This window comes from Leucobacter chromiisoli, assembly GCF_016522505.1.
In the GTDB taxonomy this organism is placed as follows: Bacteria; Actinomycetota; Actinomycetes; order Actinomycetales; family Microbacteriaceae; genus Leucobacter; species Leucobacter chromiisoli.
The window spans coordinates 57672-113667 of the sequence record NZ_JAEHOH010000015.1 but is presented as its reverse complement, the minus strand read 5'-3'; the positions used below and the strand labels follow the sequence as shown (position 1 = coordinate 113667).

At 72.7% G+C, this 55996-nt stretch carries 50 protein-coding genes, 1 pseudogene and 1 riboswitch (2 of these 52 only partly in view); of the genes and pseudogenes, 31 read left to right on the top strand and 20 right to left on the bottom strand.

The genetic code is table 11. The features are described 5' to 3' along the window. Window positions 1–432, bottom strand: the beginning of a protein-coding gene (locus JD276_RS11970; RefSeq protein WP_200115880.1) for a CPBP family intramembrane glutamic endopeptidase. Its footprint begins 498 nt before the window's first position; 432 of the gene's 930 nt are visible here — the first part of the coding sequence; it begins with the start codon at window positions 430–432; the stop codon falls past the left edge of the window. A 105-nt stretch (window positions 433–537) separates the two neighbouring features. Further along, window positions 538–1506 carry a type I pantothenate kinase gene (gene coaA, locus JD276_RS11965; protein ID WP_200115879.1) on the bottom strand — a complete coding sequence of 323 codons (969 nt, stop codon included), beginning with the start codon at window positions 1504–1506 and terminating at the stop codon, window positions 538–540. A gap of 31 nt (window positions 1507–1537) precedes the next feature. Here coaA and glmS point away from each other — a divergent pair, with 31 nt between their 5' ends. The 7 genes from glmS to JD276_RS11930 all read left to right on the top strand — a co-directional run bounded on the left by glmS (window position 1538) and on the right by JD276_RS11930 (window position 8665). Further along, a complete protein-coding gene (gene glmS / locus JD276_RS11960) occupies window positions 1538–3388 on the top strand; it encodes a glutamine--fructose-6-phosphate transaminase (isomerizing) (protein ID WP_200115878.1) in 1851 nt (616 codons plus the stop codon). Between the two features lie 18 nt (window positions 3389–3406). Continuing rightward, on the top strand, window positions 3407–3775 hold the full coding sequence (locus JD276_RS11955) for a holo-ACP synthase (protein WP_200115877.1): 369 nt from the start codon (window positions 3407–3409) through the stop codon (window positions 3773–3775). A 43-nt stretch (window positions 3776–3818) separates the two neighbouring features. Continuing rightward, window positions 3819–5615 carry an alanine racemase gene (alr, locus tag JD276_RS11950; RefSeq protein WP_233615646.1) on the top strand — a complete coding sequence of 599 codons (1797 nt, stop codon included), beginning with the start codon at window positions 3819–3821 and terminating at the stop codon, window positions 5613–5615. Continuing rightward, window positions 5612–6304: a tRNA (adenosine(37)-N6)-threonylcarbamoyltransferase complex dimerization subunit type 1 TsaB gene (tsaB, locus tag JD276_RS11945; protein ID WP_307866555.1), complete on the top strand. Its 693-nt coding sequence runs from the start codon at window positions 5612–5614 to the stop codon at window positions 6302–6304. Before alr ends, tsaB begins: the two co-directional genes overlap by 4 nt. After that, window positions 6301–6867 carry a ribosomal protein S18-alanine N-acetyltransferase gene (gene rimI / locus JD276_RS11940; RefSeq protein ID WP_307866554.1) on the top strand — a complete coding sequence of 189 codons (567 nt, stop codon included), beginning with the start codon at window positions 6301–6303 and terminating at the stop codon, window positions 6865–6867. The genes tsaB and rimI overlap by 4 nt, the downstream gene beginning before the upstream one ends. After that, window positions 6864–7988 (top strand): tRNA (adenosine(37)-N6)-threonylcarbamoyltransferase complex transferase subunit TsaD, encoded by a 1125-nt coding sequence (gene tsaD, locus JD276_RS11935; RefSeq protein ID WP_200115876.1) that lies wholly within the window; start codon window positions 6864–6866, stop codon window positions 7986–7988. Before rimI ends, tsaD begins: the two co-directional genes overlap by 4 nt. A gap of 158 nt (window positions 7989–8146) precedes the next feature. Continuing rightward, window positions 8147–8665 (top strand): DUF4190 domain-containing protein, encoded by a 519-nt coding sequence (locus JD276_RS11930; RefSeq protein WP_200115875.1) that lies wholly within the window; start codon window positions 8147–8149, stop codon window positions 8663–8665. 150 nt (window positions 8666–8815) lie between these two features. Here the strand turns inward: JD276_RS11930 and JD276_RS11925 are convergent, their stop codons facing one another. Further along, entirely contained in the window at window positions 8816–10144 is a 1329-nt protein-coding gene (locus JD276_RS11925) for a THUMP-like domain-containing protein (protein ID WP_307866553.1), read from the bottom strand. A 95-nt stretch (window positions 10145–10239) separates the two neighbouring features. Next, entirely contained in the window at window positions 10240–10677 is a 438-nt protein-coding gene (locus JD276_RS11920; protein ID WP_200115874.1) for a DUF4190 domain-containing protein, read from the bottom strand. 238 nt (window positions 10678–10915) lie between these two features. On the opposite strand from JD276_RS11920, the pseudogene groES reads away from it, so the two are divergent. Further along, a pseudogene (gene groES / locus JD276_RS11915) lies at window positions 10916–11206 on the top strand (co-chaperone GroES); the annotation flags it as partial. Window positions 11207–11292: 86 nt separating this feature from the next. On the opposite strand, the gene JD276_RS11910 reads toward groES, so the two are convergent. Next, entirely contained in the window at window positions 11293–12387 is a 1095-nt protein-coding gene (locus tag JD276_RS11910) for a threonine aldolase family protein (protein WP_200115873.1), read from the bottom strand. A gap of 72 nt (window positions 12388–12459) precedes the next feature. On the opposite strand from JD276_RS11910, the gene rarD reads away from it, so the two are divergent. The 6 genes from rarD (at window position 12460) to guaA (ending at window position 19504) form a co-directional block, all read left to right on the top strand. Continuing rightward, a complete protein-coding gene (gene rarD, locus JD276_RS11905; RefSeq protein WP_200115872.1) occupies window positions 12460–13344 on the top strand; it encodes an EamA family transporter RarD in 885 nt (294 codons plus the stop codon). 138 nt (window positions 13345–13482) lie between these two features. Beyond that, window positions 13483–14985: an IMP dehydrogenase gene (guaB, locus tag JD276_RS11900; protein WP_200115871.1), complete on the top strand. Its 1503-nt coding sequence runs from the start codon at window positions 13483–13485 to the stop codon at window positions 14983–14985. Between the two features lie 25 nt (window positions 14986–15010). Continuing rightward, window positions 15011–16132: a GuaB3 family IMP dehydrogenase-related protein gene (locus JD276_RS11895; RefSeq protein WP_200115870.1), complete on the top strand. Its 1122-nt coding sequence runs from the start codon at window positions 15011–15013 to the stop codon at window positions 16130–16132. A 377-nt stretch (window positions 16133–16509) separates the two neighbouring features. After that, complete coding sequence (locus JD276_RS11890) at window positions 16510–17319, top strand: SURF1 family cytochrome oxidase biogenesis protein (RefSeq protein ID WP_200115896.1); 810 nt, start codon at window positions 16510–16512, stop codon at window positions 17317–17319. 26 nt (window positions 17320–17345) lie between these two features. Further along, a complete protein-coding gene (locus tag JD276_RS11885) occupies window positions 17346–17924 on the top strand; it encodes a DUF3817 domain-containing protein (protein WP_200115869.1) in 579 nt (192 codons plus the stop codon). Then, window positions 17921–19504 carry a glutamine-hydrolyzing GMP synthase gene (gene guaA / locus JD276_RS11880; RefSeq protein WP_200115868.1) on the top strand — a complete coding sequence of 528 codons (1584 nt, stop codon included), beginning with the start codon at window positions 17921–17923 and terminating at the stop codon, window positions 19502–19504. The genes JD276_RS11885 and guaA overlap by 4 nt, the downstream gene beginning before the upstream one ends. 241 nt (window positions 19505–19745) lie before the next feature. Here guaA and JD276_RS11875 read toward each other — a convergent pair whose 3' ends face one another. From JD276_RS11875 to rfaE2, 3 genes are read right to left on the bottom strand one after another with little or no spacing between them, the layout of a single operon-like run. Then, on the bottom strand, window positions 19746–19934 hold the full coding sequence (locus JD276_RS11875; protein ID WP_200115867.1) for a DUF2795 domain-containing protein: 189 nt from the start codon (window positions 19932–19934) through the stop codon (window positions 19746–19748). Continuing rightward, a complete protein-coding gene (locus JD276_RS11870; RefSeq protein ID WP_200115866.1) occupies window positions 19934–20815 on the bottom strand; it encodes a glycosyltransferase family 2 protein in 882 nt (293 codons plus the stop codon). Before JD276_RS11870 ends, JD276_RS11875 begins: the two co-directional genes overlap by 1 nt. Further along, window positions 20812–22329, bottom strand: a complete 1518-nt coding sequence (gene rfaE2 / locus JD276_RS11865; protein WP_200115865.1) for a D-glycero-beta-D-manno-heptose 1-phosphate adenylyltransferase — start codon at window positions 22327–22329, stop codon at window positions 20812–20814. Before rfaE2 ends, JD276_RS11870 begins: the two co-directional genes overlap by 4 nt. 130 nt (window positions 22330–22459) lie before the next feature. Here rfaE2 and JD276_RS11860 point away from each other — a divergent pair, with 130 nt between their 5' ends. Then, on the top strand, window positions 22460–23608 hold the full coding sequence (locus JD276_RS11860) for a glycosyltransferase family 9 protein (RefSeq protein ID WP_200115864.1): 1149 nt from the start codon (window positions 22460–22462) through the stop codon (window positions 23606–23608). On the opposite strand, the gene JD276_RS11855 is transcribed toward JD276_RS11860, so the two are convergent. The 7 genes from JD276_RS11855 to JD276_RS11825 are packed head-to-tail and all read right to left on the bottom strand — an operon-like array spanning window position 23574 to window position 30066. After that, complete coding sequence (locus JD276_RS11855; protein ID WP_200115863.1) at window positions 23574–24281, bottom strand: SDR family oxidoreductase; 708 nt, start codon at window positions 24279–24281, stop codon at window positions 23574–23576. The two genes, JD276_RS11860 and JD276_RS11855, sit on opposite strands and share 35 nt — an antisense overlap. A gap of 24 nt (window positions 24282–24305) precedes the next feature. Further along, on the bottom strand, window positions 24306–25658 hold the full coding sequence (locus JD276_RS11850; RefSeq protein ID WP_200115862.1) for a PfkB family carbohydrate kinase: 1353 nt from the start codon (window positions 25656–25658) through the stop codon (window positions 24306–24308). Further along, on the bottom strand, window positions 25655–26269 hold the full coding sequence (locus JD276_RS11845) for a D-sedoheptulose-7-phosphate isomerase (RefSeq protein WP_200115861.1): 615 nt from the start codon (window positions 26267–26269) through the stop codon (window positions 25655–25657). Before JD276_RS11845 ends, JD276_RS11850 begins: the two co-directional genes overlap by 4 nt. Beyond that, window positions 26266–27501, bottom strand: a complete 1236-nt coding sequence (locus JD276_RS11840; protein ID WP_200115860.1) for a glycosyltransferase — start codon at window positions 27499–27501, stop codon at window positions 26266–26268. Before JD276_RS11840 ends, JD276_RS11845 begins: the two co-directional genes overlap by 4 nt. Next, window positions 27498–28505 carry a glycosyltransferase gene (locus tag JD276_RS11835; protein WP_200115859.1) on the bottom strand — a complete coding sequence of 336 codons (1008 nt, stop codon included), beginning with the start codon at window positions 28503–28505 and terminating at the stop codon, window positions 27498–27500. Before JD276_RS11835 ends, JD276_RS11840 begins: the two co-directional genes overlap by 4 nt. After that, the gene (locus JD276_RS11830) at window positions 28502–29530 is read right to left on the bottom strand and encodes a glycosyltransferase family 9 protein (protein ID WP_200115858.1); all 1029 of its coding nucleotides are present in this window, start codon (window positions 29528–29530) and stop codon (window positions 28502–28504) included. The genes JD276_RS11835 and JD276_RS11830 overlap by 4 nt, the downstream gene beginning before the upstream one ends. Then, window positions 29527–30066: a D-glycero-alpha-D-manno-heptose-1,7-bisphosphate 7-phosphatase gene (locus JD276_RS11825; protein ID WP_200115857.1), complete on the bottom strand. Its 540-nt coding sequence runs from the start codon at window positions 30064–30066 to the stop codon at window positions 29527–29529. Before JD276_RS11825 ends, JD276_RS11830 begins: the two co-directional genes overlap by 4 nt. 120 nt (window positions 30067–30186) lie before the next feature. Between JD276_RS11825 and JD276_RS11820 the strand changes: the two genes are divergently transcribed. After that, the gene (locus JD276_RS11820; RefSeq protein WP_200115856.1) at window positions 30187–31161 is read left to right on the top strand and encodes a glycosyltransferase family 9 protein; all 975 of its coding nucleotides are present in this window, start codon (window positions 30187–30189) and stop codon (window positions 31159–31161) included. Here the strand turns inward: JD276_RS11820 and JD276_RS11815 are convergent. After that, the gene (locus tag JD276_RS11815; protein ID WP_200115855.1) at window positions 31134–32015 is read right to left on the bottom strand and encodes a sigma-70 family RNA polymerase sigma factor; all 882 of its coding nucleotides are present in this window, start codon (window positions 32013–32015) and stop codon (window positions 31134–31136) included. The genes JD276_RS11820 and JD276_RS11815 overlap by 28 nt on opposite strands. 230 nt (window positions 32016–32245) lie before the next feature. On the opposite strand from JD276_RS11815, the gene JD276_RS11810 reads away from it, so the two are divergent. The 3 genes from JD276_RS11810 (at window position 32246) to JD276_RS11800 (ending at window position 35671) form a co-directional block, all read left to right on the top strand. Further along, on the top strand, window positions 32246–32803 hold the full coding sequence (locus tag JD276_RS11810; protein WP_307866552.1) for a helix-turn-helix domain-containing protein: 558 nt from the start codon (window positions 32246–32248) through the stop codon (window positions 32801–32803). A 151-nt stretch (window positions 32804–32954) separates the two neighbouring features. Beyond that, complete coding sequence (locus tag JD276_RS11805) at window positions 32955–34496, top strand: Na+/H+ antiporter NhaC family protein (RefSeq protein WP_200115853.1); 1542 nt, start codon at window positions 32955–32957, stop codon at window positions 34494–34496. A gap of 32 nt (window positions 34497–34528) precedes the next feature. After that, the gene (locus tag JD276_RS11800; protein ID WP_200115852.1) at window positions 34529–35671 is read left to right on the top strand and encodes an aminotransferase class V-fold PLP-dependent enzyme; all 1143 of its coding nucleotides are present in this window, start codon (window positions 34529–34531) and stop codon (window positions 35669–35671) included. A gap of 264 nt (window positions 35672–35935) precedes the next feature. Here the strand turns inward: JD276_RS11800 and JD276_RS11795 are convergent, their stop codons facing one another. Continuing rightward, complete coding sequence (locus JD276_RS11795) at window positions 35936–36772, bottom strand: Bax inhibitor-1/YccA family protein (RefSeq protein ID WP_200115851.1); 837 nt, start codon at window positions 36770–36772, stop codon at window positions 35936–35938. 138 nt (window positions 36773–36910) lie between these two features. Between JD276_RS11795 and JD276_RS11790 the strand changes: the two genes are divergently transcribed. Further along, window positions 36911–37933, top strand: a complete 1023-nt coding sequence (locus tag JD276_RS11790) for a glycerophosphodiester phosphodiesterase family protein (protein ID WP_200115850.1) — start codon at window positions 36911–36913, stop codon at window positions 37931–37933. A 2-nt stretch (window positions 37934–37935) separates the two neighbouring features. Here JD276_RS11790 and JD276_RS11785 read toward each other — a convergent pair whose 3' ends face one another. Further along, window positions 37936–38952, bottom strand: coding sequence for an asparaginase domain-containing protein (locus tag JD276_RS11785; RefSeq protein ID WP_200115849.1), 1017 nt, complete (start codon window positions 38950–38952; stop codon window positions 37936–37938). Window positions 38953–39025: 73 nt separating this feature from the next. Then, window positions 39026–40729, bottom strand: coding sequence for a hypothetical protein (locus JD276_RS11780; RefSeq protein WP_200115848.1), 1704 nt, complete (start codon window positions 40727–40729; stop codon window positions 39026–39028). A gap of 120 nt (window positions 40730–40849) precedes the next feature. Between JD276_RS11780 and JD276_RS11775 the strand changes: the two genes are divergently transcribed. The 6 genes from JD276_RS11775 (at window position 40850) to JD276_RS11750 (ending at window position 49341) form a co-directional block, all read left to right on the top strand. Beyond that, window positions 40850–43528 carry an ATP-dependent helicase gene (locus JD276_RS11775; protein WP_200115847.1) on the top strand — a complete coding sequence of 893 codons (2679 nt, stop codon included), beginning with the start codon at window positions 40850–40852 and terminating at the stop codon, window positions 43526–43528. A gap of 119 nt (window positions 43529–43647) precedes the next feature. After that, a complete protein-coding gene (locus JD276_RS11770; protein ID WP_200115846.1) occupies window positions 43648–44655 on the top strand; it encodes a GGDEF domain-containing protein in 1008 nt (335 codons plus the stop codon). Window positions 44656–44657: 2 nt separating this feature from the next. Beyond that, window positions 44658–45659, top strand: coding sequence for a GGDEF domain-containing protein (locus JD276_RS11765; RefSeq protein ID WP_233615657.1), 1002 nt, complete (start codon window positions 44658–44660; stop codon window positions 45657–45659). A 186-nt stretch (window positions 45660–45845) separates the two neighbouring features. Then, entirely contained in the window at window positions 45846–47012 is a 1167-nt protein-coding gene (gene sucC, locus JD276_RS11760) for an ADP-forming succinate--CoA ligase subunit beta (protein WP_200115844.1), read from the top strand. 34 nt (window positions 47013–47046) lie between these two features. Further along, complete coding sequence (gene sucD, locus JD276_RS11755) at window positions 47047–47949, top strand: succinate--CoA ligase subunit alpha (protein ID WP_200115843.1); 903 nt, start codon at window positions 47047–47049, stop codon at window positions 47947–47949. A 405-nt stretch (window positions 47950–48354) separates the two neighbouring features. Continuing rightward, window positions 48355–49341: a hypothetical protein gene (locus JD276_RS11750; protein WP_233615655.1), complete on the top strand. Its 987-nt coding sequence runs from the start codon at window positions 48355–48357 to the stop codon at window positions 49339–49341. Window positions 49342–49547: 206 nt separating this feature from the next. Here JD276_RS11750 and JD276_RS11745 read toward each other — a convergent pair whose 3' ends face one another. Then, window positions 49548–50429 (bottom strand): GAP family protein, encoded by an 882-nt coding sequence (locus JD276_RS11745; protein ID WP_200115842.1) that lies wholly within the window; start codon window positions 50427–50429, stop codon window positions 49548–49550. Between the two features lie 107 nt (window positions 50430–50536). Here JD276_RS11745 and JD276_RS11740 point away from each other — a divergent pair, with 107 nt between their 5' ends. From JD276_RS11740 to JD276_RS11720, 5 genes are all read left to right on the top strand, one after another. Beyond that, window positions 50537–51808 (top strand): sensor histidine kinase, encoded by a 1272-nt coding sequence (locus JD276_RS11740; RefSeq protein ID WP_200115841.1) that lies wholly within the window; start codon window positions 50537–50539, stop codon window positions 51806–51808. Next, window positions 51805–52506: a response regulator transcription factor gene (locus tag JD276_RS11735; protein ID WP_200115840.1), complete on the top strand. Its 702-nt coding sequence runs from the start codon at window positions 51805–51807 to the stop codon at window positions 52504–52506. Before JD276_RS11740 ends, JD276_RS11735 begins: the two co-directional genes overlap by 4 nt. A 79-nt stretch (window positions 52507–52585) precedes the next feature. Continuing rightward, window positions 52586–54349, top strand: coding sequence for a cell division protein PerM (locus JD276_RS11730; protein ID WP_200115839.1), 1764 nt, complete (start codon window positions 52586–52588; stop codon window positions 54347–54349). Between the two features lie 6 nt (window positions 54350–54355). Next, window positions 54356–54465, top strand: a riboswitch (TPP riboswitch). Continuing rightward, the gene (locus JD276_RS11725; RefSeq protein ID WP_233615644.1) at window positions 54459–55589 is read left to right on the top strand and encodes a thiamine ABC transporter substrate-binding protein; all 1131 of its coding nucleotides are present in this window, start codon (window positions 54459–54461) and stop codon (window positions 55587–55589) included. It overlaps the preceding riboswitch by 7 nt. Then, window positions 55589–55996: the beginning of an ABC transporter permease gene (locus JD276_RS11720; protein WP_200115893.1), read on the top strand. 1245 nt of this gene lie beyond the right edge of the window; only the first 408 of its 1653 coding nucleotides appear in the window; its start codon is at window positions 55589–55591; its stop codon lies off the right edge, out of view. Before JD276_RS11725 ends, JD276_RS11720 begins: the two co-directional genes overlap by 1 nt.

The following is a 55996-nucleotide window of genomic DNA, read 5'->3' as shown; positions in this document are numbered from 1 at the left end:
CAGATACACCTCGGTCGACGCGCCGGGCGGCAGCATCGAGGAGATCGCGGACAGCGACCAGTCCGGCGTCGTCCAGCCGAACCAGACCGCGAGCAGGAAGGCGCCGAACCCGGTGACCAGCCAGAACGCCGGCCACAGCAGGAAGAGTGCGATCTTGCGACCGACGGGGCGGAACGGCACGAGCCCGAGGTAGCGCGCCCTCCGCGTCGGCCTGACCATGACGAAGACCACGAAGAGGGCGGCGATCGCCGGCGTGTACATCATCACGGGCAGGAGCAGGAGGAAGAGCGGGGATTCGAGCCCGTCTCCGAGCCACAGGGGGAGCACCGCCAGCCAGGCGAGGGCGCAGGCGAGGGCGGCGTAGACGGTCACCGCCGCCCAGGGAACGCGGGTGGGGAGCGGATTCTGCGAGGGGAGAGAGCCGGTGTCCATACCCCCAGCCTTGCTCCTGAGGGCGTCGCCCGGTTCCCCCTCTCGGGGGATTTCCGCCTCCGCCCCGCGACGGAGGCCGCGGTTCCGCACGGGACCGCGCCGCACCTAGAGCTTGCGGAGGAGCACCTTCTGCACCCGGTGGTCGGCCTCCTTGCGCAGCACGAGGGTGGCGCGCGCCCGAGTGGGGCGGATGTTCTCGATGAGGTTCGGCTCGTTGATGTTGACCCAGAACTCGTCGGCGAGCGCGAGCGCCGCGTCGTCGTCGAGGCCGGCGAAGCGGCGGAAGTGCGAGCTCGGGTCGCTGAAGGCGCTCTCGCGCAGGCGCAGGAAGCGGCTCTGGTACCAGCGCTGGATGTCGGAGGTGCGGGCGTCGACGTAGACCGAGAAGTCGAAGAGGTCGCTCACCGCGAGCGGGTGCTCCATGGAGGCCGGCTGCAGCACGTTGAGGCCCTCGACGATGAGGATGTCGGGGCGGCGCACGGACGTGTACTCGCCGGGCACGATGTCGTAGAGCAGGTGGCTGTAGTGCGGGGCCCGCACCTCTTCGACGCCGGCCTTGACCTGCGTGACGAACCGCAGCAGCGCGCGGCGGTCGTAGGACTCGGGGAAGCCCTTGCGGTGCGCGATGCCGCGCCGCTCGAGCTCGGCGTTCGGCAGCAGGAACCCGTCGGTCGCGATGAGCTGCACGTTCGGCGTCTCGGGCCAGCGGGCGAGCAGGTCGCGCAGGATCCTCGCGACCGTCGACTTGCCGACGGCGACGGATCCGGCGATTCCGATGACGAAGGGGCTCTGCGTCTCGTCGTCGCGGCGCAGGAAGCCGCGGGTGCGGCGATGCATCTGTCGCGTGGCGATCGCGTACTGGTTGATGAGCCGGCTGAGCGGACGGTAGACCTCGCTGACCTCGGCCATGTCGAGGGGCTCGCCCAGGCCGCGGAACGCCTGGATCTCCTGCTCCGTCAGGGGCATGGGGGTCTCGCCGGCCAGCCTCGACCACTCCGCTCTGCCGATCTCCGTGAAGGGAGAGGTGATATCGGGCCGGATAAGGGCGTGCGTGTCGGTGCTGATCTCGCTCATCGGTACTCATCGTGCCACTAAACTGGTCCACATGTGTGGAATCGTCGGATATGTTGGCCCGAATGACACCGTGGATGTCTTGATCAGCGGGCTCCGCCGCCTCGAGTATCGCGGTTACGACTCGGCGGGCATCGCGGTGCTCGACTCCTCGGGCGAGGTGGCCGTGCGCAAGCGCTCCGGGAAGCTGGTGCGGCTGGAAGAGCTGCTCGAGGCCAGCCCCGTCGCCGCCGGGAGCACCGGCATCGGGCACACCCGGTGGGCGACGCACGGCGGCCCGACCGACCAGAACGCGCACCCGCACCTCGGGGACGATGGCCGGCTCGCGCTGATCCACAACGGCATTGTCGAGAACTTCGCCGAGCTGCGCAGCGAGGTCGACGCCGCGGGTATCGAGCTGCTCAGCGAGACGGACACGGAGGTCGTGGCCGCGCTGCTCGGCATCGAGGTGGCCCGCCTCGGCGACCTCGAGACGGCCTTCCGCTCGGTCGTCGCGCGGCTCGAGGGCACCTTCACGCTCCTCGCGATGCACCGCGACGAGCCGGGCAAGGTGGTCTCCGCCCGGCACCACTCGCCGCTCGTCGTCGGCCTGGGGGAGGGCGAGAACTTCCTCGGCTCCGACGTGGCCGCGTTCGTCGGCTTCACGCAGCGCGCCGTGGCCGTGGACGAGGACAATATCGCCATCATCACCGCCGACGAGGTCCGCATCACGGACTTCGCGGGCAATCCGGTCGCCTTCACGGAGTACGAGGTGGCCTGGGACGCCGCCGCGGCCGACAAGGGCGGCTGGTCCTCCTTCATGGCGAAGGAGATCACCGAGCAGCCGGAGGCGGTCGCCAACACCGTGCGCGGGCGCCTGGTCGATGGGCACGTCGAGATCCCGGAGCTCACGGCTCTCGGGGACGACCTCCTGCGCGAGATCGACCGGATCGTCATCATCGCCTGCGGCACCGCCTCCTACGCGGGCATGATCGGCACGTACGCGATCGAGCAGTGGGCGCGGGTGCCCGTCGAGGTGCAGCTGAGCCACGAGTTCCGGTACCGGGATCCCGTGCTGTCCGACCGCACGCTGCTGATCTCGGTGAGCCAGTCGGGCGAGACGATGGACACCCTCATGGCCGTGAAGTACGCGATCGAGCGCGGCGTCACGACGGTCTCCGTCTGCAACACGCAGAGCGCGACGATCCCCCGGGAGTCGGATGCCGCCGTGTACACCCACGCGGGCCCCGAGGTCGCCGTGGCCTCGACGAAGGCGTTCGTCGCGCAGATCACCGCCCTCTACCTGATCGGCCTCCACCTTGGCCGCGTGCGCGGCACCCTGAGCGGCGACGACGCCCGGCGGGCGGCCGAGCAGCTGGAGGAGCTGCCCGGGCTGCTCGGCGAGGCCGTCGACACGCACGATCAGATCGCGCAGCTCGCCCACTGGATGGCAGACACCCGCTCGGTGCTCTTCCTCGGCCGGCACGTGGGCTACCCGACGGCGCTCGAGGGAGCGCTCAAGCTCAAGGAGATCGCCTACATCCACGCCGAGGGCTTCGCGGCGGGAGAGCTGAAGCACGGCCCGATCGCCCTGATCGACCACGGTCAGCCCGTCTTCGTGCTCGTGCCGAGCCCGCGGACCTCGCCGCTCATGCACTCGAAGGTCGTCTCGAACATCCAGGAGATCCGCGCCCGCGGCGCCCGGGTGATCGCCATCGTCGAGAAGGGCGACACCTCGGTGCTGCCGTTCGCGGACGACGTGATCCGCCTGCCGCTGACCGACGTCCTCTTCGAGCCGCTGCTGCAGGTGATCCCGCTGCAGTGGTTCGCCCTCGAGCTCTCGGCCGCGAAGGGGCTCGACGTCGACCAGCCCCGCAACCTCGCCAAGTCGGTCACGGTCGAGTAGCGCGGCGAGAGGCGCTCAGTGATCGTCGGGATCGGCGTCGACACCGTCGACATCGGCCGCTTCGCCGGCCAGCTCGAGCGCACCCCGGCGCTGCGCAGCCGACTCTTCACCGAGGGCGAGCGGACGCTGCCCCTCGCCTCCCTCGCGGCCCGGTTCGCCGCGAAAGAGGCGCTGATCAAGGCGCTCGGCGATTCGGGCGGCCTGGGGTGGCACGACATGTCGGTGGTCAGGGACGGGGATCGCGCGCCGAGCTTCGAGCCCACGGCCCGCCTCCTCGCGGAGCTGCGGCGGCGCGGAGCGGACCGCGCCCACCTCTCGATGACGCACGACGGCGGGGTGGCGACCGCCTTCGTCGTGGTCGAGACGGATGTCAGCGGCGCGCGGTAGCCTCGGAACCGCACCACCACCACAACAGAATCGGAGACCCCCGATGAGAACCGGATCGATGCGCGTCGCGGAGATATCGCTGCCGGCGATCAGGCACAACGTGCGCTCGATCCGGAAGCGCACGGGGGGAGCGATCATCGCCGTGGTGAAGGCGAACGGGTACGGCCACGGCGCCGGGATCGTCGCGCGCGCAGCGGTCCAGGGCGGGGCCGACCTCATCGCCGTCGCCGACCTCGAGGAGGCGGTGCAGCTGCGCGACGAGGGGCTCGAAGCGCCGCTGCTCTGCTGGCTGCACGGCTCACGCGCCGACTTCTCGGAGGGCGTGGAGCGCGGTATCGAGATCGGCGTCAGCACCCCGCAGCAGCTGGAGGCCGTGGCCGAGGCCGCGCGTCGCCTCGACAGCACCGCGGTAGTCCAGCTCAAGATCGACACGGGTCTCAGCCGCAACGGCCTGCCCCCGTCCCTCTGGGACGAGATCTTCACGCGGGCCGCGCAGCTGCAGGGATCGGGCCTGCTCCGGGTGCGCGGCATCTTCAGCCACCTCGCGAACGCGGGCCCCGAGAACGACCGCGCGCAGGCCCGGGTGTTCGACGACGCGGTGGCGCGGCTGCGGGCCGCCGGCGTCGAGCCCGAGATGATCCACCTCGCGGCGAGCGCGGCCATGCTCTCGTCGCCGCACCTGCACTACAACACGGTGCGGGTCGGCGTGGCGGTCTACGGTCTCAGCCCGTTCCCCGATCGGACGTCGGCCCAGCTCGGACTGATCCCGGCGATGACGCTGAAGTCGGAGATCGTCGCCCTGCGCAGCGTGCCGGCCGGCACCGGCGTCTCCTACGGCTTCAATCACGTCTGCCAGAGCGACACGACGCTGGGTCTCGTGCCCGTCGGCTACGCCGACGGGATGCCGCGCGCGCTCAACGGCGCCGGGGCGACGGTCACGGTGGCCGGCGCGCACTGCCCGATCGTCGGAAGGATCGGCATGGACCAGTTCATCGTGGACCTGGGCGCGCTCGGCAGCCGAATCGGCATCGGCGAGCCCGTCGTGCTGTTCGGCGATCCCGAGCGGGGCGTCACCCCGGTCGAGCTGTGGGCCGAGCTGCTGCGCACGATCAACTACGAGGTGGTCGCGGGGATCGGCCAGCGCGTGGTGCGGGTGCCGGTGGACGGCGACGATGCGGCAGAGGATGTCGCCGCGGCGGCCGAGGGCGTCGGCGCAGCCGACATCGACGGCGGGGCCCCGGGCGCGGAGTGGCGCGTCGAGGTCGACGATCCCGAGCAGATGCACGACCTCGGGCGGCGCTTCGGCGAGCGGCTCGCAGCCGGCGACCTCGTGGTCCTGACCGGTCCGCTGGGCGCGGGCAAGACGACGCTGACCCGGGGCATCGGCGAGGGGCTCGGCGTCCGCGGTCCCGTCACGAGCCCGACGTTCGTGCTCGCCCGCACGCACCCCTCGCAGGTCGGCGGCCCCCCGCTCGTCCACGTCGACGCCTATCGCCTGGCGGATGCGACCGAGCTCGACGACCTCGACCTCGACTACGAGGGCTCGGTGGTCGTCGCGGAGTGGGGCTCCGGTCTCGTCGAGGAGCGGGGGTCGTGGCTCGAGATCGTCATCGAGCGGCCCACGGGAGCCGGGGCACGCGCGGGGTCCCACCCCGATGCGACCGACGGCGCTGCGACCGACAACGGTGCGACCGACGATGGTGCCGCCGCCGACGTCACGACCGGTGCGACCGCGCCGGGCGAGGGCGACGAGCCCGACTGGTCGGAGGCGCCGATCGAGACCCGGCTGGTCTCGGTGCGGGGCTACGGACCCCGCTGGGCCCGGGGGGTGCCGCGGTGAGCGCCTCGAACGCGGTCGAGATGCTCAGCGCGAGCCCCGTCGAGCGGGTCCTGGAGGCCGAAGAGCAGGGGGCGGGCGCCCTCCTCGCGATCGACACCGCGCTCGGCACGAGCGTCGCGCTCGGCGTATCGGGTCGCGTGTACGAGGCGGTCAGCGACGATCCGCGGCGGCACGCCGAGGCGATCGGCGGGCTGCTCGCCCGGGTCTTCGCGGCGAGCGGAGCCACGGTCTCCGCGGTGACCGGAGTGGTCATCGGCGTAGGCCCCGGTCCGTTCACCGGCCTGCGCGTCGGCATCGCGGCAGCGCAGGCCTTCGCGCTCGGCAGGGGCGTTCCGCTGCTGCCGCTGCAGGGGCACGAGGCCGTGGCCCTCGCCGTGCTCGAGGCCGGCGCCGCCTCCGGGGTGCGCGTCGTGCAGGACGCCCGTCGTCGCGAGCTGTTCGTCACGGAGTACTCGGGCCTCGACTGGGCCGGGGTGCCCGTGCGCAGCGAAGAACCGCATCTCGTGCCACGCGCGGAGTACCGGGAGGCCAGGAACGAGGTCTGGCCCGAGCGGATCCCCGCCGCGAGGCTCGTGCAGCTCGCGGCAAGAAGGCTCGCGTCCGGGCGCCGTTTCGAGGCGGAGCAGGCGCTCTACCTCCGCGCGCCCGACGTCAAGCAGCCCTCCGCGGTGAAACGGGTGAGCGCGTGAGCGAGCTCACGGCGGGCCGCGCGGCGGGCGGGGAGCCGCTGAGCGGGGACGCGGGCCGCACGGCGGGCGAATCGGCCGGAGCGGCCGACCCGGCCGATCCGGCTGCAGGGCTGGTGCTGCGCCCGGCGACGGAGGCCGACCTCGACGCGATCTGGGCGATCGAGTCGAGCGTGTTCCGGGGCGAGGCCTGGAGCCTCTCGATGATGCGCGAGGAGCTCACCGCGGCGCACCGATGCTACTTCGCCCTCGTGGACGAGGCCGGGGCCGTGCACGGGTACGGCGGGCTCCTCGCGGTGGGCGCCGAGGGCGACATCCAGACGATCGCCGTCGAGCCGCACGCGCGAGGCGCCGGGCACGGCAGGCGGATCATGAACGCCCTGCTCGACGAGGCCGCGTCCCGGGGCGTCCGGGAGGTGTTCCTCGAGGTGCGCGCCGACAATCCGACCGCGAGGGGCCTCTACCTCTCACTGGGCTTCGCCGAGATCGGGGTGCGCCCCCGGTATTACCAGCCCGAAGGGATCGACGCCATCGTGATGCGTCTGGACATGAAGGAGCGCGTATGACGAGCATCGCCGAGAGCCCCCGCGGTGCGGCCGCCGAGCCCCTCGTCCTGGGCATTGAGACGAGCTGCGACGAGACCGGCATCGGGATCGTGCGGGGTCGCACCCTGCTGGCCAACGCCGTCGCCTCCTCGATGGACGAGCACGCCCGGTTCGGCGGCGTCGTGCCCGAGGTCGCCGCGCGCGCCCACCTGGAGGCGCTGCGCCCGACCATCGAGCGCGCCGTCGCCGACGCCGGGATCCGGCTCGAGGAGCTCGACGCCGTCGCCGTGACGAGCGGGCCGGGCCTCGCCGGTGCACTCATGGTCGGCGTCGCAGCGGCGAAGGCTCTCGCGCTCTCGCTCGGCACCCCTCTCTACGCGGTGAACCACCTCGTCGGGCACGTGGGCGCCGATCTGCTGCAGGGGGAGGGCCTGCGGCCCGCGAGCGGTCGACACGGCGCCATCAGCACGGTGGGGGAGCTCGAGCTGCCCACCGTCGCCCTGCTCGTCTCGGGCGGGCACACGTCGCTCCTGCTGGTGCGCGACCTCATTGGAGACGTCGAACTGCTCGGCGAGACCATCGACGACGCCGCGGGCGAGGCCTTCGACAAGGTCGCCCGGCTGCTCGGGCTGCCCTACCCCGGCGGGCCCCACATCGATCGCGTCGCCGCCGACGGCGATCCCGACGCGATCCGCTTCCCCCGGGGTCTCACCCGTCCAGCCGATCTGGAGCGCCACCGGTACGACTTCTCCTTCTCCGGGCTCAAGACCTCGGTGGCCCGCTGGGTCGAGAAGCGCCGCGACGCGGGGGAGGAGGTGCCGGTCGCGGATGTCGCGGCGGGCTTCCGCGAGGCCGTCGCCGACGTGCTGATCGGGAAGGCCGTGGCCGCGTGCCGGGATCTCGGAGTGCCCCGGCTGCTGCTCGGCGGCGGAGTCGTCGCGAACGCCCGCGTCCGCGAGCTGGCCGAGCAGCGCGCCGCGGACGAGGGCATCGCCCTGCGGATCCCGCCGCTCTCGCTCTGCACGGATAACGGCGCCATGATCGCCTCCCTGGGGGCGCAGCTCGTCGCCGCGGGCCGTCCGCCCTCCGGTCTCGACTTCGGCGCGGACTCGACCCTTCCCGTCACCGAGATCCAGGCCTGATCCCGAGTCGGAGGCGCTGCGCCGCGATCCGCGGCGCCGGGGGACCAGGGACGAATCCTGCGCTGCGCCGCCGGAAATCCCCGCGTCATCCATCCGACCGGTACGATTGATGGCCGGGGCGGATGCCCCGTCGAGTTTCCCTGGGAGAAGGAGCGACCATGTCCAGCAACCTGCCCGGCAACGAGCCGGAGAACAACGAGCAGCCCGAGCAGAACGCTCCGGCCGCCGGCAGCACCCCCGAGCCCCCGTCGGCGCCGCAGGCGCCCTCGGCGCCCGAGGCCCCCGGCGCTCCCGTGCCGCCCCAGACATCGAGTGCTCCGCAGGCTCCCGGCGCTCCCCAGGCGCCCTCCGCGCCCCAGGTGCCGAGCTACGGCGCTCCGCAGGCGCCCGCGTACGGCGCCGCCCCCGCGGCGACGGAGTCGAAGGGCCTCGCGATCGCGGGCCTCATCACCGGTATCGCGGGCCTCGCGATCTTCTCGTGGCTCGTGCCGGTCGTCGGCCTGATCCTCGGCGTCCTCGGTCTGGTGTTCGGCATCCTCGCGCTGCGCAAGCGTCAGTCGAAGGGCATGTCGCTCACCGGCATCATCACCGGCGGCGCCGCGATCGTCTTCTCGATCATCTGGTGGATCGTCGCGGCGGTCATCCTCGCGGCGGCGTTCTCGGAGTACGGCTACTGAGCGGCGTCTGCTCGAACGCAGAGGGAGTCCCGGCCGACGGCCGGGGCTCCCTCTGTCTATCGGACGGGCGGGGACTCCGCGGCATCCGCTGCCGTTGCGCGGTTCCGGTGCCGGTGAGGCCGCGCGATCCCGGGTACCGGTGAGGCCGCCTCACGCCCGCTCAGCGAGCAGCGCGACGTGCCTGCCCGAGACGCGGGTGAGGAAGAGCGTCGCGCTCTGCGAGCCGCGCAGACGCAGCCTTTTGCGCAGCGCCGCCGGGTCGACGTCGGCCCCGCGCTTCTTGATCTCGAGCACGCCGACATCCCGCGCGACGAGTGCGCGGCGGAGCTCCTTCTCGCGCGCGGGCAGCTGCTCCACGATGCGGAAGGCCTGCGCGAAGGGCGTGCGCACGAGACGCTCCCCCGAGAGGTACGCGATCCCGTCGCTCACCGTGCGCGCACCGATCCGCTCCGCCAGCAAGCCGATGAGCCTCGCCCGGATCACGGCTCCGTCGGGTTCGTAGAGGAACTCGCCGAGCGGCCCGTGCCCGGGGTCCGGGGCGTCGCCCGCGGCGGTGAGCTCCGCGGTCTCGTCTCCGCGCAGCACCAAGGCCGAACGGCGGACCCCGGGGCGCGCGACGGAGCCGAACCACAGGCCGGTCTCGACGAGTTGCCCGTCCGCCGACACCCACTGCGCCTCAGCGTCGTCGGGGATGAGCTCCCGGTCGAGGCCGGGGCCGAGCTTGACACCGGTCGGGAATCGTTCGGCGAGGCCGAAGGCGAAGGTCAGCGAGGGGGAGTAGTCCTCGGGGGCGGCCAGCCGCCTCGTGTCGCGATGGCCGGACGTTCTGCGGGCGGGGTCGAGGAAGACACCGTCGACGCCGTCGAGGGACCACGGGGGTCGCGCCGCATCGCCCTCGGGCCTCGGCGCGATGGCGGGCGGGGCGGAGGCGCGAAGGGCGGAGCCGAGCGCCTCCGCGTCGCCGATCCGCACGGCCGGCGACGCGAGAGCGTTCCCCGCCGCGCCGTGGATCGCCGCCGCGACGGTGAGATTGTGCTCGGCGAGCCGCGCCGTGAACGGATCGAGCTCCACCGCCCGCACCGACAGCCCGGCGCCGAGCATGGCGAGCGACTCGGCCCCGATGCCGCAGCCGAGATCCGCGACGGTGCGGCAGCCCGCGTCGCGGAACCGCTCCGCATGCAGCGCCGCGACGGGTGCACGTGTCGCCTGTTCGAGGCCGGCCTGCGTGAACAGCAGCCGCTCGGCGAGCGCGCCGAACTTGCCGCGAGCCCGCCTGCGCAGCTCTGCCTGGGTCAGCAGGGCGGCGACGCGCTCGGGCGAGCCGCCGTGCTTGCGGAGCCGGGCGCCGACGGCGACGCTGTTCTCGCCGGACGCCAGCGCCGCGTCGACGTCACTCAGCGCCGCCAGGCCCTCGGCGGTGAGGAGGAACTCCCAGCCGGGGAGCGCCTCGCCCGACGAAGCGGTGCGCACAGCAGACACGACGTCCTTCCGGAAAGCCGTCGGCCCCGAGGCGAGCCCCGGGGCCGACGAAGCGGCGAGTGCGGAGCGGCGAACCGCGCCCCGCTCTTCGCGGATCAGTAGGTGGAGGAGTACGACTCGTACGACAGCGCGCTGCCGATCGCGACCGCGATGAAGCCGAAGTAGAGCACCCAGAACAGGAGCAGGAGGCCGGTGAACACGTAGCCGACGATGAGGCCCGTGAGCGCGAGGCCGCGGCCCGCGTCGCCGGTCCGCTTGACCTGTCCGAGCCCCATGTGGCCGAAGATGATGCCGAGGATGGGGAAGATGAAGCCGAAGAGGATCGCGAGGAAGGCGAAGGTGTTCGTGGCACCCAGCGTGGTCGCCTGCGAGGCCTGCGGCGGACGCGCCGGCGTCGGGCCCTGCGGCGGTCGAGGAGGCTGGTGGGCCTGCGAGCCGGGCGCCTGCGGAGCGGCGTAGCTCGGCGGCTGGGATCCGGGTCGCGGCGGCACGGGCGGCTGCTGAGGCGAGTTCGGGGGCAGTGGGGATGACATGCTTCCTCCTGGTGAGCGCCGACATCGTCGGGAGTGCGACGCCTGGGATCGGTACACCCCAGTATTCCACACGGCTCCGCCGGGCCTCCGGGCGGCCGTTGTTCGCTGCGGGCGAAGGGGGCCGACGCCGTTGGCACTCGCCTTGCGAGAGTGCCAACCGGAGCTCTAGACTGCTGGGGGAGCGCACCCGTACGGAGCGCTCGCGAATTCTTCTTCCATACCGAGAAAGAGGTCAACCGTGTCGGTCGCCATCAAGCCGCTCGAAGATCGTATCGTCATCAAGCAGGTCGAGGCCGAGCAGACCACCGCGTCTGGTCTGGTCATCCCCGACAGCGCCAAGGAGAAGCCCCAGGAGGGCGAGGTCGTGGCCGTGGGCCCCGGTCGCGTCTCCGACAGCGGCACCCGCATCCCGCTCGACGTCAACGTCGGCGATGTCGTGATCTACTCGAAGTTCGGCGGCACCGAGGTGAAGGTCGGCGGCGACCACAACCTGGGGCTCTGGGCGCGCCCCACCCGCGGGGTCGCCACCCCTCACGCCCCCCCGGGCGGATCCTCCGCCGGAACGGCCCGGGAACGCGGGGCCGGTGCAACTGCACCGGCCCCGCGTTCCGTCTGTCAGCGCCCTTCCGCCCGCTCATCAGCGAGCGCGGCGAGGAGGTCGTCCACGTGCCCGGGACGCGTGTCGAAGGCGCACATCAACCGGGAGAGCCCCGGTGTCTCCGGCCACGAGCCGAACGCGAAGCGCTTCCGGGCCCGCGCCGCGGCCTCGGGCGGGATGAACGCGAAGACCGCGTTCGACTCGACGGGGTGGGCGATCCCGTATCCGGTCTCTCCGTCGCGGCGCGCAAGCTCCTCGATCCCGGCGGCGAGGCGGTCCGCCATCGCGTTGGCGTGAGCGGCGGAGCGCAGCCAGAGGTCGCCCTCGTAGAGCGCGGTGAGCTGCGCGGAGACGAACCGCATCTTGGAGCCCAGCTGCAGATTCGTCTTGCGCAGGAACGGCAGACCGGGAGCGGCGCCGGGGCGCAGCACGACCACGGCCTCCGCTCCGAGGAGGCCGTTCTTCGTGCCGCCGAGGCTGAGCAGGTCGGCTCCCGCCTCGCTCGTGATCTCCGCGAGCGAGACGCCGAGGTGGGCGGCGGCGTTTCCGAGCCGCGAACCGTCGACGTGCAGCACCATGCCGTGCGCGTGCGCCTGCTCGGCGAGCGCGGCGACCTCGTTCGGCGTGTAGCAGGTGCCGAGCTCCGTCGCCTGCGATATCGAGACGGCGAGCGGCTGCGCGCGGTGCTCGTCTCCCCATCCCCACGCCTCGCGCGCGACGAGCTCCGGGGTGAGCTTCCCGTCCGGCGCGTCGACGGCGAGCAGCTTGAGGCCTCCCGTCTTCTCGGGCGCTCCGGTCTCGCCGGTGTTGATGTGGGCGCTCCGCGCGCAGATCACGGCGCCCCATCGGGGCAGGGCGGCCTGCAGCGAGAGCACGTTCGCCCCCGTGCCGTTGAGCACGGGCAGGGCCTCGGTATCCGGGCCGAACAGACGCCGGGCGACCTGCTGGAACTGCACGGTCCAGGGGTCGCCGCCGTAGGACCTCGTGTGACCGACGTTCGCGGCGAAGACGGCCTCGAGCACCTCGGGGTGGGCGCCCGCCCAGTTGTCGGAGGCGAAGGAGATCGGGTGGTCGCGGGGGTCGCTGCTCGGAGGCGGGTCGAGGTGGCTCATCCGTTCAGCCTACGGGTCGCGCTCCGCCTGCCGGCGCATCCGGGCGATGGGGCGCTCCCCTAGACTGGGGCGGTGAATCGACGGGCGGGCTACGGATACGGACTGACCGCGTACCTGCTCTGGGGTGTGCTCCCGCTCTATTTCGTGCTGCTGGGCGCCATCGATCCGTTCGAGGTCGTCGCGGGCCGGATCCTGCTCACCCTCGTGTTCTGCGGCCTGCTGCTCACCGTCCTGCGGCAGTGGGGACCCGTGGCCGCGATCCTTCGAGATCGGAGCGCGCTCGCAACGCTGGCCGCCGCCGGGCTCGTCATCTACGTGAACTGGCAGGTGTTCGTCATCGCCTCGTTCACGGGGCACGTCGTCGACGCCTCGCTCGGCTACTTCATCAACCCGGTCGTGACGGTGCTCTTCGGCGTCGCGCTCCTGGGCGAGCGGCTCACGGCGGCGCAGTGGGGCGCCGTCGGGGTCACCGTGATCGCGTTCGTGACGATCGCGATCGGCTACGGGACGTTCCCCTGGATCGCGGTGCTGCTCGCCTGCTCCTTCGGGCTGTACGGCTACCTCAAGCGCAAGGTCGGGGCCGACGTCCCCGCTCTGCCCGGCCTCTTCGTCGAGACGCTGGTGCTCTCGCCCCTGGCGGTCGCGCTGCTCGCGCTCATCCCCGTCTTCACCGGCGCCGGCTTCCTGGGGGCCGACGGTTCGACGCTCGCCCTCTTCTCGCTCGCGGGCATCGCGACGGCGATCCCGCTGCTGCTGTTCGCGGCAGCGGCCCGCCGGCTGCCGCTCGTCGCCCTCGGCTTCATCCAGTACGTCGGGCCGACGGTCATGCTGCTCATCGGCTGGCTCGTCCTCGGGGAGCGCATCCCGCCGGCGCGCTGGATCGGTTTCGGCCTCGTCTGGGCCGCGCTCGTGCTGCTCTCGGCCGACGGCCTGCGCAGGAGACGCGCGCGGCCGTAGCGGGGCGGGATCCGCACCGCCCTCGCCGTCACGGCCGCGGGCATACTTTTGCCCCGGCCAACGTTTACGATGGATGGCAGGGGTCTCATCCCGACCGCTCCAACGACGTTTCCGCCTTCGACCAGAAAAAGAGGTCTCATGGAACAGCGTGATCCTTTCGCGTTCACCGGTCTCACCTACGACGACGTGCTGCTGCTCCCCGCGCACACCGACGTGATCCCGAGCGAGGCGGATACGTCTACTCAGCTCACCCGCCGGATCCGGCTCGGCATCCCGCTCATCTCCGCGGCGATGGACACCGTCACCGAGACGCGCATGGCCGTGGCGATGGCCCGCAACGGCGGGCTCGGGATCCTGCACCGCAACCTGTCCATCCAGGATCAGGCCGAGATGGTCGACCGCGTGAAGCGCAGCGAGGCCGGCATGATCACGAACCCCGTGACCACGACGGTCGACGCGACCGTCGCCGAGGTCGACGCGCTCTGCGGCGAGTACCGCGTGAGCGGGCTGCCGGTCGTCGACAAGCAGGGCCTGCTGCTCGGGATCATCACGAACCGCGACATGCGCTTCATCGCCCCGAACGACCGATCGCAGGTGCGCGTCGAGGACGCGATGACGAGGATGCCGCTCGTCACCGCGCCCGCCGGCATCAGCCGCGAGGACGCCGCGAACCTCTTCCGCAAGCACAAGATCGAGAAGCTGCCCCTGGTCGACGAGACCGGCAAGCTCACGGGCCTCATCACGGTCAAGGACTTCGACAAGGAGGAGGAGTACCCGAACGCCGCCAAGGACGAGGCGGGACGTCTGCGCGTGGGTGCGGCCGTCGGGTTCTTCGGGGACGCCTGGAAGCGCGCCACAGCGCTCGTCGAGGCGGGCGTCGACGTGCTCGTGGTCGACACCGCGAACGGCGACAGCAAGGGCGTGCTCGACATCATCGCCAAGATCAAGGCCGACCCCGCCTTCGCGGGCGTCGACGTGATCGGCGGCAACGTCGCGACCTACGCGGGCGCCAAGGCGCTCATCGACGCTGGAGTCGACGCGGTCAAGGTGGGTGTCGGGCCCGGCTCGATCTGCACGACGCGCGTCATCGCGGGTGTCGGCGTGCCCCAGGTGACGGCCGTCTACGAGGCCGCGAAGGCGGCGACTCCCGCAGGAGTGCCGGTGATCGCCGACGGCGGCCTGCAGTACTCGGGCGACGTCGCGAAGGCGCTCGTCGCCGGCGCGAGCTCCGTGATGATCGGCTCGCTGTTCGCGGGGACCGACGAGAGCCCCGGCGACCTCGTGTTCATGGGAGGCAAGCAGTACAAGAACTACCGCGGCATGGGATCGCTCGGGGCCCTGCAGACCCGGGGCGAGCGCACCTCGTACTCGAAGGACCGCTACTTCCAGGCCGACGCCTCGAGCGACGAGAAGCTGATCCCCGAGGGCATCGAGGGGCAGATCGCCTACCGGGGCCCGCTGCGCTCCGTCGCCCATCAGCTCATCGGCGGCCTGCGCCAGTCGATGATGTACGTGGGAGCGCGCAACGTCGACGAGCTCAAGCAGCGCGGAGAGTTCGTGCGCATCACCGCGGCGGGATTGAAGGAGAGCCACCCGCACGACGTGCAGATGGTCGTCGAGGCCCCCAACTACAAGCGCTGATCGCGCAGAAAGACAGGCTTGATTCGTGAGTAACGAGATCGAGATCGGCCGGGGCAAGCGCGCCCGCCGCGTGTACACCTTCGATGAGATCGGGATCGTGCCCACCCGGCGCACCCGGGATCCCGAGCTGGTGTCGACCGCATGGTCGATCGACGCCTTCCAGTTCGAGATCCCCGTGCTGGGCGCGCCGATGGACTCCGTGATGTCGCCGGCGCAGGCCATCGCCCTCGGGCGACTCGGCGGCCTCGGCGTGCTGAACCTCGAAGGGCTGTGGACGCGGCACGAGGACCCGCAGCCGCTGCTGGACGAGCTCGCCTCCCTCGGCGATGACGAGGCGACGATCAAGCGCATGCGCGAGCTGTACGCGGCTCCGATCCAGCCCGACCTGATCCGCGCGCGTCTGGGCGAGGTCCGGGAGGCGGGCGTCACCGTCGCGGGGGCGCTCTCGCCGCACCGCACCGCCGAGTTCTGGGAGACCGTGATCGGCGCGGGCGTCGACCTCTTCGTGATCCGCGGCAACACCGTCTCGGCCGAGCACGTCTCGGTGGAGGGGCGCGAGCCGCTGAACCTGAAGCAGTTCATCTACGAGCTCGACGTTCCGGTGATCGTCGGCGGGGCGGCGACGTACCAGTCGGCTCTGCACCTCATGCGCACCGGCGCCGCGGGCGTGCTCGTCGGCTTCGGCGGCGGGGCCTCGTCGACGACCCGGGCGACCCTCGGGATCCGCGCGCCGATGGCATCCGCGATCGCCGACGTCGCCGGGGCGCGCAGCGACTACCTCGACGAGTCGGGCGGCCGCTACGTGCACGTCATCGCCGACGGCGGCCTCGGCACCTCGGGCGACCTCATCAAGGCGATGGCCTGCGGCGCCGACGCGGTGATGCTCGGCGCCGCCCTCGCACGCGCGACGGATGCGCCCGGTCAGGGGTGGCACTGGGGGCAGGAGGCGCACCACGACGACCTGCCGCGCGGCAAGCGCGTGCGCGTGGGCGGCGTCGCGCCGCTCGCGGAGATCGTCAGCGGGCCCGCGCACGTGGCCGACGGGACGGCGAACCTCGTGGGCGCGCTGCGCCGTGCGATGGCGACGACCGGCTACTCGGAGCTCAAGGAGTTCCAGCGAGTAGGCATCGTCCACGCCGAGCGCTAGGGGTGCTGCCGGCCCGATGGCCGGCTCGCGGCCTCTCAGGTTCCAGTCCGAGATCGGGGTGGGGGGGGGGGGGGGGGGGGGGGGGGGGGGGGGGGGGGGGGCGGCCCCCCCCCCCCGGGGGGGGGGGGGGGGGGGGGGTTTGGGGGTTCGCTAGTTCCTGAAAACCGCTTTTTTGCCGTGCCGAAGCGACCCCGACTCGTCGGTGGGGTGAGCGCTCGGGGAGCGGGTCAGGAAACACGCATGAGACCTCGATATCATGCCTGCAGAGGCACGGCCTCGCCCGTCATGGCCTGCCCGTCGAGGAGCGCAGCATCATCACCACCCATTCGCCCCAGCGCAGGCCTGCGTACGCGGGGGATCCGACGCTCGGGCGGGTGATGCGCCGGCCGCTCTGGATCCTCGCGCTGCTGCTCGCGCTCGCCGTCGCCGCCGTGTTCGCCTGGCTGGGGCAGTGGCAGATGGGCCACGCCATCCGCATCGACGCCGAGCAGGCGATCGACACCGAGACCCCGCACGCCCTCTCCGACCTCACGACGCCCGCGGAGGGCGTGAAGGAGGACGCGGCCGGGGTCGTCGCACTCGTCGACGGCGCCTTCGTCCCCGGCGACTCGCGCCTCGTCGAGCAGCGCATGAACGGCGGCGAGAACGGGGTCTGGGTCGTCGGGCGCCTCGCCACGGGCGACGAGCTCGCCGACGCCGGCGCCCAGCTCGCAGTGGCGATCGGCTGGGCACCGGACCGCGCCGCGGCCGAGGAGGCGCTGCGGAGGCTCGAGGCGGATCCCGCCTTCGCCGAGCCGCTGCGCCTCGAGGGCCGCTACATGCCGGCCGAGGGGCCGGAGATCCCCGGCCCGGGCGAGGACCCGCACCTCATGCGCACCATGATGCCGGCCTACCTCGCCAACACCTGGTCGGACGTCGACGGTCCCACCTACGCGGGCTTCCTCGTGCTGCACGCCTCGGGCGGGGCGGGCGAGGGCCTGCTCGCCTCCGCGGGCCTCGACGCGATCGACTCCGTGCCGCCGCTCCCGCCCGAGAAGGTCAACTGGCTCAACGTGTTCTACGCGATCGAGTGGGTGGTCTTCGCCGGGTTCGCGATCTTCTTCTGGTACCGCCTGGCGCGGGACGCCTGGGAGAAGGAGCACGAGCTCAAGCTCCTCGCCGACGGGCGCGACGCCGTCGCACCCTAGCTCGCCCCCTACGTAGAATGGAAGATATGGTTCTGCAGCCCAAGCCCGCCGACTACCTGCGCATCCGTCGGGCGCTGAAGGTCTACAAGGTCACCTCCGTGATCACCGGCGTCATGCTGCTTCTGCTCTGTGCCGTGATGGTGATGCGCTACGCCTTCGGCGTGGAGCTGTTCCTCTTCACCCCCGCGGGCTTCGCCGAGTTCCTCCCCTCGATCCCGAAGGGGCAGGAGGCCGAGTTCGCCCGCGAGGGCTTCGACCTGTTCAAAGCGATCCTCATCGCGCACGGCTGGTTCTACGTCGTCTACCTGATCTCGAACTTCATGCTGTGGAGCCCGATGCGCTGGAGCTTCTGGCGCTTCCTGCTGCTCGCCCTCGGCGGCGTCATCCCGTTCATGTCGTTCTTCCTCGAGGCGCGCGTCGCGCGCGAGGTGAACGGTTTCCTTGCCGCCCGCGAGTCCGCCGACGCCGGAGCCGATGGCCCGGGGCCGGGCGACGCGGGACGAGGCGGGGCGCCACTCCCGGGCGCGCGCGGCGGCGCCTCGCAGACCACCCTCGTTGACCCCACCGCGGCGAACGCCGCCCCGACCTCGGAAGGCACTCGATGACCGACCAGACTCACACCGGGCATCGCCCGGTTCTCGTGGTTGACTTCGGCGCGCAGTACGCGCAGCTGATCGCACGCCGCGTTCGCGAAGCGGGGGTGTTCTCCGAGCTCGTCCCGCACACGATCACCGCGGCCGAGGTGCGCGAGAAGAACCCCCTGGGCATCGTGCTCTCCGGGGGACCGTCATCGGTGTATGAGGAGGGGGCCCCGCAGTTCGACGACAGCATCTTCGACCTCGGCGTGCCGACCCTCGGCATCTGCTACGGCTTCCAGGTCATGGCGCGCGCGCTCGGCGGCGAGGTGGCGAACACGGGCGACCGCGAGTACGGCGCCACCGACGCCCTCGTGGTCGGCGACGGCGGGGCGATCCTGGGCGGCCAGCCCGAGACGCAGAACGTGTGGATGAGCCACGGCGACGCCGTGCAGCGGGCCCCCGAGGGCTTCGACGTGCTCGCGCGCACCGCGGTGACCCCGGTCGCCGCGTTCGGCTCCCTCGAGCGCCGCCTGTACGGGGTGCAGTGGCACCCCGAGGTGCGGCACTCGGATCACGGGCAGCAGGTGCTCGAGAACTTCCTGCACACGGTCGCGGGGATCGACCCTGATTGGAACGCGGGCAACGTGATCGCCGAGCAGGTCGAGCTGATCCGCAAGCAGGTCGGATCCGCCCGCGTGATCTCGGCGCTCTCGGGCGGCGTGGACTCGGCGGTCTCGACGGCGCTCGTGCACGAGGCGATCGGCGACCAGCTCACCGCCGTGTTCGTCGACCACGGCCTGCTGCGCCAGGGCGAGCGCGAGCAGGTGGAGCAGGACTACGTCGCCTCGACCGGCGTGCGGCTCATCACGGTCGACGCCGAGGAGACCTTCCTCGGCCACCTCGAGGGCGTCACCGACCCGGAGGAGAAGCGCAAGATCATCGGCCGCGAGTTCATCCGCGCCTTCGAGCAGGTGCAGCGCCAGCTCGTCGACGAGGCGAAGGCCGAGGGCGAGCCCATCAAGTTCCTCGTGCAGGGCACGCTGTACCCCGACGTGGTCGAATCCGGCGGGGGCTCCGGTACCGCGAACATCAAGAGCCACCACAACGTCGGCGGGCTTCCCGAGGACATGAAGTTCGAGCTCGTCGAGCCGCTGCGCGACCTCTTCAAGGACGAGGTGCGGGCGATCGGGCGCGAGCTCGGACTGCCGGAGGCCATCGTGGGCCGCCAGCCGTTCCCCGGCCCGGGCCTCGGCATCCGCATCGTCGGCGAGGTCACGAAGAATCGTCTGGAGACCCTGCGGGCCGCCGACGCGATCGCCCGCGCCGAGCTCACGGCGGCCGGCCTGGACGCCGAGATCTGGCAGTGCCCGGTCGTGCTGCTCGCCGACGTGCGCTCCGTGGGTGTGCAGGGCGACGGCCGCACCTACGGTCACCCCGTGGTGCTGCGCCCCGTGTCCTCCGAGGACGCGATGACCGCCGACTGGACCCGGGTGCCCTACGACGTGCTCGCGCGGATCTCGAACAAGATCACCAACCAGGTGCCCGAGGTCAACCGCGTCGTGCTCGACGTGACCTCGAAGCCGCCGGGAACCATCGAGTGGGAGTGAGCTCCCGCTCGTGACGGGCGCCGCCGCGTGAGCGCGACCCCGCCGGCCGCCGCGTGAGCGCGACCCCGCCGGCGACCGGGCGAGCGGAACGAGGAGGAGCGGGGGGGCCGGACCGCGCGGGGCGGCCAGCCGAGGCGGGGGGCGGGGGGCGGTCTCGTGGTTGCCCCCCCCCGCCCCCCCCCCCCCCCCGCTCCTCCGTCTCCGGAGGCCGGGCCCGGAGCCCGGGCCCGGGGTGTGCGCCCTAGCCGAGTTCGGCGCTGACGTCCGTCGGCTTCTCGTACCGCTTGTCGGCGATGCCCTCCAGCGCGCGCATCACCTCGTCGTCCGCGCCCGAGGCCTTCGCCTGGTCGAGGATCTCTTCCTTGGACGCGGGGTAGTCGATTCCGCCGAGGTGCTTCTGCACCTGAATCGGGTTCGGCGTGTTCGCCATCATCTCTTCCTTTCTTCCGAGCGGGCGTTCGCGAGGGCCGTGAACGCCTCGACGTCGCGGTTGTCGATCGTGGTGGGGGCCTCGAGGTGCACGGCGCCGCTGGGCAGGATGCCCGCGCCGCCGAACCGCTCCATGACCCGCCACTGGGCCACGACGTCCTCGCCGACGTGCTCCCGGGGGAGATCGTGCCAGAAGCCGAAGCCGCCCGCTGCGAGCAGCGCGCTGCGGCGGAACATCGCGCAGCCGCCCACCCATGCCACCCGGTAGGCGCGCCAGGATCCCTCGGGGACGTCCTGCTCCGCGGCGGCGTGGGCGAGGTTCGCGGCGTTGTGCAGGCGCCAGCGCTCGAAGGCGGGAGTGCCGCGCTCGACCTTCTCGGGCAGCACCTGCCCCCGCCAGAACTCGAGCGGTTCGCGCTCCCGGGGGCGGTCGTCGTCCAGATAGGAGAGCCCCTGCACGGCGGAGCCGACGAAGCCGCATCCCAACGCCGTGATCGCGTCGAGCAGCCGGGCGATGCTGCCCGGCTCCAGCCAGACGTCGTCGTCGAGATAGAGCACGTAGTCGGCGCTCGCCCGGTCGAGGAGGAACTGGCGCTGCTCCGCGAGCCCCCGCCTGGGGAGGTGGCGCTCCACCCGCGGCTCCCGGCCCTGCGCCGTGAGCACGCGCAGCATGGCGGCGACCGCGGGCGCCTGCGCGACCCCCTCGTCGGACTGGTCGCTGATCACCACCCGGAAGGCGGGCTCGTCCTGACCCGCGAGCCCGGCGAGCGTGACTCCGAGCTCGGCGATCCGGCCGACGGTCGGGATCAGCACGTCGACGAGCGGGGACCGCGTCTCCTCCGGGGGCCGCGCCCACGCCCCCGACCAGCGTCGGCTCGTCATCCCACGCCTCCGGGGACCGTCGTCGGCCGGTGCTCGCGGATCTGCTCGACGATGCCGCTCGTCGAATGGGCCTCGACGTAGTCGAGCATGCTCACCAGGCCGCCGTAGCCGCGCACGACGGCGGTCTCCCGGAGCATCTCCGGCGTGTAGTCCCCGCCCTTCGCGTAGACCTCGGGCTGCAGCCGCTCGAGCAGGGGGATCGGCGTGTCGCTCGAGAACACGGCGACGTAGTCGACGCACTCGAGCGCCGCGAGGACGGCGGCGCGGTCGGTGGCCGTGTTCACGGGACGGTCGGGCCCCTTCAGGCGGCGCACCGAGTCGTCGTCATTGATGGCCACGACGAGCACGTCGCCGAGCCGTTTCGCCTGGCGGAGCGACGCCGTGTGCCCGCGGTGCAGCACGTCGAAGCAGCCGTTCGTGAACACGATCCGGCGGCCCTCCGCGCGGTGCTCGGCGACTCGCGCTTCGAGCGTGTCGTGATCGACGGCCGCGTCGTCCGCGGGGGCGAGCTCCGCGCGCAGATCGTGGGCGGAGCACACCGAGGTGCCGGGGCGGCGCACGACGATGTCCGCTGCGAGCTGGGCGAGGTCCGCGGCGTCCGCCAGGGGCAGGCCCCCCGAGAGGGCGAGTGCCAGACCGGCGGTGAAGGTGTCGCCGGCCCCGGAGGCCTGCCGCTCCGTCGCCGGGTGGGCGAAGGTGCGGTGCACCCCGCCCTCGGGGCTCAGCGTCACGCTTCCCTCCCGGTCGAGCGTGACCACCGCGGAGCGCGCGCCGCTCGCCTCGAGGAGGGCCTCGCGCCGAGCGGGCACCTCCTCGGCGCGACGGCCGGGATCGAGACGGCCGCACAGCTGCTCGAACTCGCCGGCGTTGGGGGTCACCACGTCGGGCCGCAGGATCCGCGTGCGGCGCAGGTCGTGCGCGTCGACGATGCAGGGTCGCGGTCTGCGAACACGGCGCGCGAGCCGGGCGGTCAGGGCTGGGACGAACAGTCCGCAGCCGTAGTCGCAGATCACCTCGAGCTCGGCCCAGCCGGACGACGCCTCCGCGGCCTCCGCCGCGGCTTCGAGCGCCTCCTCCGGGTACGGGTCCCCGTTGACGTCGTCGAGCCGCACCAGCACCTGCTCGCCGCTGACGACGCGGTTCTTCGCGACGGTGCGGCCCGCGGCGGTCTCGACGAGCCCTCGGGTGTCGACGCCGGAGGAGCTGAGGATGGATCGCAGCTCGCGACCGGCCTCGTCGTCCCCGATGACGCCGACGATCCGCACGTCGGCGCCGAGCGCGGCCAGGTTGACGGCGGTGTTCGCCGCTCCCCCGGCAGCGAAGCGCCGTCGGGAGATCTCCACGACCGGGGCGGGGGCCTCCCGGCTCATGCGCTCGGCCGCTCCGTCCCACCATCCGTCGAGGATGAGGTCGCCGATGACCAGCACCCGGGGCCTCATCGCGGCCAGCTCGGTGACCACCCCCGCGTTCAGCGCGTAGTCGCGCGAGCGGGTCGTCGCGTCCGTCGTCGTCATGGTGCCTCCCGTCGTCCCGTTACCGCTCGGGTTACCCCCTTCGTCGAGGTTCTAATCGTCCGCTTGCTGGGGGTTTGCCGACGGCTCCGAATGGGAAGAGGGACAGCGACCGAGGAACGAGAGGAAGCGCATGCTCACGGATCCGGAGGCGGCCCGCCCGGCCGCAGCCTTCGCCACGCCCCACCGGCCCTTCGACGGCGTGCGCTCCATCGCGGTGCTGCGCGGCGGCGGGCTCGGCGACCTCATGTTCGCGGTTCCGGCCCTCGAGGCCCTGCATGCGACCTACCCCGGGGCGGAGATCGTGCTGCTCGGCTCGCCGCTGCACGCCGAGGTGCTGCCGGGCCGCTGCGCGGCCGTGCACCGCGTCGAGGTGCTGCCGGTGGCCGCCGGCGTGCGCGACGGCGAGCCGGATCCGTCGGCCGTCGACGCCTTCTTCTCGAGGCTCGCGGGGAGCGTCGACCTCGCGGTGCAGGTGCACGGGGGCGGCCGCAACTCGAACCCCTTCCTCAAGCGGCTCGGGGCACGGCACACGGTCGGCACGCGGACGGAGGACGCGGAGCCGCTCGAACGCGCTCTGCACTACGTCTACTACCAGCACGAGGTGATCCGTGCGCTGGAGGTCGCGACCCTCGCCGGCGCCGCTCCCGTGTCGCTCGAGCCGCGCATCGTCCCGACGCGGGAGGACCTGCGCGCGGGGGAGGCCGCCACCGCCGCACTGACCGGCCCGGTGCTCGCGGTGCACCCCGGGGCGACGGATCCGCGGCGCAGGTGGGCGCCGGAGCGCTTCGCGGAGATCGCCGCGAAGCACGCCTCGGCGGGCGGCGGCGTGGTGGTGATCGGAGGCGAGGCCGAGGCGGAGACCGCCGCGAGGATCGCGGGGCTCGCGCGCGACGCCGCGGGTGCGGAGGCGGGATCCGTCGCGCTCCGCGCGGGAGACCTCTCGATCTCGGAACTGGTCGGGATCCTCGCGACGGCGGACGTCTTCGCCGGGAACGACAGCGGGCCCAGGCACCTGGCGCAGGCCGTGGGCACCGCGACGGCCTCCGTGTACTGGTTCGGGAACCTCATCAACGCGGGGCCGCTGGAGCGCGGCAGGCATCGGGTGCAGCTCGCCTGGACGACGCACTGCCCGGTGTGCGGGCGGGACGCCACGCAGGTCGGCTGGACCGCGGAGCACTGCGGGCACGACGTCTCCTTCGTCGACGACGTGCCCGCGGCCTCGGTGTGGGAGGACGTGGCCTCGCTTACGGCCAGGACTCCTCTTCCTCATGGCAGATGACGAGCTCGCGCACCTCGCATCCCCTCGGCTGGCCCAGCGCGAAGACCACGGCGTCGGCGACCGCCCGGGGATCGTTGAGGTTGGCGTCGCTCGGCGGCTTGTACTTCTCCTCGCGGTCGTCGAAGAAGCGCGTGCTCATTCCCGACGGGATGAGCGTCGTGACCCCGATCTGACCGCGGGTCTCGGCCGCGAGCGCGCGTGAGAAGCCGAGCACCCCGAACTTGGACGCGCAGTACGCCGTGGCGTCGGCGACCGCGCGGAGAGCCAGGCTCGAGGCCACCGTCACCACTCGGCCGTGGGAGGCCATCAGCGAGGGCAGCGCGGCTCGGACCACGGCCGCCGTGCCGATCAGATTGACGCCGATCACGCGCTCCCACTCATCGGGATCGACGTCTTCGAGTCGACCGCAGCGGTCGATGCCCGCCGCCGTCACGACGCCCTCGAGCCCGCCCTGCTCGTCCGCTATCCTGCGGACGACCTCCTCGACGGCGCGCCCATCCGAGACGTCGGCCTCGTATGCGGCGACGTCTCCCGCGGAGCTGATGTCGCGGTCCAGGATGATCGGCGTGCCGCCGGCGGCGCGCACCGCCGCCGCAACGGCCGCGCCGAGGCCGGATCCGCCGCCGGTGATGAGGATGCGGCCGCTGAGTCCCACGTTCACGGGATCTGTCATATCGACTGTCCTTTCTCTCGTTGCCTAGCCGACGCGTTCGATCGCGCTGGCGAGTCGGGTGGTGGAGCGACCCGGGTGGTAGGGGACCGTGACCGTGCGGCCGCCCCACTCCGCGACGGTCTCCGCCTCCGGGAGCGCGGCGGCGCTGTAGTCGCCGCCCTTCACCCAGACATCCGGCTGCAGGCGCCGCAGGACGGTGTCGGGCGTGTCCTCGTCGAAGACGAGCACCCCGTCCACGCAGGCGAGCGACGTCAGCAGATCCTCCCGATCCGCCTGGGTCATGATCGGACGCTCGGGGCCCTTGAGCCGCCGCACCGAGTCGTCCGAGTTGAGGCAGACGATCAGGCAGTCGCCGAGCTCGCGCGCCGCGGCGAGCGTGCGGGCGTGCCCGGCGTGCAGCAGGTCGAAGCAGCCGCCCGTCGCGACCACCGTGCCGCCCCTCGCGCGGGTGTCGCGAGCGACGCGGAACGCGTCGGCGACCCTGGTCCGCAGGGGGACGACCTCCGTGTCGAGCGACGCCACACCGCCGGCGCCGAGGAAGCGGGAGGTCGCGTCGACGGCGTGCGTGACGGCGGCCGAGAGATCCTCTCCGCCGCCGAGCGCCAGCGCGACCGAGGCCGCGAAGCGGTCGCCGGCCCCGCAGGAGTCGACGTTGCCCACGGCGGGCGCCGAGACGTGCACCGGGAGCGCCTCCTCCTCGCGCGCGACCACGACTCCGCGTTCGCCGACCGTGACCGCCACCGCCGCGCAGCCCCACCGCTCGCGCAGGATGCGCCCCGCCTCGAACGCGCTCTCGAAGGAGGCCGGCACCCCGGCCGCCGCAGCGGCCTCGAAGAGGTTCGGCGTGACGACGCTGCTCGTCTCCACCGGAGGAGCACCCCTGGGGTGGGGATCCCAGACGATCGGAACGGTGCGCCCGCGCTCGCGGAGCGCCTCCCGCACCGGCTCGTTGCGGGTGAGCCCGCGGCCGTAGTCGGCGACCATGATCACGTCGGCGCCCTCGATCTCGGCGAGCATCGCCTCCGTCGCCTCGGGGACGGGCGCCGGAGCGCAGCCCTCGTCGATGCGGACGATGGGGTGCCCCGCGACCCCGACCCTGGTCTTCACGGGAGTCGGCGCGCCCGACGGTCCCGCGACGACGCTGACGCCGCGCAGAGCCGAGCGGAGCTCGTCCGAGCTCTCATCGTCCGAGAGGACGGTGACGAGGCTCACGTCGGCCTCCGCCGCCAGCATCGTCGCGACGAGACCGGCGCCGCCGGCCCGCCTCCTCGTGTACGCGACGTCGACGACGGGCACGGGCGCCTCGGGGCTCAGCCGCTCCGACGTGCCCGTGACGTCGCGATCGAGCAGGACGTCTCCGACGACGACGAGCTTCATGACCGCCCCCGTTCCGCGGCCGCCGCCACCGCGGCGTCGAAGACGCGGCAGATCGCGTGGATTGCGACGAGCTGCGCCTCCTGCACGTTCGCCGAGGGGCCGGGCAGGCACAGCGCCTCGTCGACGAGGCTCGAGAGCGGGTTCGGCCCCTCGCCGGTCAGGGCCCACGTCGTCGCACCGCAGGCGCTCGCCGCCTCCGCGGCGAGGAGCAGGTTCCGGCTGGCGCCGCTCGTGGAGAGCAGCAGGAGGATGTCGCCGTGCCGGGCGTGGCCCGAGACCTGCCGGGCGAACACCTCGTCGTAGCCGTAGTCGTTGGCGATCGCGGTCACGGCCGAGGTCTCCGCGTGCAGGGAGATGGCCGAGAACGGACGGCGCTCGCCGTCGAACCTGCCCACCAGCTCGGCGGTGAGGTGCTGCGCCTCCGCGGCCGATCCGCCGTTCCCCGCGGCGAGCAGGCGCTGACCGCGCAGCAACCGCTCAGCGAGCGTCTCGCCCCAGCGGCCGATGAGCGGCGCCTCCGTCTGGAGCACGTCGAGAACGGGCCGCAGCGCGTTCACGTGCGTCTCGACCCGGTCGCGGGTCGGGCTCTGGATGCTCTGTTCGGTGATCATGAGGTTCCTCCGCTCGCGACGGTGATCGAGGAGGGGCGGGCCGCGGCGGCTGCGCGGTACACCCGGGCGCTCTCCTCGGCGATGCGCCCCCACGAGTAGCGCGATTCCACGCGCGCGCGGCCGGCCGCCCCGTACGCGCGACGGGCTTCGTCGTCCCCGAGCAGAGCCTCCAGCGTGCGCGCGAGGGCTTCCGGATCCCTCGGAGGCACCAGCCGGCCCGTCTCGTCGTCCCTCACCGTGTCGATGAAACCGCCGACCGCCGCGGCGACCACCGGGACGCCGCAGGCCATCGCCTCGAGGGGCACGATCCCGAAGGGCTCGTACCAGGGCGTGCACACGACGGCGTCCGCCGAGCGCAGCAGCGTCGGCATATCGGCGCGGGAGACCTGACCCGTGAAGGTCAGCCGATCCGCGACCCCGAGGTCCGAGGCGAGGGCGAGCAGGCGCTGCGCCTCGGCGTCGGCCAGCGTCTCCGCCACGTCGCCCGGGCCGCCGACGACGACGAGCTCGACGTCGAGATCCCGGTTCAGCCCGGCCAGCGCCTCGATGACGGTGTCCGCGCCCTTGCGCCGCACGAGGCGCCCCACGGTGACGATGCGGTGGCGCCGAGGGCGCGTCGCGATCGGGCCCTCGGGGGTGAACGCCTCGAGATCCACGCCGCAGGGCACCACCGAGATGCGGTGCGGCGGCACGCCGAGCGCCTTCAGCTCGAAGGCCTCGTCCGAGCAGGTCGCGATGACGCCGTCGGCCTCCCGCCCGACCCGCGGCTCCAGCCATCGCCGCTCGGGCGGGCTCGTGTCCTCGACGCCCTGATGCCGGCGCTTCACCACGCCGAGGGCGTGGAAGGTGTGGAGCAGGGGCACGCCCAGCCGGTGGGCGGCGTCGAGTCCCGCGAGGCCCGACATCCAGAAGTGGCTGTGCAGCACGTCCGGCCGGGCGCGATGCCGGTCGGCCACGACCCCGTCCGCGAGCTCGCCCATGTAGGGCAGCATCTCGTCCTTCGGGATCGGCTCGATCGGGCCGGCGTTGACGTGCACCACCTCCACGCCCGGCGCCATCGGCACGCGGTCGGGCAGGGCAGCGTCGTCCCGCCGCGTGTACACGGTCACCTCGTGGCCGAGCCGCCCGAGGGCGATGGACAGCGCTGCGACGTGGACGTTCTGCCCTCCCGCGTCGACGCCGCCGAGCACCGCGAGCGGGCTGGCGTGCTCCGAGATCATCGAAACCCTCATGAGGCCGTCCTTCCTGTCGGTTGGAGCGCTTTCGCGCGTTGCGCCGCCGCGGCGACGACGTCTTCGAGCACCTCGTTCCAGCGGGCGAGGAATCGGGGGAGGCCGTAGTGCTCGAGCGCGAAGGCCCGTGCGACGGCGCCCCGCCGGCGCGCCTCGTCGAGATCCTCGTGGAGGTCGCGGGCGGCGCGAAGCAGCTCGCGGACATCCGTCGATATCGCGCCCGCCTCGGGAGGCACGGCACGGTACGCCTCGGTGGTGCCGAGGGCGACGACGGGCATGCCGAGGTGCATGGCCTCGAGGAGCGACAGGCCGAGCGAGGTCCACCTCGTGGTGTGCAGGTAGGCGCGGTGGGAGGCCAGCTCCGCGTGCATCAGCCGCGTCGGCAGATCCCCGGCGCCCGCGACGGCCCGGTCGGGGAAGAACTCCCGCAGCTCCTCCGTGCCCATGCCGTAGACGTCGACCGGGGCGACCCCGGCGAACTCGCCGAGCAGATCGGTTCCGCTCACCCGGCGCCGGCGCACGGGCTCGTTGATCACCGCGGCGAAGCGCTCGAGCCCTCCCGAGTACCGCTGCCCGGGATCCGGGATCCCGTGCTCGACGACCGTCGTCGGCGCGCTGCCCGTGTCCCACATGAGCGAGTTGAAGTGGGTGACGTGGACGACCGTCACGTCGGAGCGATCGGCTAAGGGGTGGATGCTGTTCGGCACGTCGCCCTTGGGGGTGTTGTGCTCGACGAACACCGCGGCGACGTCGCGCCCCAGCCGCCGATTCAGCCAGCGCTCGGCGAGCTCGAACTCCTCGAGCCGCTGGAGCACGACGACGTCGACCTCGGCGTCCGCGAGATCCTCGGGAGCGACCTCCACCGCGTTCTCGGGCCAGTCGCGGTCCGCGCGGCCGAGGCCGAACGGGCCCCGATCCGGGGTCGTCGGCAGCAGGTACCTGTGGGGGCCGCGCACGAACGCGTCGGCCCATCCGCCGTGGGCGTGCCAGAAGAGGATGTTCACCTCTGCGCTCCTTCCGTTTCGCTGATGAGACGCTCGCAGGCGTCGGCCACCGTCGCGGGGTCGACCTGCGAGAGGCACGGGTGACCGGGGACCGGGCACACGCGGGCCCGGCTGCCGCGGCACGCCGCCTCCTGATCGCCGAGCACGATCGTCGGAACCCCCCAGGGCGCCCATCGCACCGCGGGCACGACCGGGGAGAACAGGCTGACGATCGGGGTGCCGACCGCGGCGGCGAGGTGAGCGGGGCCCGTATTGCCCACCACCGCGGCGTCCGCGCCCGCGAGGATCCCCGCGAGGCCGTGGAGGTCCGTGCGACCGCCGAGATCGATGCCCCGGGATCCCGCGACGCGCGCCGTCAGCTCCGCCTCCGCGGGCGTGCCGGTCACGAGGACGGTGCGCCCGCGCTCGCTCAGCTCCTCGGTGAGGCGCCGGTGATGCCCGGCGGGCCACTCCCGTGCGGGCACCGATGCGCCGGGGTGCACGACGACGTAGGGGCCGTCCGGCACGAGATCGGAGACGTCGGGGAGGTCGCGCACGGCGAGCCGATCGTCCGGGGGAGCGGGGAACCCGGCCGCTCCGGCGATCGCGAGCGCCCGCAGCGCCTCGGGCTGATCCTCGGGGAAGTCCTCGCCGGGGGTGAGGCGGACGTCGAGGAGAGAACCGGCGTGATCCACGGAGGCGCCCGCGATCCGTGACACTCCCGCGAGCCTGAGCATGGCGGCCAGCGGCAGCGGCGACTGGTGGAACGAGGTGAGGATGACGGCGGAGTCCGGCCGGCACTCGGCGATCAGGCCGGCGAGCTCCTCGGCGCTCTCCGGGGTGAAGGGCGGTGCGGGCGAGACGATCCACGGCGCCGCCCAGGTCAGCACGCGATCGACTCCGGGGAGCAGCTCGGCCGCCGGCGCGCCCGTGGGCCCGCAGAGCATCCAGACCTCGTCGGCCCCCGCGGCGATCGCTCGGACGGCGGGGCCCGACAGCAGCACGTCGCCCACGCTGTCGAGCCTCGCCACCAGCACCCGCGTCATCGGGCCTCACCCCCGGGGAAGAGCAGCGCGACCGCCTCGGCCACACTGCCGGCGACCTCCCGCGCCGCCGCGACCTCCTCGGGAAGGGTGACGGGCGTCGGCACGAGCACGCCCCGCGCTCCGGCTGCCTCGGCGGCCTCGACGTCGATCCCGATGTCGCCGACCATCGCCACCCGCTCCACGTCGACGCCGAGTTCGGCGGCCGCGCTCTCGATGAGCCCGGGCGAGGGCTTGCGGCAGGCGCAGGCGTCCGCCGGGCCGTGCGGGCAGACCTGCCAGGTGTCGAACGGGCCGAGCAGCTCCTCGACGCGACGGTTCACCGCGTCCACCTGCTCGCGGGAGAGGAGGCCGCGCGCGATGCCCGACTGGTTGGTGACCACGCCGACCTTCACCCCGAGGCCCCGCAGCCGCTCGAGGGCCGACGCCGCGGTGGGCATGGGGACGACGGCATCGGGGTCGCCGTTGTACGGCACGTTCTCGATGAGGGTGTCGTCCCGGTCGAACAGCACCGCCGCCGGTTCAGGAATAGTGCTCATGGAGTTCTTCTTCCCGCCCGCGGCGCCGGGCAAACCTCTTCGCGGGAATCTCCTGCCGCGTCCCGCGAGAACGACGCCGGCCCCTTGGAGGAGCCGGCCTCTTCTGTGAGAGTGGATCACATGTCCCATCGAGACCCCGACGCGCCCCGTCTCCTCGCGCTGCGCGCGCTCAAACTCGGCGACCTGCTCGTCGCCGTCCCGGCGATCCGCGCGATCCGCCGCGCGAGGCCCGATCACCGCCTGATCCTCGCGATGCCCGAGTGGCTCCGCCCGATCATCGACCTCATCGGGGGAGTGGACGAGCACCACGCGGCGCCCGGGCTCGACGAGCCGCTGCCGATCGCGCCGGGCCGCATCGACACCGCCGTGAACCTGCACGGCAACGGCCCGGAGAGCCGGGCCGTCATCGACGCGCTCGAGGCGCGAGCCGTCGTCGCCCACGGGGACCGCGTGCCCTGGCTCGACGGGATCCTCGAGCGGCGTCGCTGGGTGCGGCTCGTCGAGGCCTTCGGGATGCCGGGGGATCCCGACGAGGTGCGCATCGAGAGGCCGTCGGTCCCGCCGCTCGTCGGGGGCGGCGCCGCGGTCGTGCACGTGGGCGCGTTCTACGGCTCGAGGCAGTGGCCGGCCGAGCGCTTCGGCGTCGTGGCCGAGTCGCTCGCGAGCGAGGGACGGCGGGTCGTCTTCACGGGAAGCGGTGCGGAGCGGGCACGGGCGCTCGACGTGGCGCGGCTCGCCGGGCTGCCGGAGGACGCCGTGCTGGCGGGGCGCATGAGCCTCGGCGAGTTCGCCGCGCAGATCGCCGACGCCGAGCTCGTGGTCTCGGCGGACACCGGGGCCGCACACCTGGCGTCGGCCTACGGCACTCCCTCCGTCGTCCTGTTCGGTCCCGCCCCGCCGGAGGAGTGGGGGCCGCCTCCCGGGCCCCACATCGTGCTCACCGACGCTTCGCAGCGTCGGGGCGAGACGTTCTCGGAGGAGCCCGATCCCGCGCTCCTCGCGGTCACCGCCCGGGACGTCCTGGCCGCGGTGAGGGATCTGCCGCGCCGCCGCGCCCCCGCGATCCCTCAGGCGATCCGCCGTTCGACGGCGTGAAGGGTCTCCCGCCGCGCGGGGTGGGCCTGGGCCTCCCGCCGTGCGGGGTGCGCCGCCTCCCGTTCGGTCGGATGCGCCGCCTCTCGCCCGGCGGGATGGATCGGGACGACGGGACGCCCCTCGGTGAGCGCCGCGCGCAGCTCGCCGAGTGTGCGGCTGAGCAGCCGCGAGACGTGCATCTGCGTCACGTGGACGGACCTCGCGATCTCCTGTTGGGTGAACTCGCGGTAGAACCGGAGGTAGAGGATCTGGCGCTCGCGCCGTCCCAGGCGCTGCAGCGCGGGCGCGAGCGTCGCGACGATCTCGGCCCGCTCGAACGTCTCGTCGTCCTCGGCGATGCAGTCCGCGAGGCTGTCGCCGTCCTCACCGAGCGGTGCGTCGAGCGAGAGGGGCTGCATGCTGTTGTGCGACTCGAGGGCCTCCCACACCTCCTCGGGGCGGACGCCCAGCCGTTCGGCGAAGTCCTCGGCGGATGGCTCTCGCTGCAGCTCCTGGGTCAACGCATCGCGCGTCTTCGCGATGCTCAGATGCAGCTCCTGGACCCTCCGCGGAGGGCGCACGAGCCAGCCCTGATCGCGCAGGTGTCGCTTCAGCTCGCCCGAGATCGTCGGTACGGCGAACGAGACGAAGTCCTCTCCCTTGTCGGGGTCGTAGCGGCGGGAAGCCTTCACGAGCCCCATGTACGCCACCTGGCGCAGGTCGTCGATGTCCCGGTGCCCGGCCGTGAACCGCCAGGCCAGCGCCTCGGCGACGTCGAGGTGGGAGACGACCCTCTCGTTCGAGCGGCTCTGCTGCGCGTCGTCCGAGGACGAGACGTCGACCGGGTGCAACGGCAATGCTGTGATGACCGACATACCAGACTCGTTTCTCTGTGGTGGGATCGCTCCACCGCGCGACATGCGCCGCGCCGCCCGGAGTGCGGGATGTGCGTGCGTCCGTGCCGCGGTGAAGAAGAAGTACAGTCCTTACGGAATCACTGCTCCTACTGCTCCTCAACCCCTTGCGGGAAGCAGGGGCCTCGGCTAGAAGGAGGGCTCGGGCCCCGCGGCGCTCCCGACGCCCGCGAACCCGGCGGGCCGGGACCGTGTGGCAAGATGACGGAGTGCTCGGGGAACGGATTCGCGGTAGGCGTCAGGAGATCGGGATGACGGCGCAGCAGCTGGCCCGGGCGGCCGAGCTGTCGCCGGCGCAGGTGAGCCAGATCGAGCGCGGGCACAGCGACCCGAGCCTCGAAGCGCTCCGTCGGATCGCCAGAGCGCTCGGCACGCCCCTGTTCGACCTGTTCTCGGAGGGGGAGGAGAGCCCGGTCCGGGTGATCCGCGAGGCCGATCGGATGATCGTGCGCTCGCCGCACGGCGGCATCTCCTACTCCCGGATCTCCCCAGGGAGCGGCCGCCTCGAAGTGCTCGCCGGGGAACTCGCCCCCGGGGCCGCCTCGAGCGAGGAGCCGTGGGCGCACCCGCCGAGCGAGGAGTGCGTGCTGGTGACCGACGGCGTGCTGACCCTCGAGGTCGACGGCGTCGCGCACGCCCTCGCCACGGGGGACAGCGCGTACTTCGCGTCGGCGCGCCCCCACCGCTTCGTCAACCGCACCACCGGGATCGTCCGCTTCACGCTCTCCGTGTCGCCGCCGAGCTACTGAGCCTCGGAGGGACCGCCTCGCGATCCCGGAAATTCAGTGGAGTTGAAGTTTGATTCATTTCAGATAGGCTCGGGGCGGTGCGCGGCGAAGCCTCGCATCCGGTCCCTCGGAACCCCGCGAGGGCCGCAGTTGCTCAGACCGAAGGTGCTCCATGAGTGATGACCAGAACCCGCAGCCCCTGACCTTCCGCATCGGCCTCTTCGGGGCGTTCATCGCCCCCATCGTCTTCGCCGTGGCGACGATCGCCTTCTTCGTGGTGTTCCGGGCCTTCGACATGAACGCCCTCACCGCTGCGGCGCTGGTCGGCCTGCTCGTCGCCGCCCCCTTCGCGCGCGGCTACGAGGCCTTCTGGGAAGCGGTCTTCCGCGGCATCGCGTCGAAGACGGCCGTCACGCTGATCATGCTGCTGCTCGCGGTCGGCGTGATCTCCCAGCTCATCAAGTCGACGGGCCTCTCCGAGGGGTTCATCTGGCTGTCGCTGGCGACGGGGGTGAACGGGGGCGTGTTCATCGCCATCGCCTTCGTCGCGGTCTGCGCGATCGCGATGTCCACCGGATCGTCGCTCGGCACCCTGTTCACCGTGTTCCCCATCTTCTACCCGGCCGGCGTCGTCGTCGGCGCCGACCCCGTGCTGCTCGCCGGCGCGCTGCTCTCGGGCGCGCTCTTCGGCGACAACGTCGCGCCGATCTCGGACTCGACGATCATCTCCTCTGCGACGCAGCGCTACCGCACCAAGGACGGCACGGCCGAGGTGCCCGGGGTGGTCGGCAGCCGCCTGCGCTACTCGCTCACGGCCGCGGCCATCGCCTGCGGCCTCTTCCTCGGCGTCGGCGTCGCCGTCTCCTCCGGGGGCGACGCCGTGGCGAACGTCTCCGCGGGCGACTTCTCGGCGCGGGGCCTCTGGATGCTGCTGGCGGTCGCGGCGCTCATCGGCACCGCGGTCGTTACCCGGAACATCTTCAAGGCGGTGACCGCGGGCATCGTCGTCGGCATCGCGGTCGGCCTCCTCAGCGGAGTGCTCGCGCCGGCCGGCATCGTCGGCGTCGAGGGCGACGCCATCACGGGCTTCTTCGTCGAGGGCGTCGCCGGCATCATCCCGATCATCGGGCTCAACGTGGCCGTCTTCGCGATGCTGGGCGTGCTCGAGAGCGCGGGCGTGCTCGACCGGCTCGTGCACCGCGTGGTCTCCAGCGGCTGGGTGACCACGCCCCGCCGCGCGGAGATCGCCATCGGCGGCGGGATCCTCGCGACCACGACCCTGTTCGCGAGCGTCAACGGCCCCTCGATGCTCGTGTTCGGCCCCATCGCCGACCGCCTCGGAGCCCGGGTCGGGCTCCACCCGTACCGCCGCGCGAACGTCATGGACTGCTTCGCCCTCGGCCTCGGCAGCGTGGTGCCCGTCGTCAGCTCGTTCCTCTTCATCGCCAGCCTGCTCACCGTCGATCAGGGCGACGCTCCGGCGCTCGGCCCGATGTCGATCTTCACGGGAGCCTTCTACCCGCTCGTGCTCACCTGCGTGATCGCCGTCGCCGTGATCACGGGGTGGGGGCGTCGCTACGAGGGCGTCGACGGCGCCGTCGAGAAGGACGCCGCGCGGGCCGTCATCACCGCTTCGGGCACGGCGGAGGCCGCCTACGGCGGGGCCGCCGAGACCGCGGGCTCCGCGCCGGCGCGTCGGCAGGCCCGAGACTAGACCCCATCAGATCCACCGTAGGGAGAATCCTCATGTCAGCACCGATCGCACCCCTGAGTCCGGCGCAGTTCCGCCTCGGCTTCCCCGCGCTCGACGAGGCGCCGCACTTCGCGAGCTGCAGCCAGGGAGCGCTCTCCGACCGACTCGCGCACACCATGCAGCGCATGACCGCGGGTCTCATCGACGAGCAGGCGCCGTGGGGCGCGTGGGTGGGCAAGGTGGAGGAGTACCGCCGTCTGGCAGGTCGCTTCCTCGACGTGGACGGCGAGAACGTGGCCGTGCTCTCGTGCGCCTCGGAGGGGGCCTACCAGGTCGTCTCATCCCTCGACTGGAGCGGGGAGCGCAACCGGCTCGTCACCTCCGACCTCGAGTTCCCCTCGGTCGGCAACGTGTGGCGGGCGCAGCACGCACCCCTCGACGTCGTCAACGTCGAGGGCGTCGAGGCCTCGCTCCACGCCGACAACTGGATCCCGCTGATCGACGAGCGCACCAAACTCGTCTCGATCCCGCTTGTCAGCTACATCAACGGCACCCGGCCCGAGATCGATCGGGTGATCGAGCACGCGCACTCCGTGGGCGCGCTGGTGTTCGTCGACGCCTACCAGGGCGCCGGCGTCCTCCCGTTCTCGGCCTCGGAGCTGGGCTGCGACTTCCTCGTCACCGGCAACCTGAAGTACCTGCTGGGGCTCCCGGGGATCGCGATGCTCTACGTGCGCGACTGCGTGAACGTGGAGCGCGCCGCGCAGCTCACCGGATGGTTCGGTCGGGTGAACCCGTTCGCCTTCGACCCCTCCGGCGTCGACTACCCGCAGAACGCGCGCCGATTCGAGATGGGCACGCACCCGATCCCGTCGGCCTACGCCGGCGTCGCGGGCTTCGAGACGATCGCGCAGGTCGATCCCGCGGACGCGTGGGAGCACGTGGTCCGACTCCGCGAGCGCCTCGCGGACGAGCTCGCCGGCCTCGGCCTCACGGTCGACTACCCCGATGATCCCGCGCACCGCGGCCCCCAGGTCGCCGTGCTCGACGAGAACCCGGACGCGCTCGCCGGCCGGCTCGCGGAGCACCGCATCGGCACCTCGCCCCGAGGGCAGCGCCTGCGCCTCTCGCTGCACGCCTACTCGGCCGACCGCGACATCGACGCGCTGCTCGCCGCGCTCCGGGCCGTCCGGTAGGGCGGCGCTCGGGATCGCCGAGGGGCGCCGAGGGGTCGCGTTCCGCGCCCCCTCGAGGCTCCGCATTCCGGGCGAAGGCAGGGGTCCTGTCCGCAGGGAACCGCTGGAGAGCCGGCAGACGCAGGTGGAGGGGGGGGGGGCCCCCGGGGCCCCCGCCCCTCCACCTGCGAACGGCGACTCGCCGCGGGAGTCGGTCTCCGCTGCGAGTCGGGCTGCGCTACGGGTCGGGCTGCGCGGCGATCGGTCCCCGCACAGCCCCGGAGATCAGTCCCCGCGCAGGATGGCGAGGATGCGCAGGATCTCGACGTAGAGCCAGATCAGCGTGACCATGAGGCCGAACGCCGCCGACCAGGCCCACTTCTCGGGCACGCGGTTGCGCACGCCGTTCTGGATCATCTCGAAGTCCATGACGAGCGAGTAGGCCGCGAGCAGCACGGCGAGCGCGCCGATGACGAGGCCCAGCGGAATGCCGAAGACCGTGGCACCCCGCATGCCCCAGGGGTCGCTGTTCACGCCGGTCAGCATCAGCACGACGTTGACGACGGAGAAGGCGAGGTAGCCGACCATCGCGATCATGAAGATCTTGGTCATCTTCGGGCTGGTGCGCACCTTGCCGCTGCGGAAGAGCAGCAGCGTCACGCCGAAGACGGCGAGGGTGCCGATGACGGCCTGCGAGACGATGCCGGGCCACCGGCCCTCGAAAATACCCGAGATGCCGCCGAGGAACACGCCCTGCACCGCCGCGTAGAGGACGATGAGCGGGACGCTCGGCTCCTTCTTGAAGGCGTTGACGAGCCCGAGCACGAGCCCCGCGATCGCCGCGGGAAGCGCGAGGAGGGGCATGAACCAGCCGACGGCGCCCGTCGCGAGCACGATGAGGAACAGCATCACCGTCTTGGAGATGGTGTTCTCGTAGGTCATCGGCTTGTCGGAGGGGGCGATGGCGGGCGGCTGCTGCGCACCGAAACCGCCCTGCGGCTCGGGATCGATCCCCGGACGCTGCGTCTGCGCAGCCGGCTGATCGTAGATGCGCCGCAGCTCGTCGGCGGTGAGCGTCTTGCCGTTCAGCGCCGGATTGTTGTTGAGAGCAGGATTGCTCATGTGTCGGGCTCCTTCAGCGGGGTCGGACAGGTGATACCCAGACTAGTGGCGCACGGTGACGGATGGCTGGGTATCCGGCGCATATCTTCGGATATCCGCCGCTGTTCGCCGCGGGCGGAGCGGCCGTAGGCTGGACGCATGACGGCATCCGATCCCGCGCGCCCGCTCGTCATCGGACACCGCGGCGCCCCCGGGTACCGCCCTGAGCACACGGCCTCCGCCTACCGGCTCGCCTTCGAGCTCGGGGCGGACGCGGTCGAGCCTGACGTGGTGGCGACGCGAGACGGCGTGCTCGTCGTGCGCCACGAGAACGAGATCTCCGGCACCACGGATGTGGCGGATCGCCCCGAGTTCGCGGACCGGCGCACGCGGCGGGTCGTCGACGGCACGCGCATCTCGGGGTGGTTCGCGGAGGATTTCACGTGGGAGGAGCTCGCCGCCCTCCGCTGCCGCGAGCGGCTGCCCGAGCTGCGGCCGCGCAACCTCGCCTACGAGCGCAGCGAGGGGATCCTGCGCCTGCGCGACGTGCTCGCGATCGTCGACGAGGAGAGCGCGCGTCTCGGCCGAGAGCTCGGAGCGGTCGTCGAGATCAAGCACGCCCGCTTCTTCGAGACGAGGGGGCAGGATCTCGGCGCCCTGCTGCTCGCCGAGCTCGCCGCGGCCGGCTGGGACGCGCGGCCGGAGAGGCTCGTGATCGAGTGCTTCGAGCTGGGGGTGCTGGATCGGCTCCGCGCCTCGGGCGTCGCGGCCCGCCTCGTGTTCCTCACCGAGCGCGTCGGCGCCCCCGCCGACGAGCCCGTCGCGGGCGCGCCCTCCCGCAGCTTCGCGTGGTATCGCAGCGACCCCGGACTCGACCTGCTCGCGGAGCGTGTCGACGGCATCAGCGTGGCGAAGGGCAGCCTGCTCAGGCTGAACGCCCTCGGCCGCGCGACGGGCACGACGGACCTCGTGGAGCGGGCCCACGGCCGCGGGCTCGAGATCTACGCCTGGACGCTGCGGCCCGAGAACCGCTTCCTGAACCTGCGCTTCCGCACCGCGCCCGGCGGCGCCGACTGGGGCGACTGGCGCGGCGAGTTCGGCCTGCTCATGGGCAGCGGGATCGACGGCGCCTTCCTCGACCATCCGGATCTCGGCGTCGAGGTCCGCGACGCCGTCGCATAGGGCTACTCCGCCGGCGTCCGCTCGCCCACGAGGTTGCGCGTCATCTCGGCCATGAGGCCCGCGCCCTCGAAGCCCGCGTCGAGGAGGAACCCGAGTTTCGCGAGCGCCGCCTCGACGGTGAGGTCGCCGCCGTCGATGACGCCCGCCCTGGCGAGTTCCGCCCCCACGGCGTACCTGCCCAGGGCGACGCCGCCGGCCGCGCACTGCGAGACGGCGACGACGGGCATCTCCGCGCAGACGGCCCGCAGCGCCTCCGGCACACCAGGCCGGCCCGTCGGGGCAGTGCCGCTGCCGTAGCACTCGAGCACGAGCCCATCGGGGCGCCCGCCGACGGCCGCCCGCAGATCCTCGGCCGTGACCGACGGCACGAGGCGCATCGAGAGCACTCGCGCGGGTCCGCGCGCGGGGCTCGGCCGATCCCGGTCGTCGGGGGGAGCGGACACGCCCTCCCGCCTCGGCGCGAGCGGCTGCTCGGCGCGGAACGCCCGAGGCGAGACGCTGTCGTGCTTCGTGGCCCGCACGGCGGGCAGCAGCTCCCCGCCGAACGCGATCGAGACGGGCGCGCCCAAAGCGGCCCGCACCGCGGCGCGGAGGGCCAGGGCGAGGTTGGCGCCGGCGTCGGAGCCGGGAGCGCCGTGGGGGAGCTGGCTGCCCGTGACGACGACGGGGGCGCCGAGGTCCGAGAGTTCGAAGGCCAGCCGCGCGGCGGTGAAGGCGAGGGTGTCGGTGCCGTGCAGGATCACGACGCCCCTGGGCTGCTGCGTGCGCACGCGGGCGCGGACCGTTCGAGCGATCCGCGGCGCCGTATCCGCGTCGGCGTTCGCGCTGTCGATCGCCGGGAGCAGGTGGTTGACGCGGGGGTCGATGCCGAGCGGCCCGCAGATTCCGTCGACGAGCGACTCCAGGATCTCGGGGAAGTCCGGGTCGGGGGCGAGGCCGGCGTCGGTCTGCCGCATGCCGATCGTGCCGCCGGTGGCGAAGACGAGGACGGAGGGGCGCTGCGAACCGATGGGGGTCATCCCACCATTCTTCCGCACCCGGCGGCGCATCGGACGCGCGGCGAGGCGCGACGCTTCGCGGGCGGAGCGCGTCTCACAGTGCGGTGGCGAGCCAGACGAGCGCTCCGTACACGACGCCGAAGCCGACGGCGAGCAGGAGACCGAGGCTCGCTCCGCCCCGCAGCCGCCGGCCGGCGAGTGCCGCGCCGCCTGGACGCTCGGCCAGGAGCCTCGGGGCGGCGCTTTCCGGCGGCTCTCGGCGATCGTCCCTCCAGCGTCGCCACTGCCGGGTGCGCCCCGCGAGGGCGCTGACCGCGTCGGCGAGGGTGAGCCAGACGCCGGGATCGGTCGTGACGAGATCTTCTCGCGAGCGCAGGATCAGACGGTCGTCGATGATCTCGACGTCGAACTCGCGCGCACCGTCGATGAGGGCGGCCATGACGTCGGGCGTGAGCAGGTAGAGCGCGTCCCGTTCGTAGCCGCGCGGGCAGTAGACGTCGAAGTACCTGTTGAAGTCGCCTTCGAGCTTCATCCGCTGCCCGCGGTCGGGGGCGCTGAACGCCGAGAACGTGGGCGCCCGGAATCCGCGCCGCACGAGGAGGAGGTGCGGGAGGGCCGCCGGGAGACGGAACTCGCCGAATCCCGAGAACTGCGTGACGGGAGCCACGGAGTCGCGCGGCTGCTGCGCGACCTTCACGGCGTTCGCGATCTCCCAGCCGTGCTCCGCCCGGAGCCTCCGGGTGAGTTCGTTGCCCCGCTCGTCGCTCACCGGCCCCGGGGTGTAGCGGAAGCCGTTGGCGGCTGCGAACCGGGCGAGACGCAGGTGATCGGCGGCCGAGGTCACCTGCCGCCAGCCGCGAGAGCCGATCACCCCGAGGATGCCGTAGCCGAGGATCAGCAGGGAGAAGAACGCCGCCATGCCGGCGATCTGCCTCGGGGCGTCGGATCCCGCGACGTAATCCTCATCGGTGAAGGCGATCGGAATCAGCAGGGCGATGAGCGGGGCGCCCACGAGGAACAGCGTCTTGAAGAGCAGCATCCGACGGCGGAGGCCGTCAGGAGCGCCCCCCGCGACCCTCCGGGCCTCGCTCCGGCTCACCGGACGCAGCAGCGGGCGCACGTCGAACTCGACGGCGACCTCCCCTGCGGTGCTCCTGACCGACGCCACTCCCCGCCAGGCGGCGCGCAGCCGTTTCGGGCCGCGGCGGCCCGACGCCCGCTCCGCGATCGCTCCGAGACTGCTCCCGAGCCCGGTGGCGGGGAGCAGGGAGGCGAGCAGGACGTATCGATCGTCGGGCGTCGTCGCGACCCCGAGGAGCAGCGCGGTGACGGCCAGCGGCAGGAAGACCGAGAGCGCCAGCTGCCACCAGGCGTTCGGCGATCGCCTCCGCCACAGATGGTATCCGAGCAGGACGCCGATCACCGAGAGCGAGACGGGGACGGCCTGCTGGCCGGGGTCCGCGTACGCGATCGCGCTCGCCAGGAGCGCCGCGCACGCCACCGGATCGAGGGGGCTGCGCCCGAGCAGCGCGAGCGGCGTGAAGTCGATGCGGTGCGGGCCGTCGGAGCGTCCGCGGCCTGCTCGGTCGCCGGCCCCGGGGCGAGCCGGGCGCAACCCGAGCAGGAGGGCGAGGCCGGCGAGCGCGCAGAGGACCGCGCCCGCGACGACGCCGATCCGCCGACCCGCATCGTCGGCGGGGATGCCCGGCGCGCAGAGGACCGCGACCCCGGCGAGCGCGTAGAGCGCGGATCGGATGACGGGCCTGCCGAGCCGGGAACGAGCGGCCGCATCCGTCATCGATCGCACCTCCGTCCGCGTTCCCGCTCCGCGCCCCAGCCTAACCGCCGGGGCGCCCGCGGCGGCGACGGGGTCGCGCGGAGCCCGATGTCGGGGGTCGCTCCTAGACTGGAGGGCACGATGAGCGAATTTGAACTTCTCGATCCCTCCGGGATCCCCCTCGGCCGCCCCTCGACAGGTTCGGGGGCCGGTGGCGCGAGCCCGGGCGCCGGCGCCGCAGGGGGCGGCACCGACCCCCTGCTCGACGGGCTGAACCCCGCCCAGGCGCGGGCCGTCACCGCGCGCGGCCCCGCGCTCCTCATCGTGGCCGGCGCCGGCTCGGGCAAGACCCGGGTCCTCACCCACCGCATCGCGCACCTCATCCGCGAGCGGGAGGCGTGGCCGAGCCAGATCCTCGCCATCACCTTCACCAACAAGGCGGCTTCCGAGATGCGCGAGCGCATCGAGGGCCTGCTCGGCGACGCGGCGCAGGGCATGTGGATCTCGACGTTCCACTCCGCATGCGTCCGCATCCTGCGGCGCGAGGCGGAGCGCTTCGGCTACGTGTCGGGGTTCACGATCTACGATTCGGCCGATTCCCGGGCGCTGCTCAAGCGCATCATCAAGGACCTCGAGGCGGACACGTACGGCTTCACCCCGGCGAACACCGGTTCGAAGATCTCGCGGCTCAAGAACGAGCTCAGCGGCGCCGACGACTACGCGGCCACCGCCAACGAGAGCGACCCGCGCGACCGGCTCTTCGTCGAGATATTCCGCAGCTACGAGCAGGAGCTGCGCCGCGCCAACGCCTTCGACTTCGACGACCTCATCGGGCAGACGGTGCACCTCTTCCGCTCCCACCCCGATGTGGCCGCCGTCTATCAGCGCCGCTTCCGGCACCTGCTGGTCGACGAGTACCAGGACACGAACCACGCCCAGTACGCGCTGATCCGCGAGCTGACGCGTCCCGTCGAGCCCGAGCAGGTGGAGCGCCTGACGCCCCCCGCGCGCGCCGCCGAGATCGACGCGATGGGCCGCATCGCGGCGGCGAGCCTCACGGTGGTGGGCGACTCCGACCAGTCGATCTACGCGTTCCGCGGCGCCGACATCCGCAACATCGTCGAGTTCGAGCGGGACTTCTCGGGGGCCGAGGTCGTGAAGCTCGAGCAGAACTACCGCTCGACGCAGAACATCCTCAGCGCCGCCAACGCGGTCATCGGGAACAACTTCGACCGCCAGGAGAAGCACCTCTGGACGGCGGAGGGCGACGGCGCGAAGATCGTCGGCTTCACGGGCTACTCGCAGCACGATGAGGCCCGCTTCGTCGCCGAGGAGATCGAGGATCTGCATCGCGAGGGCGTGGCCTACGGCGACATCGCGGTGTTCTACCGCACCAACTCGCAGACCCGCGCCCTGGAGGAGCTGCTGATCCGCTCCGCGGTCCCGTACCGCGTGCTGGGCGGCACGAAGTTCTACGAGCGCGCCGAGATCAAGGACGCGATGGCGTACCTCACGAGCATCGCCAATCCCTACGACCCCATCGCGTGGTCGCGCCTGCTCGGGGCCCCCAAGCGGGGCATCGGGCCGATGGCGGAGGCGCAGCTCGCGAACTTCCAGGAGGAACGGGACATCTCCTTCCACGAGGCGATGCTCGCCGCTCCCGACCTCGGGTTCGGGCCGAAGCTGCGCGCGACGATCACGGGTCTCGCCGAGCTGCTGCACCGCGCGGCCCGCATGGCCGCCGGGCTTCCCTCGACCGCTTCCGCAGACGGCGCGGCCCCGGAGGGCGATGCGGACTCCGCGGACGACCCCGCATGGGCGGAGGGCGAGAAGAGGCCCGCGCCCGTCGCCGACGTGCTCAAGCTGATCCTCGACGAGACCGAGATGATCGAGAAGCTGCGGGCGAAGCGCGACCCGCAGGACGAGGCCCGCGCGGAGAACCTGGAAGAGCTCGTGGCCGTCGCCCGGGAGTTCGACGTCAAGAACCCCGGAGCGGGGCTGCTCGCGTTCCTCACCGAGGTGAGCCTCGTCGCGGCCGCGGACGATCTCGACGACACGAGCGGCACGGTCTCGCTCATGACGATGCACACCGCCAAGGGCCTCGAATACCGTGCGGTGTTCATCACCGGCGTCGAGGAGGGCCTGCTGCCGCACCAGATGTCGGTCGACGAGATCGGCGGCGTCTCCGAGGAGCGCCGGCTGATGTACGTGGGGATCACGCGAGCCCGGGAGCGCCTGTTCCTCACGCTCGCGTCGACGCGTGCGCAGTTCGGCGACATCTCGGTGGCGATGCCGTCGCGCTTCCTCCAGGAGATCCCCGAGGCGCTGATCGACTGGCGGCAGTCGCCCGGCGAGGTCACCGGGCGCGGCGGAACGGAGTCGCGGGCGCTCAACGCGCCGCGCGGCGGTCAGGGCTCGGCGTCCGGATCCCGAGCGGGCCGCGGAGCGACGCGCACCGACTCGTCGGTGTCGTTCGGGGCGTCGACGGCGGGGCGAGGCGGATCGGGCTCGGCCGCGGTCTCTGAGCCCGCGAGCGGCAACATGCAGTCCGCCCTCGACAAGTGGCGCGAGCGCAAGCGGCTCGCGAAGGAGGCGCAGAGGGCCGGGGGCGGCTTCCCGAACCTCATCGACGGCACGGCCCGCGACAACGGGGACCTGGAACTGACGCCGGGCGACCGGATCCGACACGACGACTACGGCGAGGGGCGCGTCACGGGCGTGACCGGCGCGGGGTCCAAGCGCATCGCCCATGTGGTGTTCGATTCGGTGGGGGAGCGCAAGCTCCTGGTGAAGCTGTCGCCCATCGCGAAGGTCGAATGACCGTACTCTGAGGGGTTTCGCAGGCGCGGACGCGCGGACCGTCAGCAGACGGGTGTCGAATAGGGGTATCGTTCTCGGCAACAGGGGAATGCCAGGGGCCGGGGGACGCTCGATACATCATGCTGAGGACGCCGTACGCCGCCACGCCTCCGTGGGTGATGAGGGCGTTCGGCGGGCATCCCTACCGCCTCTGGGAGCGGCAGGACGCGCACTCGCTCTACCTCGCGGTCGCAGCGCTGCTGCTGGCGGTCACCCTGGTGATCGACCTGATCTTCCACCGGGAGGTGCTGAACGTCTGGCTGCTCTGGGCGCTGCTGCTCGTGTGCATCGGCGGCAGCGTGATCGCCCTCCTGCTCGGCCCCCGGTTCCCACGCTGGGCCGGCCTCCTCTCCGTGGGGACGTTCATCGGGGCGCAGGTCTACTTCATGAGCGACTTCGCCGACGTGCAGTCGGCCATCTCGGCGCTGCAGGAGCTGCCGATCCTGTCCTTCTACCTCGGCTGGTTCATACGCCCGCTTCCGGCACGGCTCCTCATGGTCGCCACGCAGGCGATGCTCGCGGCGACCATGATCCCGAACCCGGCCTTCGCACCCGACGGCCCGCTCGGGGTCCCATCGGCGGTGCATGGCATGGTCGGCGCGATGCTCTGCTTCGAGATCGGATCGTACCTGCGACGCCGCGTGGAGCAGCGGGCGCACACCGACCAGCTCACGGGCGCGCTCAACAGGAGGGGCCTGATGGCCCGACTCGAGAACGAGCTGCGGCCCCGGCTCGGGGCGACGAATCCGCTGACCCTGGTCGTCGTCGACTTCGACGACTTCAAGCTCCTGAACGACACGCTCGGGCACGCCGCCGGCGACAGCGCGCTGCGCGAGGCGGTGAGCGAGTGGCGGGCCGGCATCCGCGCGCGCGACCTCATCGGCCGCACCGGGGGCGACGAGTTCGTGCTGCTGCTGCGCCGCACCGGCCTCGCGGGCGCCGTCGCCGTCATGAGCAGACTGCGGCGCGACTCCGCCCACGAGTGGTCGTGGGGAGCGTCGGAGGCGGCGCCGGGCGACACCCCCGAGTCGCTCATCCGGCGGGCCGACCTGGCCCTGTACCGGCAGAAGAGAGCGCGGCAGGCGTGAAGATGCGCAGGGGGGACGACCGGCTGACGGCGCTGCTCGGCGCCGTGCGCTCTCGCGTGCGCCGCGCGATCGCGTGGCAGACCTCGTTCTCCGTCGTGAGCGCCCTCATGGCCGGCCTGCTCGCCACCGTCTTCCTGGTCGACCTCGTCGTCCGGCATCCGGGGTTCCAGGAGCGCCCGGTGAGCTTCTGGTTCCTCTCGTATCTCGCGGCCGCGCTGCTGCCGCTGATCCTCGGGCGCCGGTACCCGCCGCTGATGGGCCTGCTCGTCGTCGGATTCATGAACGTCTGGACGTTCTACTTCGTCGCCTATGCCGGCCACGCCCACGGCGAGGTCAACGCCCTGCTGCAGATGCCCATCATCGCCCTCTACCTGGGCTGGTTCTACAGCGCGAGCCTCGGCAGGTATCTCATGCTCGCGACCTTCGCGGTCGCGATCCTCGCCGGCGTGCTCAACCCGAACACGGAGGGGGACCCGTTCTCCACCATCATCACGGTGAGCTATGCGGTCGCGATCGCGGGGTTCTGCTTCGAGGGCGCCCGGGTCGTGCGGCGGCAGTCGGAGATCGAAGCGGTGCTCGACCCGCTGACCGGCGCTCTGAACCGGCGAGGGCTCGTGGAGTTCGGCGAGGACGTCATCGCCGCGGCCCAGCGCCGGCGCGCGCCCCTCACCCTCATCGTGATCGACTTCGACGACTTCAAGCTCCTGAACGACGCGGCCGGGCACGCCGCCGGCGACGCGGTGCTGGTGGACGCCGCCGGGCTCTGGAGGGACGCCGTGGGCTCGAGGGGCATCATCGCCCGTTCGGGCGGCGACGAGTTCGTGCTGCTGCTGCACGCGGAGCTCGAAGCGGCGCGCGTCGTGGTCGGCGATCTGCGCGCCGCCGCCGCGCACCCCTGGAGCTGGGGCGCCGCCGAGCTCCGGGCGGGCGAGGGACTCGACGAGCTGGTCGCCAGAGCCGACGAGGAGCTGTATCGCGCGAAGGAGGCGCGGGCGCGGGAGTAGGGACGGTCGTCGCCGGAGGGCGATCGCGGCCCATGAGTGCGGACTGCGGGGGAGCGGCGAGGACCCGCATGCGCCGGGATCGGCTCCCATCGCCGGGTGGTAGAGTGAGGAACTGGTCGATTTCTCTCGGCGTCGAGACATTTTTCTGCCTCGGAATCACCCGAACTCACAACCGAAGGACAGTACGTGGATCTGTACGAGTACCAGGCACGAGATCTTTTTGAGCGATACGGAGTGCCGGTGCTTGCCGGCGTCGTCGCCGACACGCCGGAGGAGGTGCGCGCAGCGGCCGAGAAGCTCGGGGGCGTCGTGGTCGTGAAGGCCCAGGTGAAGACCGGCGGTCGCGGCAAGGCCGGCGGCGTGAAGGTGGCGAAGACCCCCGACGAGGCGTTCGAGGCGGCGCAGGCGATCCTCGGCCTCGACATCAAGGGCCACGTCGTGAAGCGCGTCATGGTGGCGGCCGGCGCCGACATCGCGCAGGAGTTCTACTTCTCCGTGCTGCTGGATCGCGCGAACCGCTCCTACCTGTCGCTGTGCTCGGTCGAGGGCGGCATGGAGATCGAGCAGCTCGCGGTCGAGAAGCCCGAGGCGCTCGCTCGCATCGAGGTCGACCCGGTGACCGGCATCGACGCGGCGAAGGCCGAGGAGATCGCGCGTGCGGCGCGATTCCCCGAGGAGCTCGTGAGCAAGGTCGTCCCCGTCTTCCAGAAGCTCTACGAGGTGTACACCGGCGAGGACGCGACCCTCGTCGAGGTGAACCCGCTCGTGCTGACCGGGGAGGGCGAGATCATCGCGCTCGACGGCAAGGTGTCGCTCGACGAGAACGCCGAGTTCCGCCACCCCGAGCACGCGGAGCTCGCGGACAAGTCGGCCGAGGACCCCCTCGAGGCGAAGGCCAAGGCTCAGGATCTCAACTACGTGAAGCTCGACGGCGAGGTCGGCGTGATCGGCAACGGCGCGGGCCTCGTGATGTCGACGCTCGACGTGGTCGCCTACGCGGGCGAGAACCACGGGGGCGTGAAGCCCGCAAACTTCCTCGACATCGGCGGCGGCGCGTCGGCGGAGGTCATGGCGGCCGGCCTCGACGTGATCCTCGGCGACCCGCAGGTGAAGTCGGTCTTCGTGAACGTCTTCGGCGGCATCACGGCGTGCGACGCGGTCGCCAACGGCATCGTGGGCGCGCTCGAGAAGCTCGGCGACGCCGCGAACAAGCCGCTCGTCGTGCGTCTCGACGGCAACAACGTCGAGGAGGGGCGCCGCATCCTGAACGAGGCCGCGCATCCGCTCGTGACGCAGGCCGCGACCATGGACGAGGGCGCCGACAAGGCCGCCGAGCTGGCGAACGCCCGCTGATCCGCTGACGAGACTCGGAAAGAGAGCAACAACCATGTCGATCTTCCTGAACAAGGATTCCAAGGTCATCGTCCAGGGCATCACCGGCGGCGAGGGCACGAAGCACACGGCGCGCATGCTCGCCGCGGGCACGAACATCGTCGGCGGCGTGAACGCGCGCAAAGCCGGCACCACGGTCTCGCACACGAACGCCTCGGGCGCGCAGGTCGAGCTGCCCGTCTTCGCGTCGGTCGCGGAGGCCATGGAGAAGACGGGCGCCGACGTCTCCGTCGCGTTCGTGCCCCCGGCCTTCACGAAGGATGCCGCCGTCGAAGCGATCGACGCGGGCATCGGCCTGCTCGTCATCATCACCGAGGGCGTGCCCGTGAAGGACTCGGCCGAGCTGTGGGCGCACGCGAAGGCCACGGGCGGCAAGACCCGCATCATCGGCCCGAACTGCCCCGGCATCATCACGCCCGACGAGGCGCTCGCCGGCATCACCCCGGCGACGATCACGGGCAAGGGACCGATCGGCCTCGTCTCGAAGTCGGGCACCCTGACCTATCAGATGATGTACGAGCTGCGCGACCTCGGCTTCTCGACCGCCATTGGCATCGGCGGCGACCCGGTCATCGGCACCACCCACATCGACGCGCTCGAGGCCTTCGAGGCCGATCCCGAGACGAAGGCGGTCGTGATGATCGGCGAGATCGGCGGCGACGCCGAGGAGCGCGCGGCCGACTTCATCAAGGCGAACGTGACGAAGCCGGTCGTCGGCTACGTCGCGGGCTTCACGGCGCCCGAGGGCAAGACCATGGGCCACGCCGGCGCCATCGTCTCGGGCTCGGCCGGCACGGCGCAGGCGAAGAAGGAGGCCCTCGAGGCCGCCGGAGTCAAGGTCGGCAAGACCCCGACCGAGGCCGCCGAGCTGCTGCGCGCGGCGTTCGCAGAGCTGTAAACGCGGCAGCGTGTAGAGCAAACGCCGCGGTGCCGCTACTGCGGCAGCCCACGGAGCGAAGCGAGGGTGGCCGCGCACCAGGGGCTGTAGCGCCCCGCGGGCGGTCCACCGCTCGAGCAGCCTCTCTGCTCCGGCGGCGGGAATCCCTTCTACTGGCTTTTTTCCCCGGCGACCCCCCGGCCCCGCAGTCAAAACCCGCCTTTCGGCCGTGTGGGCGGACGCGGGATGCGGTGCCCGGGATCGACCCCGCGAGCTTCTAGACTGGTCCGCATGAGCGAATCACGCGCCGCCAGCGACCATCCCGGCGATCACGACGGAACGCCTCGCGTTCCGTCCGGCGCCCCGGCCCGGGTGGTCGGCGCCCACCTCGTCGGCAGCATCAACTTCGACGACGCCGAGACCACGATGCGCACCGCCGCCGAGCACCTCGGCGACCGGCTGAAGCGCATTCCCGACGGCGAGGTCGGCGAACGCTTCCACTGGATCGTGTTCCAGGCGGATCGGCTGGGGCAGGCGGACGGGATCGAGCGCGTGGGCGACACGCCGATCCCGCTGCGCATGCTCGACATGCGTCCCGTGCGCATCGCCGACGGGGTGCGCGCGCAAGACCTCGTGCTGCCCCCGCTCGGATACGCGGACGCGGCGCTCGAGTCGTACGCCGTCTTCTCCCGGCTGCAGCGCGAGGGCGTGATCCCCGTGGGCACCCGCTTCCAGGTGTCGCTGCCGACACCGCTCGGCGTGGTCGGCAGCTTCGTCCGGGCGCAGGATCGCGAGGCCTTCGAGCCCGTCTACGAGCGCGCGCTCGCGGGCGAGCTCGACCGGATCCTCGACGGGGTCCCGCACGAGGAGCTGGCGATCCAGTGGGACGCCGCGCTCGAGTTCGCGATGCTCGAGGGGCTGACGGGCTTCACGGGCGAGCGGTACGAGTGGTTCGACGACGTCTGGGCCGGCACGAGCGAGCGCCTCGCCCGTCAGATCGATCGCGTGCCCGCCGACGTGGAGGTCGGCGTGCACCTCTGCTACGGCGACGTCGCCGAGAAGCACTTCGTGGAGCCCTCCGACACCGGCAACCTCGTGCGCTTCGCGAACCTCGTGACCGGCGCGGCCCACCGCCCGCTCACCTGGCTGCACCTCCCCGTGCCCATCGAGCGCGACGACGACGCCTACTTCGCTCCGCTCGCGGAGCTCGGGCTGCCGGCGGAGACGGAGCTCTACCTCGGGCTCGTGCATCGGGAGGACGGCGCGGAGGGCGCGGCGAGGCGCATCCGGGCGGCGACGCGCAGCGTCCCGAGGCGGTTCGGCGTCGCCACCGAGTGCGGCTTCGGCCGGGCTCCCGAGGGCACGACCGTGCCGCTCTTCGAGGCCCACCGCGCCGTCGCCGCGGCCTGGTAGACGGGCCGATCGGACCCGGCGGCGGGCCGGGGGGGGGCGCGCGCCCCCGCGACGCGGCGGCCGCGCCCCCGCGGGGCCCCGGGGGGGGGGGGGCGGGGGGCCCGGGGGGCGCGGGGGGCGGCCCCCCCCCGGCCGCGACCGCCGGATCGCGTCCGTCCGCGACCATCGGGCCGCGGCGCCGTCGGCCACCGGGCCGCGGCGCAGGCTCACCCGATGACCGGCAGGTCGATCCCGAGCTGCGTCGCCCCGGCCCGCGCCAGCAGGAACCCGATGATCCCCATGATCCACGCGGTGTTCTCGGCGCCCGTGCGCTGCAGCCAGTCCGCGAGCCGCCGCAGCGGCCGGTCGACGGCGCGGGCGGCCACGATCCGCGCCGCGAGCAGCACGAGTGCCGGCAGGATCATGACGAGGCAGTAGCCCGCGAGCATCGCGAAGCGGGCGGGCATGCCGAGCGGCGCATCCGCGAGCATGGTCATGCCGAGCAGATAGGGGAGCATGCTGGCCACCTCCACGAGGCCCGCGGCGAGGGCGACCCCGATCACCGCCCCGCGGCTCGTGCGGTCGGCGAGCAGGCGATCCCGCCAGCGCAGGATCCGGCCGCCCGGCTGCACGGGAGGCCTCGCGGCCGCCTCCGCGGTCCGGGTCTCCGGCAGCGGTCCGGATCCAGCCGCTGCCCCGGGGGCCGGGACCGACCCTGCCCCGGCCTCCCGCGGTCCGGATCCCGCAGCGACGTGCGCAGTGGCGCGTGCGGCGGCCTCCTTCCGCCGTCGGGAGTCCGCGATCCCCGTCAGGATCCCGCCCGCCAGCAGCGCCAGGCCGACCACGAGGAGCGCCGTCTGCCCGAGTGCGGAGTCGAGGAACTCCCGCCCCGCGTCGACCACGTTGACGAGGCCGAGGGTGAAGAGCACCCCGATCGCGAGGTAGAAGAGGGTGATCGTGCCCAGATAGAGCATGATCCTGGCGACGCGGGGCCTGCCCGGGGCGATGAGGAGGAAGACGGGGATCAGCAGCGTGCCGACGCTGAGCCCGTCGAGCAGCGCCAGCAGGGCCAGTGCCGCGGGAAGCGGGATGCTGTCGAGGAAGTCCATGCGATCAGCCTCCCGGGTGCGGAAGCGCAGGGGATCGGGAGGAGGGATGAGACGGCCTCATCCCTTGGTCTGAGACGAACGGCCGCGGGGCCTGCTTTGATGGAGGCATGTTCCAGCAGCACGTCTCGCACGCCGGGGCCCTGCGCCGCCTGTTCGGCCGCCCCTCGGTGCAGGCCGCGGCCTACCTGCTCGTCGCGGCGGCCGTCGTCGGTTTCGGCCTCGTCAGGTTCTGGGACGTGTTCTCGCTGGTCCCCGACGACGCCCGCCCGCCCGGGTGGGCGGTCGCGGTGCCGTTCGCGTCGTGCGGGCTCGTGCTGCTCAAGCGGCGCGCGCCCCTGCTCGGCCTCGTGGCGGCGGCGGTGCTGTTCGTGAGCGATCTGCTGCTGCTCGGCAGCATCGTCACGCTCATCGTGCTGCTCGAGATGCTCCACTCCTACACGGTGGTGCTCGGCGGTGCGGGGCGCCGGCGCGTGCTGCTGGGCGTCGCGATCGCGACCGTGGTGCTCGCGGCAGCCGCCTGGGCCGTCACGGGAGAGCTGCGGATGGGCGTGCTGATCGGCCTCCAGTTCGGTGCGATGCTCGGGTTCGCCTTCTGGTACGCGAACTCCATCGCGCAGTCCCAGGAGCTGGTGGGGCTCTACCGGCAGCGCGCGGAGGACGCCTCGCGGCTGGCTGAGCTGGATCGCGAAGCGGCCGTTCGGAGCGAGCGCGAGCGCATGGCGAGAGAACTGCACGACGTCGTGGCGGGGCACGTGGCGGCCGTGGCGATCCGGAGCGAGGCGGCGCTCACGGGCGCGGGTTCCGACGCGGATGAGCGGATCGCGAGCGGGGACCGGACCGGCGGCCGGGAGCGCGAGGCGGAGGACGGTCGGGACGGCGGCCGGGAGCGCGAGGCGCTGCGGGCCGCCCGAGACGCCAGCCTCGATGCGCACGGCGCGCTGCGCTCCATGATCGCGGTGCTGCGGAAGGGGACCGACGACATCGCGGCCCCCGTGGGGCGCGAGCTGATCCCGAAGCTGGTGGAGGAGGCCCGGCGCTCGGGGGTGCGCGTGACGCTGATCGACGAGGCGGAGGGCCCGCTGGCGCCGCCCGTGGATCACGCGCTCGGGCGGGTGGTGCAGGAGGCTCTCGCGAACTGCGCCCGGCACGCCTCGGGGGCCGACGTCGAGGTGCGGCTGGAGGCGGACGGGCGTGAGATCGTCGCGAGTGTCGTCTCGCGCGGCGGCCGGGCGCTCGCGCGGCCCGGATTGGAGGGCACCGGCATGGGGCTCGAGATGCTGGCCGAGCGGGTCAGGGCGACCGGGGGCCGCTTCGAGGCCGGCGCGGAGGACGGCGGCTGGGCCGTGCGCGCGAGGCTGCCGAGGGAGGAGCGGCGATGACGGGGCCGGAGGCGCCTCCCCGCGTGATCCTCGCGGACGATCACGGCATGATCCGCGAGGGCCTGCGCATGATCCTCGAGAGCCACGGCGTGGAGGTGGTGGGCGAGGCGGCCGACGGCGCCGCGGCGGTGGGCAACGCCGCCGCGCTGCGGCCTGACGTCGTGCTCATGGACCTGCGCATGCCGGGCCTCGACGGCGTCGCCGCCACCCGGGAGATCGTCGCTGCGGGGCATGCCGATGTGCTGGTGCTCACCAGCTTCGACGAGGACGAGCTGGTGCTGGGAGCGATCCGCGCGGGGGCGGCCGGCTTCCTGCTCAAGACGACCGAGGCGGGGCCCCTCGTCGAGGCGGTGCGCCGCGTCGCGCGCGGCGAGGGCGTGCTCGATCCGCGCGTCACGAGGCGGGCGCTCGCCGCGGTGGCGGCGCAGCCGGGCGGCGGAGCGGGACCGGAGGGCGACGCCGAGACTCGGGAGGGGGCGGGCTCTGGACGGGGTTTCGCCGGGTTCTCCGAGCTGACGGCGCGCGAGCGGGAGGTGCTCGACGCGCTCTGCGAGGGCCGCTCCAATGCGAGGATCGCCGCGCGCCTCGGGATCTCGATCCCGACCGTCAAGACCCACGTCTCGAGCATCCTCGTGAAGCTGGGCGCCGAGAGCCGGACGCACGCGGTGGCGCTCGCCCGCAGCGCCCGGCCGCGGTGACGGGCAGGCGGGCCTGCGAACACGCGAGGGCGGGCTCCTCTCGGGGAGCGCGGGGGTCGGGAGGATAAGCTTCAGAGCGATGAGACCCTTCCTGACCGCAGTCGTCGCCGCGATCGAGGCGGCCGCCGTCGCTCTCGCCGGGCTGATCGCGCTCGCGATTCCGGCGGTGGTGCTGTGGGCCGCCACGTTCGAGCTGGCCTCGGATCCGGGAGAGGTGTTCGGCGGCGCGGCTGCGGTCTGGCTGCTCGCTCACCTCGTCCCGCTCTCTCTCGAGGTGAGCGCGGAGACGGCGAGCGGTCTCGGGCTCGCGCCGGAGGCGCTCGGCGTGCCCCTCTCGCTCGCGCCGCTCGGCGCGACGCTCATCACCGTGCTGCTGGCCGGCCGTTCGGGCTGGCGCCTCGCCGCGCGCGGAGGAACGGGGGCGGCCGGAGTGCTGGGCGGCCCCGCGGGGTTCGCGGTGGTCGCGGCGCTCGCCGTGCCGTTCGCCAGGCCTCTGCTGGACGCGCCGGCGTGGGCCGCGATCGCCCTGCCCTCCGCCGTCTACGCGGCGAGCTCGGCGGCGGCGTTCCTGCTGCGCTCGGCGGTCGACGGCAGCGAGTGGTGGCTGCGAACGGTGCGCGGGCTGCAGCTCGGGCTCGAGCGCAGCGGGCTTCCCGGCGTCGCCGTCGCCGCCCTTCCCGGTCATCTCCGGGAGACGTTCCGGGTGCTGCTGGCCTCGGTCGCCGGGCTCGTGGGGCTCGGAGCGCTCGGAGCGGGCGCCGCCCTCGTCATCGGCTACGTCGAGATCACGGCGCTGGCGCAGGGGCTGCAGCTGGACCCCCTCGGCGCCGTGCTGCTCTTCCTGCTGCAGCTGGCGCTGCTCCCCATCGTGGTCCTGTGGGCCGTCGCGTGGTTCACCGGGGCGGGCTTCGCGATCGGAGAGGCGACCTCCGTCTCTCCGTTCGAGACGATGCTCGGGCCGCTGCCCTCGCTGCCGCTCCTCGGCGCCGTTCCGCAGGGGTGGGGAGAGGCGGGCGCCCTCGCTCCGGCCCTCGTCGTGCTGCTGGGGGTCGGGATCGGCCTGCTCGCCGCGAGGCGCAGCGAGCTGAGGCGCAGCTCGTGGCCGGCGGCGCTGGTGACGACGGCGCTGGCCGCGGCGCTGACGGGGCTCGTGGTCGCGGGGGGCGCGGCGCTCGCGATCGGGGCGGTGGGGCCGGGGAGGCTCGCCGTGACGGGACCGGAGCCGTGGCTCGTGGGCGGCCTGGCGGCGGCGGAGCTCGGCGGCGGACTCCTGCTCGGCGTCTGCGCGGGCCGGGCGGACCGGGCGCGCCTGCGCGCCGCGCTCCCGGTGCCCGGCGACCGGCGTCGCCGTTCTACCGTGGCGGCGGATCTCCCGGCTGCTGCGGATACTCCGACCGGAAACGCCGATCTCCCGTCCTCGGCGGCGGATCTCCCCTCCGCGGACGCCGATCTCCCGACCGAGGATCTCTCGGGCGTGCGCGAACCCGCGAGCGATCCGCGCTCGCGCCTGCTCAGCCGCGCCGCGAGCTGGTTCGGCGGCTCGCGAGCGGGCGAGGCTGAGGCGAGCGGCCCCGATCCGACGGGCTCTGCCCCCGGCCAGCGAGGTCGCGCGGATGCGGCGGAGGAGAGCGACCCCGTCGACGCGACGCCTCCCGTGGCTGCGGGCTCGGGCGACGAGGCGGACGGGCATCTCGACCGGAGCGCCCACATCGAGGAGGAGGACCGCGGGGAGCACGACACGGAGGCGCTGCTGCGGGCCTATTCCTGGGACCGCGCTCCCGAGCAGGAGCCGAGCGAGGCGCGGAAGCGGCCCGGTTGGCGGTCGCCGCGCGGAAAGCGATAGACTGCGAGGGCAATCCACGGGGGCCCGGACGCGCCGGGCTGAGATGGGGCACGCGCGCCCCGACCGTTCAACCTGATCTGGGTAATGCCAGCGGAGGAAGGAAGCCTCGATGACGTCTGCACGCATGAACCGCACCACGCGCCGATCCGGAGCCGCGCCAGCCGGAAGGGCGGTGGGAATCGCGCGATTCGCGCGCCTGGGAGGCGGCACCGTCGCCTCCGCCGCCGCGCTCGGCCTCGCCCTGACCGGCTGCTCCGCCGCCGACACCGGAGCCGACGAGACCGACCGGAACTCGGTGACGATCGTGGTGCACGATTCGTTCCCCAACGACGCCTTCGCCGAGGCCGCGAGCGAGGCCACGGGGTACGACGTCGAGGTGGTGAGCGCCGGCGACGGCGGCGAGCTCACCAACAAGCTCGTGCTCACGAAGGGGGCGCCCCTCGGCGACGCGTTCTTCGGCGTCGACCAGGTGTTCGCCTCGCGGATCATCGACGAGGAGGTCGCGGAGCCCTACGCCCCCGACGAGCTGCCGGCCCGCGCGGCCGACTACCTCGCCGACGGTTCGGACGCCCTCGTGCCCGTCGACTTCGGCGCGACCTGCATCAACGTCGACACCGCCTGGTTCGAGCGCGAGGGCCGCGAGGCCCCCGAGTCCTTCGAGGATCTCGCCGACCCCGCCTACCGCGACCTCACCGTGCTGATGGATCCGACCGCCTCCTCGACCGGGGCCTCGTTCCTCATCGGCACGGTCGCGCACTTCGGCGAGGACGGCTACCTGGGCTACTGGGAGGACCTCATGGCGAACGGCGCGCGCATCGAACAGGGGTGGAGCGACGCCTACTACGGCCAGTTCAGCGGAAGCGGCGAGGGCGGCACCCTGCCGATCGTGCTCTCCTACAGCTCCTCGCCCGCCGCGACGCTGAGCGAGGACGGCGCATCCTCCACGACGGCGGCGCTGCTCGACACCTGCTCCAGCCAGGTCGAGTACGCGGGGGTGCTCGCGGGCGCCGCGAACCCCGATGGGGCCCGCGCGGTCGTGGACTACATGCTGTCGGGCGAGTTCCAGGACACCATCGCCGAGACCATGTACATGTACCCGATCGACGAGGGCGCGACGGTGCCCGAGGCATGGGTGGACTACGCTCCGCTGCCGACCGAGCCGAACGACCTGAGCGCCGCCGAGATCGGCGCCGGTCTGGACGGATGGCTGAAGGCCGTCAGCGAGACCACCGGGCTGTGATGCCGCGGGCCGGGAGGATCGGCTGGGGGATCGCGGCCCTCCTCCCGCTCGTCTTCCTCGCCGTCTTCTTCGTGTGGCCGGTGCTCGCCCTGCTCGCCACGGGCTTCACCGATGACGGCCGGGCCGATCTCGCGGGGATCCCCGAGGTGTTCGGCGAGGCGCGCACCTGGCGGGTGATCGGCCAGACGCTCGCCCAGGCGAGCCTGGCGACGGTCGTGGCGCTGCTGCTCGGGATCCCGGCGGCGTTCGTGCTGTACCGTCTCGAGTTCCGCGGACGGGGCCTGCTGCGGGGTCTGCTGACGGTGCCGTTCGTGCTGCCGACGGTCGTCGTCGGCGCCGCGTTCACGGCGCTGGTCGGGCCGGGAGGGCCGCTGCAGTGGACCGGTCTCGATCGGAGCATGACCGTC

What these genes read in the sequence shown, in the direction of transcription:
- coaA (WP_200115879.1), bottom strand. Translation starts at nt 1,506, where the DNA reads ATGAGCGAGATCAGCACCGACACGCACGCCCTTATCCGGCCCGATATC.
- glmS (WP_200115878.1), top strand. Translation starts at nt 1,538, where the DNA reads ATGTGTGGAATCGTCGGATATGTTGGCCCGAATGACACCGTGGATGTC.
- alr (WP_233615646.1), top strand. Translation starts at nt 3,819, where the DNA reads ATGAGAACCGGATCGATGCGCGTCGCGGAGATATCGCTGCCGGCGATC.
- tsaD (WP_200115876.1), top strand. Translation starts at nt 6,864, where the DNA reads ATGACGAGCATCGCCGAGAGCCCCCGCGGTGCGGCCGCCGAGCCCCTC.
- JD276_RS11930 (WP_200115875.1), top strand. Translation starts at nt 8,147, where the DNA reads ATGTCCAGCAACCTGCCCGGCAACGAGCCGGAGAACAACGAGCAGCCC.
- JD276_RS11920 (WP_200115874.1), bottom strand. Translation starts at nt 10,677, where the DNA reads ATGTCATCCCCACTGCCCCCGAACTCGCCTCAGCAGCCGCCCGTGCCG.
- JD276_RS11910 (WP_200115873.1), bottom strand. Translation starts at nt 12,387, where the DNA reads ATGAGCCACCTCGACCCGCCTCCGAGCAGCGACCCCCGCGACCACCCG.
- guaB (WP_200115871.1), top strand. Translation starts at nt 13,483, where the DNA reads ATGGAACAGCGTGATCCTTTCGCGTTCACCGGTCTCACCTACGACGAC.
- JD276_RS11890 (WP_200115896.1), top strand. Translation starts at nt 16,510, where the DNA reads ATGCGCCGGCCGCTCTGGATCCTCGCGCTGCTGCTCGCGCTCGCCGTC.
- JD276_RS11885 (WP_200115869.1), top strand. Translation starts at nt 17,346, where the DNA reads ATGGTTCTGCAGCCCAAGCCCGCCGACTACCTGCGCATCCGTCGGGCG.
- guaA (WP_200115868.1), top strand. Translation starts at nt 17,921, where the DNA reads ATGACCGACCAGACTCACACCGGGCATCGCCCGGTTCTCGTGGTTGAC.
- JD276_RS11875 (WP_200115867.1), bottom strand. Translation starts at nt 19,934, where the DNA reads ATGGCGAACACGCCGAACCCGATTCAGGTGCAGAAGCACCTCGGCGGA.
- JD276_RS11870 (WP_200115866.1), bottom strand. Translation starts at nt 20,815, where the DNA reads ATGACGAGCCGACGCTGGTCGGGGGCGTGGGCGCGGCCCCCGGAGGAG.
- rfaE2 (WP_200115865.1), bottom strand. Translation starts at nt 22,329, where the DNA reads ATGACGACGACGGACGCGACGACCCGCTCGCGCGACTACGCGCTGAAC.
- JD276_RS11860 (WP_200115864.1), top strand. Translation starts at nt 22,460, where the DNA reads ATGCTCACGGATCCGGAGGCGGCCCGCCCGGCCGCAGCCTTCGCCACG.
- JD276_RS11855 (WP_200115863.1), bottom strand. Translation starts at nt 24,281, where the DNA reads ATGACAGATCCCGTGAACGTGGGACTCAGCGGCCGCATCCTCATCACC.
- JD276_RS11850 (WP_200115862.1), bottom strand. Translation starts at nt 25,658, where the DNA reads ATGAAGCTCGTCGTCGTCGGAGACGTCCTGCTCGATCGCGACGTCACG.
- JD276_RS11845 (WP_200115861.1), bottom strand. Translation starts at nt 26,269, where the DNA reads ATGATCACCGAACAGAGCATCCAGAGCCCGACCCGCGACCGGGTCGAG.
- JD276_RS11840 (WP_200115860.1), bottom strand. Translation starts at nt 27,501, where the DNA reads ATGAGGGTTTCGATGATCTCGGAGCACGCCAGCCCGCTCGCGGTGCTC.
- JD276_RS11830 (WP_200115858.1), bottom strand. Translation starts at nt 29,530, where the DNA reads ATGACGCGGGTGCTGGTGGCGAGGCTCGACAGCGTGGGCGACGTGCTG.
- JD276_RS11825 (WP_200115857.1), bottom strand. Translation starts at nt 30,066, where the DNA reads ATGAGCACTATTCCTGAACCGGCGGCGGTGCTGTTCGACCGGGACGAC.
- JD276_RS11820 (WP_200115856.1), top strand. Translation starts at nt 30,187, where the DNA reads ATGTCCCATCGAGACCCCGACGCGCCCCGTCTCCTCGCGCTGCGCGCG.
- JD276_RS11815 (WP_200115855.1), bottom strand. Translation starts at nt 32,015, where the DNA reads ATGTCGGTCATCACAGCATTGCCGTTGCACCCGGTCGACGTCTCGTCC.
- JD276_RS11805 (WP_200115853.1), top strand. Translation starts at nt 32,955, where the DNA reads ATGAGTGATGACCAGAACCCGCAGCCCCTGACCTTCCGCATCGGCCTC.
- JD276_RS11800 (WP_200115852.1), top strand. Translation starts at nt 34,529, where the DNA reads ATGTCAGCACCGATCGCACCCCTGAGTCCGGCGCAGTTCCGCCTCGGC.
- JD276_RS11795 (WP_200115851.1), bottom strand. Translation starts at nt 36,772, where the DNA reads ATGAGCAATCCTGCTCTCAACAACAATCCGGCGCTGAACGGCAAGACG.
- JD276_RS11790 (WP_200115850.1), top strand. Translation starts at nt 36,911, where the DNA reads ATGACGGCATCCGATCCCGCGCGCCCGCTCGTCATCGGACACCGCGGC.
- JD276_RS11785 (WP_200115849.1), bottom strand. Translation starts at nt 38,952, where the DNA reads ATGACCCCCATCGGTTCGCAGCGCCCCTCCGTCCTCGTCTTCGCCACC.
- JD276_RS11780 (WP_200115848.1), bottom strand. Translation starts at nt 40,729, where the DNA reads ATGACGGATGCGGCCGCTCGTTCCCGGCTCGGCAGGCCCGTCATCCGA.
- JD276_RS11775 (WP_200115847.1), top strand. Translation starts at nt 40,850, where the DNA reads ATGAGCGAATTTGAACTTCTCGATCCCTCCGGGATCCCCCTCGGCCGC.
- JD276_RS11770 (WP_200115846.1), top strand. Translation starts at nt 43,648, where the DNA reads ATGCTGAGGACGCCGTACGCCGCCACGCCTCCGTGGGTGATGAGGGCG.
- JD276_RS11765 (WP_233615657.1), top strand. Translation starts at nt 44,658, where the DNA reads ATGCGCAGGGGGGACGACCGGCTGACGGCGCTGCTCGGCGCCGTGCGC.
- sucD (WP_200115843.1), top strand. Translation starts at nt 47,047, where the DNA reads ATGTCGATCTTCCTGAACAAGGATTCCAAGGTCATCGTCCAGGGCATC.
- JD276_RS11750 (WP_233615655.1), top strand. Translation starts at nt 48,355, where the DNA reads ATGCGCACCGCCGCCGAGCACCTCGGCGACCGGCTGAAGCGCATTCCC.
- JD276_RS11745 (WP_200115842.1), bottom strand. Translation starts at nt 50,429, where the DNA reads ATGGACTTCCTCGACAGCATCCCGCTTCCCGCGGCACTGGCCCTGCTG.
- JD276_RS11740 (WP_200115841.1), top strand. Translation starts at nt 50,537, where the DNA reads ATGTTCCAGCAGCACGTCTCGCACGCCGGGGCCCTGCGCCGCCTGTTC.
- JD276_RS11735 (WP_200115840.1), top strand. Translation starts at nt 51,805, where the DNA reads ATGACGGGGCCGGAGGCGCCTCCCCGCGTGATCCTCGCGGACGATCAC.
- JD276_RS11730 (WP_200115839.1), top strand. Translation starts at nt 52,586, where the DNA reads ATGAGACCCTTCCTGACCGCAGTCGTCGCCGCGATCGAGGCGGCCGCC.
- JD276_RS11725 (WP_233615644.1), top strand. Translation starts at nt 54,459, where the DNA reads ATGACGTCTGCACGCATGAACCGCACCACGCGCCGATCCGGAGCCGCG.